Origin of the sequence: Caballeronia sordidicola (assembly GCF_002220365.1) — a bacterium.
GTDB classification, from domain to species: domain Bacteria; phylum Pseudomonadota; class Gammaproteobacteria; order Burkholderiales; family Burkholderiaceae; genus Caballeronia; species Caballeronia sordidicola_C.
In genome coordinates this window covers 1-57,671 of sequence record NZ_MTHB01000032.1, presented here as the reverse complement: position 1 = coordinate 57,671, position 57,671 = coordinate 1, and the positions used below count along the sequence as shown (strand labels likewise).

Sequence of the window (57,671 nt, the reverse complement as noted above, 5' to 3'; positions counted from 1 at the left end):
CCAGCGACGCAATGCCGAAGATCATGAGGTTAGTCTGGTACGTAAAGCGACGGCCGAAACGATCGCCAAGGAATCCCGTAGCCAGCGAGCCGAGCATCATCCCGAGGAACGTCAGCGACACAAACAGCGCATTCTGGCCGAGCGTGGAAAAGCCGCTTTGCAGCGTGGCGCCGAGGACCGTCGAGGCTACGTAGATATCGAAGCCATCGAAGAACATGCCGATTCCGATCAGCCACATGATGCGCCTGTGGAAGCCCGATACCGGCAGCCGGTCCAGACGTGCGCCTGCATTCACATTCATTTCCGTCTCCTGCAAACCTTCGTGGGTTTGTCGTCATACATGACCGGTTACTTCAGGGCCATCAGTCGCAACGCCGAGACCGTCAGCGTTTGCGTCGCGCATCGGAAGTTGTGCTCTACCGAGCTTTCCTCGGCTGTCTGGAAGAAGGACTTGCACTGGCGCACGCCGGTGTCGTCAAGTGCGAGGATTCGCTGCGCGAGTGCATCGGCTTCGGCTCGCAACGTATCGGGCGCACAAACACGGGTCACGAGACCGGCGTTCAAAGCCGCCTCCGGCGTGATGGCATCGCCGAAAAGCACCATCGGGAACACCTGCTTGGGCAGTGTGTATCGGCCCAGGTAGGCCATGATCGCGGCGGGCGGCAGGCCGTGACGCATCTCGGGAAAGGCGAGTTTCGCACCGCTTGATACCAGCGTGAAGTCGCACAGGATCGCGAGGCCAAAGCCGAAGCCGAACGCGTCGCCCTGCACTTCGGCAATCGTGATCAGGGAAGACGCCCGCAATAGCCGCTTAAGCTCGATCAGCCGCGATACTTCACGATGAATGGACACCGCGTCCGTGCCGGCACGCTCTCGCCCCGCGCAGAACACTTCACCGCGTGCGCGGATGCGCAGTACGCGCGCCATGGGCATGGTCGCTTCGGTGCGTAGCGCGGCGATCATGGCGTCGAACATCGGCGCGGTGACTTCATTGCCGGCCTCGGCATTGTTCAGGGTAAAGGTCAGAATTTCGCCCGATCGATCGATCACGACCGGATCCGGCAAGCGCGCGTGATCCAAGCAGCCTCCTGTTGTATAATTGCCTGTATTAGCTGTATACAGCGTATTCATCGAACAACGGAAAGTCAATGGCCTCTGCAACTAAACGCGCTCAAGCGGCAAATCTCGTTGAAGCGCCCGAGCGGGCGCTCGAAGCGATCGGCCGTAAATATCACTCGAAGATGCGCACGCTCGACGCATCCAGCGACTCGCTCAGCGACGGCGTGGTGGTCCCGGCGCTGCGGGAAGCCATCGTGGAAGGCGTACTGGCGCCGGGAAGCCGGCTGTCGGAGGTGCAGGTCGCAAAGCAGCTGGACGTCAGCCGCACGCCCATGCGTGAAGCGTTCGCGCAGCTTGAACGCGAGGGTCTGGTGACGGTTGTGGCGCGTGTTGGCGCGTTTGTGCGGTCGGTGACGCTACGTGACGTGGCGGAGATCTACACGGTGCGAACCGCGCTCGAGTGCCTCGCGGTCCAGCTTTGTGCTGAAAACATCACGACGCTTGGGCGCGCTCAATTGGAAGACGTCATAGGCGAGATGCGCGCGAACGTAGCCGCTAATGACCCTGCGGCTTATGTCGATGCACTCGACCGTTTTTATTCGATCGTGATGACCCTCGCCGACAACCGCACGCTTCACGCAACGCACGCGAGCCTGATGGGCCCCGTGCGTCGGTTGCGACGCATTGCGATGGCGCGCGGCGGGCGCATGCGGGCGTCGTTTGAACAGGCCGTCAAGATCAAGGACGCGATCGCCACCGGCGATAAACGCGTTCAAGACCTGATGCGCGAGCAATTGCGCGGCGCTTGCGAAGCGGCAACGGCAGTGCTTAAGGAAACCGAGGGTGGTTGAGAGTGGTTGCGGGTGGCGCCAGTTCAAGCACGCAGAGCAGCGAGCGCCGCATGATTGTTGTTGCAGATATCCAGCACCTTTCGCTGCGGCCCTGAATTGAACACCTCGTCAATGCGAGCTCGACGGGACGCACCGGTGCATTCGTCTTCGAATCACCGCGGAAATGTTGGTCAAGCGACGTTCAAGCGACGTTCAAGCCCTGAACATCAGGACCGCCGCCGCCACGCCCACGAGGTCGACCAGAATGACCGGGATGACGCTCACACGGCCTTGCAAGTACGCGCCCAAAGCCCAAAGTCCGGCGACGATAACAGCGGTCAGCCCCAGCTCCGTCGGATATGAAAGTTCTTCCGCATACCATAGGTAACCCGCCGTTGCTCCCATCATCAGGGCGAATTGCACGGCGGCAAATATCGCAGCGCTGCTGGCAAGCGGCTCTCCGTACAACTGCCCCGCCGCTTGCAGGTCGAACGTTGGCGCAGAGGCCTGTGCCTGAAGGTCTTCACTGGAGTCCGTTGGTCGCCAGCCCGGAGGTTTGAGCCAGATGCGCCACTTGTCTGCCCACGACTTCGCTTGCCGCGTTGCCTGCACGAGCGACCAGTATTCTGCAAAGATTGCCCAGCCAGGATCCCAACTGCGCAAGGGCGTCCTCGTTCCATAGACGCAAGGCTCCTCTTCCACCGCGAAAGTCCCGAACATCCTGTCCCAGATCACAAACATGCCGCCATAGTTCTTGTTGAGATATTGGTCGTTGACCGCATGATGCACACGATGGTTCGAGGGCGAAGAAAATACGCGATCAAACCAGCCGAGTTTGCCGACGTGTTCAGTGTGAATCCAGAATTGATACAAGAGGACGATCAGTCCGGCGAGGCCAAACTGCTCCGGCGGCACGCCTATCACCGCAATGGGCAGGTAAAAGATCCAGCCAATAAGCACGACAGTACTTTCTTGCCTCAAGGCGGTGGAGAAATTGAAGTGCTGGCTTTGATGATGGACCACATGGGCAGCCCACATGACAGCGCACTCATGCCCAGCGCGATGCAGCCAATAGTCGAAGAAATCGAACAGGACAATGGCGATCAGCCACCCGTACCAGGTGTCCCACAGCTTGAGGTTGGGAGTTTGGTTCAGCGCATTGAACACAACGACATACAAGCCAATTTGAAAAAGCTGCGTGACCAGCGCCAGCAACTGGCTGATCAGGCCCTGGCTGAGACTGCTCAGCGCATCGTTCAGTCGATAAGTATTACGTTGCCTGAACCAGCCATAAGCGAACTCGGCGCCGATCAGAACAACGAACACAGGAAGTATGAAAACGATGATCTTGTCCATTCACAATCTCAGCAATGTGGTCCCGCTATATGAAGCGTCCATGTTCATTCAGCCAATGGTTCGATCGCAGCAAGAACAAGCGGTCAAGCCAGCCGAGCTTGCCGGCGTCCCGGGTAAGGATTGGGAATCTGACAGACCCGGCTCTTCAAAGAGGCGCTGCGAATCAGTCATGGCACTTGGAAGCGTCCCCCGCTGGAACGCTGTCGCAACAGCTAATCATTGCTTGACTGGAATCGTACAGAATCTACGCAAACACTGCTTGCTGACCGGCAGTTCGATTTAACCGCAGCATGCGCCCGTTTTTCATTATTCGTGTTTCACGACAGATGAATTCACATTGTCTTTCTTTATCCATGACGCTGACACCCCTACGATTGACCCATCCCCAGAACCGGGAAACGCGCGGTTGCGCCCTTCCTGTATCGCATGAACCTTAGGGAATCTTATCGATGCGCCAACGCACCACGAATGTTTCCCCGACAGTGCCACGATCCACACGCGCCAAAACCCTTGTTCTCATCGCGGTGATCTTGGCCTGCATCAGCTTGCCTTTAAGTCTTTCGGCGGGGCCTGCTGCTCAAACCTACATCAGTCGCGACCTTGCGGGAGGCACCATTGCGCTTTCCTGGATCACCAATGCGTTCATGCTCGCTTGCGGCAGTACCCTGATGGTGGCAGGTGCGCTTGCCGATCACTATGGCCGCAAGAAAATCTTCTTTATCGGCATGTTGGTCATGACGCTCGTTTCGCTTCTGATGCCGCTCGCACCAAGCGTCTTGTGGATTGACTTCCTTCGCGTTCCGCACGGTCTTGCGGCTGCCTGTGCTTATGCCGGCGGCGTGTCAATGCTGGCCCAGGAATTCGAAGGTGCTGCGCGCGTCAGGATTTTCAGCCTCATCGGCATCGCGTTTGGCGCAGGCCTCGCCTTCGGCCCGACTCTGGCCGGCATCCTGATCGCTTTTTCCAGCTGGCACGCGGTCTTTCTCAGTAGTGCGCTGATCAGTTTTATCGCTCTGATATTGTGCATTTTCTTCATGACGGACAGCAAGAATCCTTCGGCGCATGGTCTCGACTGGGCAGGTGCCGGCACCTTCACCCTGATGCTCACGCTCTTCACCTTCGCAGTAGTTGAAGCCCCGGTGCATGGATGGACGGGCTCGCTTGTGTTGGGACTGTTTGCGGCGAGTGGTCTGATGCTGGGCCTTTTTGTTGTGATCGAGATGAAAGTCTTGAATCCCATGCTCGATCTCAGTCTGTTTCGCTATCCGCGTTTCGTGGGAGCGCAGCTTCTGCCGCTCGCGACAGCCTATTCATATATTGCGCTGCTTGTTATTCTGCCGCTGCGGTTTATCGGGATTGAAGGGCTCAATGCCCTGGATGCCGGGATACTGATGCTTTATTTTTCAGCGCCGCTGCTCTTTATCCCGTTCCTCTCGGCCATGCTCACCCGATTTATTCCGGTTGGCATCCTGTCGGGTTTGGGCATGCTGATCTCGGTCGCAGGGCTCTTTCTACTTACCCAGGTGCCACTCGGAGATCATGGCATCCTGATGCGCGTGGATCTGCTTCTGATTGGCCTGGGTGCCGCCATCCCATGGGGGTTGATGGATAACCTTGCCGTGAGTGTCGTCCCTAGCGACAAGGCCGGAATGGCCGTCGGTATCTTTGGCGCGTTGCGCGTCTCGATTGACAGCACGGCCATGGCTATTGTGGGTTCATTGCTGGCGCTTTTCGCGCGGCAAACGCTGGCCGACATCAGGCCTGATCAGAATCCGGATACCTTGGTGTCAGGTGCGGCGCAACTCGCTGCCGGAACGCTGGAGAAAGCCGGATCGATCCTTTCGGGTTTCGATCACGCGCACCTGCTCCTGGCTTATGACCTTGCGTTCAAGAAGCTACTTTGGGTTGCGATCATGCTGACCTTGGCTGCTGCCGTTATGGTCTTTATGCTGCTTGGGCGGGTTCGATCCGACCACGGAGAAGTTGCAGCAGAAAAGGAGGACGACGCGCGTCGTGAAGTCTCTGCGGCGTTAGCACATGAATCGCCGGCCCTGGACTAGTGGCTTCCTGCTCGGTGCCTTGGCACCGAGGCACGCATCTTCCAGGAACATCAATCTGGTCACCGGTCCCGATGATCCTGATGACGCAGATTCGCAATGCGCCACACAAGAGGAGCACCGGGTGACTTCGTAGAGGCGCGCCCTCCGGCAGCATTAGCTCGATATTGAAACTTGATATCAATTACTTCGTATTCCTTTTTAAAATGTATCAAGATATTAAATTGGCGGGCTTCATCCATGCGACGCACTGGTGGGTATTCTCGACATTGCCACGATACTAAACCCGCTCGCCTTGGAAGATCTGGAGTTCATTTTTTCATTTTCATCGGAACATCGTCTGTTCAATGAACAACGAGAACGCTTCGCGATAGCCGCATCGCGCCGGTTCAATGCGCTTTTATATCCAAATCACGTGAAGCGCCAAGTTAATCGCAGCGAGATCAACTCCGATGTGTCTTCGTCGCCATTTGTGGCAACAAGCGACGCGGCCCGCCCCACGGCACCGACCGAATACCAGCCTTATTGCAGGGCGATCAAGATAGACAGCCCAGTCCTGCGCCGTCTTGGTACCTTGCCCGATAAATTCAGGTCTATCGTCGGCATCCCCCAACTCCTTACCGCAGTTATTCGCTTCGCAGGCAATAAAAAACCCGCAGAGCCAATAGCTATGCGGGTTTTTCTGGTCATTCCTGAACTACTTAGATCTTGCCAGCGAAACGGTGGTGGGTGCTGACGGGCTCGAACCGCCGACCTACGCCTTGTAAGGGCGCCGCTCTACCAACTGAGCTAAGCACCCGTTTCTCGATCTCGCGATCTTTTAAGCGATCTTTTTTAGGTGATCTTCCAAGCGATCTTCACACCATGATGCGAAGTGCGTGATCCGCTCCGCCAGATTTGAAACCGCTTTAAACCGGTCCGTATCCAGCGAGTCCGCTAGTTTAGCGCATCTTTTAGTGCTTTGCCAGGGCGAAATTTCGGTACCTTCGCAGCTTTGATCTTGATCTCATCGCCGGTACGGGGATTACGGCCGATGCGCGCCGTCCGCTTGCCCACGGCAAAGGTGCCGAAGCCGACCAGCGTCACCGAGCCACCCTTCTTCAGGGTCGTCTTGACCCCGCCGATCACGGCTTCGAGCGCGCGGCTCGCCGCCGCTTTTGAGATGTCGGCTTGTTGCGCAATATGGTCGATCAGGTCCGTCTTGTTCATTGTGATCCCCCGAATAATGGTTAGTGGATGGGCGATGCTGCAAAGAGGTGATTCACGACAGGCTGCTTGAGCGCGGGCCCCGGAAGCCCTAAGTGCGGCGGTCATTAGAAGTAGCCGAAAGACCGGTGTCAACCGGGATTGAGCCTGATTAGGGGGCCCTTGCCGGAACTCTGACGCGCTAAAGCGCACGGCGGACGGGCTAATAAAAAAACCCGCGTGGTCAGTTCACACTGACCACGCGGGGTTTGGGATTCGCTCGACTCCGGCGCAACCGCTTCGGGCCACGCCTCGACGGGGGCGTGGTAACGCTTAGTGCTTCACGAACTCACCAACTGCTGGCGTGTCCTTTTTCTCCGCAACGGCAGGCGTTGCCGGCTTGGCTTCTTCTTCCGGAAGTGCCGCGGGAACACGTTCGAGCGCGAGTTCGAGAACCTTGTCGATCCAACGAACCGGAACGATTTCGATCGAGTTCTTCACGTTGTCCGGAATCTCAGCCAGATCCTTCGTGTTCTCTTCCGGGATCAGCACGAGCTTGATGCCGCCGCGATGCGCCGCCAGCAACTTCTCCTTCAATCCGCCAATAGGCAACACTTCGCCGCGCAACGTGATTTCGCCGGTCATTGCCACGTCTGCACGAACCGGAATACCGGTCAATACGGACACCAGCGCTGTCGTCATTGCGATACCGGCGGACGGACCGTCCTTGGGCGTCGCGCCTTCGGGCACGTGGATGTGGATGTCCTTCTTCTCGAACGCCTCATCCGACACCCCCAGACGACGCGACCGCGAACGCACCACCGAACGCGCTGCCTCGACCGACTCCTTCATCACGTCCCCGAGCGAACCCGTGCGGATGATGTTGCCCTTGCCCGGCATCACAGCGGCTTCGATAGTCAGCAAGTCGCCGCCTACTTCCGTCCACGCGAGACCCGTCACCTGACCGACCTGGTTCTCCTTCGCGGCCAGACCGAAGTCGGTCTTGCGCACGCCGAGGAACGAGTCGATGTTGCTGCCATCGATCCGGACCGCGCCTTCCGCCTTCTTCAGCAGAAGCATCTTCACCACCTTGCGGCAGATCTTCGACATTTCGCGCTCGAGCGACCGAACACCGGCTTCACGCGTGTAGTACCGAATGATGTCGCGGATCGCTTCTTCGGTCAGATCCATCTCGCCAGCCTTGAGGCCGTTGTTGCGGATCTGCTTCGGCAACAAGTACTTCTGCGCAATGTTGATCTTCTCGTCCTCGGTGTAACCCGAGAGGCGAATCACTTCCATCCGGTCGAGCAACGGCGGCGGAATGTTCAGCGAGTTCGACGTCGCTACGAACATCACGTCCGACAGATCGAAATCGACTTCAATGTAGTGATCGGCGAACGTATGGTTCTGTTCCGGATCGAGCACTTCAAGCAAAGCAGACGCCGGGTCGCCGCGGAAATCCATGCCCATCTTGTCGACTTCGTCGAGCAGGAAAAGCGGATTGCGCACACCAATCTTCGACAGGCTCTGCAGGATCTTGCCGGGCATCGACCCAATGTACGTGCGACGGTGTCCGCGAATCTCGGACTCGTCATGCACGCCGCCAAGCGCCATGCGCACGAACTTGCGGTTCGTCGCGCGGGCGATCGACTGGCCAAGCGACGTCTTGCCGACACCCGGAGGCCCGACGAGACACAAGATAGGCGCCTTGACCTTTTCGACCCGTTGTTGGACCGCAAGATACTCGAGGATCCGTTCCTTGACCTTCTCGAGGCCAAAGTGATCTTCGTCGAGCACGCGTTCCGCGTTCGTCAGGTCATTGTTGACCTTGCTCTTCTTGCGCCACGGCAAACCAATCAGCGTGTCGATGTAGTTGCGCACGACCGTGGCTTCAGCCGACATCGGCGACATCAGCTTGAGCTTCTTCAGCTCAGCATCGGCCTTCTTTTTGGCTTCCTTCGGCATGCGCGCGTTGGTGATGCGCTTCTCGAGTTCTTCGAGATCCGCACCTTCCTCGCCTTCGCCCAATTCCTTCTGGATCGCCTTGACCTGTTCGTTCAGGTAATACTCGCGCTGGCTCTTTTCCATCTGACGCTTCACGCGTCCACGAATGCGCTTTTCGACCTGAAGGATGTCGATCTCGGCTTCGAGCTGGGCAAGCAGATGCTCAAGGCGTTCCACAACCGGGAACATCTCGAGAATGTGTTGCTTCTGGTCGAGCTTCAGCGGCAAATGCGCAGCGATAGTGTCGGCCAGGCGACCCGCTTCGTCGATACCCGACAGCGACGTCAGGATCTCAGGAGGGATCTTCTTGTTGAGTTTCACGTACTGATCGAACTGCGACACAATCGCGCGGCGCAGCGCTTCAGTTTCAGCGCTGTCGGCGTGGTCGGGTTCGAGCGGCATCACGTCGCAGGAAAACTGTGTTTCCTGTTCTTCGATCGTGAGCGTCTTCGCACGCTGCAAGCCTTCGACCAGCACCTTCACGGTACCGTCCGGCAGCTTCAGCATTTGCAGGATGTTTGCAATACATCCCACTTCGTACATGTCTTTTTCGGTCGGCTCGTCTTTCGCAGCGGTCTTCTGGGCGACAAGCATGATGTGCTTGCCACCTTCCATCGCGGCTTCGAGTGCCTTGATCGATTTGGGTCGTCCGACAAAGAGCGGAATCACCATGTGCGGGAAAACGACTACGTCACGCAGCGGGAGCAGCGGGAGAGTAATGCGTTCCTGCGGGAGGAGTTGGGTTCCTGACATTTTCATTTCCCCAGTAGTGGAATCAGTTCAGTCGTAAATAAGGCCGTCAAAATGGATTGCAAGCCTTAAGCGTGTGGGAAAAGATCAGTGAATCGAAAAAATTCGCCTCAATAACGTGTCAGTAACATCCACAAGATATCCGAAAAATAAACAAAAAGCCGTTCACGTTGCCATGAACGGCTTTTCGCCGACACACAGCCCAACTCAGTTAGAACCTGCTACCTTCGGCGTGTCTTCGTAGATCAAAAGCGGCTTGCCATCGCCATCGATTGTATTGTCATCTACGATGACCTTGCTCACACCCTTCATTGCCGGCAACTCATACATCACATCCAGCAACGCTTGTTCCAGAATGGAGCGCAGACCACGCGCACCCGTCTTGCGACGGATTGCCTTCAACGCGATAGCCTTCAACGCGCCCGGACGAATCTCCAGGTCCACACGTTCCATGTTGAACAGCTTGTGATACTGCTTCACCAGCGCATTCTTCGGTTCGGTCAGGATCTTGATCAGCGCGTCTTCATCCAGCTTGCCGAGCGTCGCCACCACGGGCAGACGGCCGATCAGTTCAGGAATCAAACCAAACTTGATCAAATCTTCCGGTTCCACTTCGCGCAGCACTTCACCCGCGTCGCGATCCTTCTTGCTCTTCACGCTTGCGCCAAAACCGATGCCGGTCTTTTCCGTACGATCGATGATGACCTTTTCAAGGCCGTCGAACGCGCCGCCGCAAATGAACAGGATGTTGGTGGTGTCGACCTGGATGAAGTCCTGATTCGGGTGCTTGCGGCCGCCTTGCGGGGGCACCGAAGCCATCGTACCTTCAACCAGTTTCAGCAACGCTTGCTGGACACCCTCGCCCGACACGTCGCGCGTGATGGACGGGTTATCCGACTTGCGGCTGATCTTGTCGATTTCGTCGATGTAGACAATGCCGCGTTGGGCCTTGTCGACTTCGTAGTTACAGTTCTGCAGCAGCTTCTGAATAATGTTTTCAACGTCTTCGCCAACATAGCCGGCTTCCGTCAGCGTGGTTGCGTCTGCAATCACGAACGGAACGTTCAACATGCGCGCGAGCGTTTGCGCAAGCAAGGTCTTGCCCGAACCCGTAGGTCCGATCAGCAAGATGTTGCTCTTCGACAACTCGATATCGTCTTTCTTCTCGAGATGCTTGAGACGCTTGTAGTGGTTATAAACCGCCACTGCAAGAATCCGCTTCGCGCGTTCCTGACCGATCACGTACTGGTTCAGGATCTCACTGATCTCTTGCGGGCTCGGCAGATCCGACTTCGTCAGCCCAGCCTCTTCCGCCGCGCCGGCAGCTTCGTCGCGGATGATTTCATTGCACAAGTCGATGCATTCATCGCAGATGAACACAGAAGGACCTGCAATCAACTTCTTGACCTCGTGCTGGCTCTTGCCGCAGAACGAGCAATACAACAGCTTTTCGCTGTTAGAACCTTTTTTGTCCGCCATGGATGTGCGAGCCTCCGGACACTCGATTACATGATACGCCGCTCAATTCACCTACGCAGAAATGGCCTATGCGCAGGTTGAAAGCGTGTGTGGCGTGTGCTTTGACGCCGTTTTCCGCGTTGGCTCCAGCCTGGCGCGCGGCTCGGTTTGCCGTGCCGCCGTTGGCGGTCTGGCCCGAAACCGCAACGTCCGCGTAGACAAAAACGGAACGGCCGGCCATTTATTCCCCAACGACCGGCGCCGTGCGGGCCAAGTACAGCCTTTTAGGGACGCTTGTGAAGTACCTGATCGACGATACCGTAAGCCTGCGCGTCATCACCGGACATGAAATTGTCGCGGTCGGTATCACGTGCGAGACGTTCCGCCGGCTGACCCGTATGGTGCGCGAGCAACTGATTCAGACGTTCCTTCAGGTACAGGATTTCCCGTGCCTGAATCTCGATGTCCGATGCCTGCCCGCGCGCGCCGCCGAGCGGCTGGTGAATCATCACGCGTGAGTTGGGCAGCGCAACGCGCTTGCCCTTGGCGCCCGCTGCCAGCAGGAAAGCGCCCATGCTTGCGGCCAGTCCCATGCAGAGCGTGGCGACATCCGGCTTCACAAACTGCATGGTGTCGTAAATTGCCATGCCAGCCGACACCGAGCCACCCGGGCTGTTGATGTACAGGCTGATGTCCTTGTCGGGGTTTTCGCTTTCAAGGAACAGCAACTGCGCGACCACCAGGTTGGCCGTCTGGTCGTTCACTTCGCCAACCAGGAAAACCAGGCGCTCTTTCAACAGGCGCGAATAGATGTCATAGGCACGTTCGCCGCGGCCGCTCGTTTCCACAACCATGGGCACCAGACCGAGCGCCTTGGTTTCGAAATCATGCGGCGCGTTCGACGCGAGCGTGTCCAGTAATTGAGCGCGAAAGGTCATGCAATTTCCTTGTTCGGAATAGGGATACTGAACGACAAAGGAACATCCGAAAAACGGCACAACGGGGTAACCGCCACCAGCATCCGCATCAACAACGCCAATGCAACCGAAATGCAAAAAAGGCGTGCCGGCCCGTCACCTCGACGGCCCTGCACGCCTTGTCGACGCTGGTTACGCTTGCGCCGTCGCGCTGGCCAATTCTTCGAAGCTTACTTCCTTGTCGCTCACTCGGGCCTTGCCGAGCACGAAGTCAACGACGTTGCTTTCCACAACATACGCTTCCATTTCGGCGAGGCGCTGCTGATTCGAATAATACCAGCGGACGACTTCCTTCGGGTCCTCGTAGCTTTTCGCGAATTCGTCGACTTCCGCGCGAATCTGTTCCGGCTTCGCCTGCAGGTCGTTGGACTTGACCAGTTCGGCCAGAACCAGGCCCAGCTTGACGCGGCGTTCAGCTTGTTCCGCGAACATTTCTGCGGGGATGGGAGCGTCCGCTGCATTCGGCACACCGCGTTGTTGCAGATCCTGACGCGCCATTTCCACCAGACGCTGCTGGTCCTGCTCGATCAGCGCTTTCGGCACGTCGAGTTCGGAGATTTTCAGCAGGGCGTCCATGACCTGATTCTTCACGATCTGCTGCGTGCGGCGCTTGGCTTCGCGCTCCAGATTGTCTTTGATCTCACCGCGCATCTTGGTCGTGTCGCCGTCTTCCACACCCAGCGACTTCGCGAATTCGGAATCGATTTCCGGCAGGTGCGCCCATTCGATCTTCTTCATCGTGATGGTGAACTGGGCTGTTTTGCCGGCCACGTCCTTGCCGTGATAGTCATCGGGGAACTTGAGGTCGAATTCCTTCGACTCGCCGACCTTCAGGCCGAGCGCCGCCGTTTCGAATTCCGGCAACATGCGGCCTTCGCCCAGTACGAACGTGAAGTCTTCAGCGCTGCCGCCTTCGAACAGCACGCCGTCGAGCTTGCCGACGAAGTCCATGGTCACGCGGTCGCCGTCTTTGGCTGCCGTATCCGCGCCGCCGTCACCGTGCTCGCCGCCTTCGCCGCGTGCGTGAAAATGCACGCGCTGCTTGCGCAGGATTTCCAGCGTGCGGTCGATCTCTGCTTCCGAGATGGTCGTGACCGTGCGTTCGATTTCAGCCGTCGCCACGTCGCCGACCTTGACTTCCGGGTACACCTCGAAGGTCGCGTCGAACGCGTATTCGCTTGCTTCGCCCGCCACTTCGCCGCCCTTGGGCGCGAAGCTCGGCTGGCCAGCCACACGCAGGTTTTCGGTGCGCGTGACGTCGAAGAATTCCTTGCCTACCTTGTCGCTCAGCACTTCGGCTTCAACCTGGCCCTGGTACTGCTGCGTCACCATCTTGAGCGGCACCTTGCCCGGGCGGAAACCCGGCATGCGCACGTTTTTCGCCAGCTGACGGATACGCGAATCCACTTCCTTTTGCACCGTATCTTTCGGCAGGGAAATCGTCACACGGCGTTCGAGCTTGCCGAGGTTTTCAACAACGTTAGCCATGGCTTCTATCGTCCTAGAGTAAATCGAGTATTCGGGTTCGTGTGTCTGGTCAGTTCTGGTTCGATCTCGCGCCACGATAGGCGCACGGCGCTTCACGGTTCCTGAACAATGCAAGCAGCCTGACTGAGCCCATTGCCTAAGCCCAATACCGTAGATCCGCCAAGCCGTGACAGGAAGCCGTACGCGCCGGTTTGAGTCAACCGAGCCAAACATTTTACCAAACTATTTGCAAGGGTCGTGGCGGATGAGGGTCCGCTCCGCCAAATTCTGGCAAATTCACCGGCAAATACGGCCCATTTTCGCGGTTTTGGTGCGGGTTTTACCGTCCTCCGCCACCATGATGCCGCTGCGGCGCGGCCCCGGCCGGCGCATTTCCGAACGCGCGTGCGGCCCGTTGCAGTCCATAACGACCTGGATCGACGTGGATTGCATTGCCAGCGCGCATCGCAAGCATGCCGTACATGCATAAGGTTTGATTAATTCGGGCCGTGTCGCTAGATTTCAAGCAAATTCATAAATCGAGACATCATGCCGAATACCCAGCCCGCCGGTTTTTCCGCCTCTTCCCCTCCCCCAGTTGTAGTCATCGCGCCGGATTCCTTCAAGGGTTCGCTCAGCGCGCAACAGGTCGCGGACGCGATTGCGAGCGGTATCCGGCGCGCGCGCAGCGACGCTGTCATCCGCATCGTGCCGATGGCCGACGGCGGCGAAGGCACGCTCGACGCCATGCTTGCGGCGGGCGGCGAGCGGCGCCTGATCGACGTGCGGGGCGCGGCGTCCAAGCGGCGTAACGCCGCAACGGGTTTGCTGGCGGACGGCAGCGCGATCGTGGAAACCGCGGAAGTGGTGGGAATCACGGACCCGGACGGCATGGCCGTGCCGGTCACCGAGCGCAGCACGCTCGGCATGGGCGAAGCCATTCGCACGCTGCTCGATCTCGGCGTACGCAAGTTCTATGTGGCGCTAGGCGGCAGCAGTACGAACGACGGCGGTGCGGGGCTTCTGGTCGGCCTGGGCTTGAAACTCTTCGATGCAGACGGCAAACCCATCGACCCGGTTCCTTCGCAACTTGCGCGAATCGCGCGCATCGACGCGAGCGGGCTCGATCCGCGCGTGCGCGACGCCGAATTCACGGGTATGTCCGATGTGGACAATCCGCTCACCGGCGAGCACGGCGCGACGGCGATTTTCGGGCCGCAAAAGGGCGTGACGCCGGATCAGATCGTCACGATCGACGCAGCGCTCGGCCATTTCGCCGATCTGCTCGAGCCGGCGCTGCAACGTACCGGGCGAGATAAACCCGGCGCGGGTGCTGCGGGCGGGCTGGGGTTTGCGCTGCACATGTTGGGCGCAAGCTTCGAAGCCGGTGCGGAAGTGGTCGCTCGAGAAGTGGGGCTGGATGAGGCCCTCGACGGCGCGAACTGGCTGATCACGGGCGAAGGACGCTCGGATGTGCAGACGCTGCACGGCAAGGCGCCGTTTATCGCGTGTCAGCACGCTCGTGCGCATGGCGTGGAAGCGTCGTTGCTGTCCGGCGCTATCGATCCGGCTGCCCTGCCGCGTTTGTCCGATCATTTCAGCGGGTGTTTCTCTCCTGCGCCCGGCCCGATCACGCTGGAGGTCGCTATCCGCGATGCCGCCACGCTGCTGGCGAACGAAGCCGAACAACTTGCGCGGTTGAAGTTCGGTTCGAGATAAGTGCGCAATGCAACGATCAAGCGGGCGGCGACACGCTGGCCGCTCGCTCCACTTACTCGCTCATCGCGTCCCGGCAACTTTGCCGGGACTGAACAACAAACGGTCCGATATCCACACGATCAGCATCGTCAGACCCATCATCGGGAAGACGATGCCGAGGGCAGTCAGACCGCCGACCCATGCGCGCATCGGCGGATTGAGTAGCGGTCGCGACGGCGCGCCGATCGCCCTGCCCGGTTTGCGTTTGCGCCACATCACGAAGCCGCTGATCGACATCGCCGCAAGTCCTAGCGAGATGAGCGACGCGAGAATCTGGTTCGCCACGCCGAAATAGCGGCCCATGTGCAGCGACGTACCGTACGAAATCCACTGCGCCACACGCCCGTAATCGCGATACGCAATGTCCGAGAGAATCTGGCCGCTGTATCTATCGATATGCAATGTTCGTTCGGCTTGTGGATCGGCGGGAAAGTACGAGACCGTGTACACGCCCTCGGCGGTTGTCGGTAACGCGATGTCGTAGCCATCCCTGACGCCCGCTTGCGCCGCGAGCGCGACGACCTTGTCGAGGGGAATAGTAGGGTCTTTAGCATCCGCGGTGCTGTGCGGAACGCGTGTAGCGCCCACTGCCCATGGTGTCTGCGGCAACGGCAGATCGTCCATCTTCATGCCGGCCATCGACGGATCGGCCGTATCCATTGCGGGCTTCGCGGAATGCACATGCGCGCGGCCCCACGCCCCTTGCGGATAACCAAGCTGCGCGGACGTCGCCAACGCCTTGAATTGCTTGCCCCACGTGCTCGACCATGGCAAGCCGCTGAGCACGAAAAACAATGCGCCAAGCGCGAGCCACGCGCCGCCGACCGCGTGCAATTCACGCCACCATGCACGGCCGTTGGACGACGACAACCTCGGCACGAACCGGCCACCTTTCTGACGCGCCTTCGGCCACCACAAGGCAATGCCCGTTCCGATCATCACGAGCGTCCAGCATCCCGCCAGTTCCATCAGGATCTCGCCTGTCTTTCCCAACATCAATCCGCGATGCAAATTGCGGATCTGCTTCATCAGCCGGTTCTCGACGCTCAGCCTGCCCAGCACCTCACCCGTGTAGGGATTGAGATAAACGCTTTCGCTCGATCCCGATTGGAGCCGGAATACGAATTCAACGCTGCGGCGCGGATCGGTCGTGATCACAGCGGTGCTCGGCACGGCATCGCGCGGTTCGGCGGCGCTCGCTTTCGCGAGCAAGACTTGCTGGCTCAGACGCGGCTCGGCGCGGGCATCGACGATCATGCGATCGCGATACAGCAGTGGCTCGATCTGCGGCTGGAAGCAGTACAGCGTGCCGGTAATTGCAAGCACCAGCAGCAGCGGCATGACAAACAAGCCGGCATAGAAATGCCAGCGCCATAACAACCGATGGCGCGCAGCGACGCGGACATCGGAGAGAGAAGCGGATTGCATGTGAAGTGTCCTTCTATAAGTTGGCTACAGGCTCAAGAGACCCAAAAGCGCCATGACGACCATCAGATCCCGATCCGGCCTTCGACATAAACCGTCCGTCCCGCGTACGGATGGAACACGTAGTAACGGTGATCGAAGAGGTTATCCACGCCGATGCCGAGCTCGGTTCGCTTGCTTGGCCGGAAGGTGAATTTGGCGTCGACGACCGTGTACGTGCTCGTGCCGCCGTAAGTGTTCGGGTTCGTGTCGGTGTTGGTGAGCGTGTTGTATTCGCGGCCCGAATAGCGCGCCGCGACCGTGACGGCGCTCTGGCTCGTTGCGCGCCAGGTGGCGGCCACGTTTGCGCGCCACAACGGGATGCGATAGAAGTACTTGCCCACTGACGCCGGGTTGCCACTGTTCGCGACAATCTTCGATTGCGTATAAGCCAGTCCCGCCGTGAGATCCAGCCCCCGAATCAGCACGTCTTGCCCTTCGTAGCTCGTCTCCATGCCTCGCGAACGCACCTTGTCGATATTCTGAAAATTCGTGATGTTCGGAATCACGGTGGTGTTCGTCTGGCTGAACAGCGTGTTCTTCACATCGTCCTGGAACAGTGTGAAGCGGTATACGCCGTTTCCGTGTTGCCACTCGGCCGTGAGTTCGTTCGAGAGATCGTCTTCCGGTTTCAGATTCGGGTTGTTGTTGACGATCGACAGCCCCGTGATCTGTCCTTGAAATAACTCGCCGACGCTCGGGAACCGATATGCCCGTCCTATCGATGCGCGCAGCAACAGGTCTTGCGTGACATCAAAGGACAGGGAGGCTTTCGGCGACCAGTGGCTCTGGCTGACTTCAGCGTAATTCAGCGAGGTAGCGCCTACCGCCCGCGTGCCGTCGTACGCGTTCCAGTTCTCGTAGCGCGCGCCGTAGGTGAATTTCCAGCGCGGCAGGAACCGCCACGCATCTTGCGCGTACACGGCTTGCGTCTCGGTGCGCCCGCCGAATGCGTTGGCAAACGAGGTCCCGCCGCCGTCGCGCCAGGCGGGCGTGTTGTAGGTTTCGTTGTCGAGGAAATAGTTGTCGTAGTGATAACCGAACGACAACCCGTGCGCGCTCAGACCGGCCGTGGGCGTGGCGGGCGTCCAGGTCGTACGCAGGTCGAGCGTTTTCCAGCCGGTGCCATCGCCGAATGCGATCGTGCCGGCGCCGTTGCCCGGAACGCCTGAGTTCGCCGAGCGGGCAATGCTCTGCGTGATATCGAAATACGACGCGAGGACTTCCGCGTTCCAGCCGGATGCGTTGCGCGTTTTCAGCGACAGCCCGTACAGGAAGTTCTCGCTTGCCCCCTGGCTCGGCGCGAACGTGGCGGCCGGTACGTTGTATTCGTCACCGCCAATACTCACGAGGCCGCTATAGACCGGGTTGCCGGCGGCATCGCGGAGAAATGATTGGGTATCGCTGTTGTATTTCTGATGCCAGTAACCAAGCGTGAAGCCGGCTTGCAAAGCAGGCGTGAAGTCGTACACGAGCTTCAGCTTGAACTGGTCCTGAAACGTCCGTTCAATCCCTTCCGATGTCATGCCCAGCACCGCCGTGCGGTTGTTGTTCTGGTCATTGTAGAAATACGCGCCAGTCACCGGACGATCCGGCGCCTTCGCCGGGGTGGCGGATGCCGCCAGGGTCGCGAATTGCAGCGGCTGGCCAGTGTTTTCCAGATGATCGACACCGATCAGCCAGGACAGGTTGCCGTTCTTGTCGCCGAGGGTCGCCGACGAATTCGTGCCGTTGAAACTGCGATTCACGCCGAACAGATCGAAGTGCTGGCTGAACGCCTGGACGTGGGCATCGGCTTCGAACTTCTCCGGCATGCGCGTGGTGATAGCGACCGTCGCGCCGATCGAGTTGCCGGGATACAGCGCCGAATACGGGCCGTAGATCACGTCGGTGCGCTCGATGTCGTCGGCGAAAACCATCGACCAGCGCGGCGCGAACGTGAACGTATTGCCGAGGAAATTGCTGAGCAGCAGGCCGTCGGCGTACACCAGCCCGCGCGCCGTTTGCGAATTGCTCGTGCCGCGCACGGCAATAGGCGAATTCACATCGCCGATAAAACGCTTGCGCACCGCCATGTTCGGCACGTACTTCAGCACGTCTTCGGGCGTGACCACGTTCCAGTATTGCGACTGATCGGCGGTGATCGTGGCCGTCGTGGCGGGAAGATCTGGGTCGAGCGGAGAACGCGCAGAGGAACCCGCGGTGCTGGTGACGACAACGGGGGCGAGTTGGACGGCATCGCCGTCGCGGTTATAAGGCGTAGTTTCGGGCGTACTTTCGGGCGTGCTTTCCGATCCAGCGGCGGCAGGGGCAGCAAGTACAAAGGCGGGCGCCAGCAGGGAAAGCGGTAAGCAGGCATGGCGTTGGAAGGTGCAACGATGAAACGGATGAAACATGAACGCGCGCGAACGCAGGGCGGCACGGCAGCCTGACGGCTGCCGTGCTCGCTTGAGGAGCTTGAGCATCGAAGAAAATCCTGAATGAGTGGACGCAGACCGGCCGGCCACGGGCGCTAACGGCGCGCGTAGTCACGGCAAACAGCCGGTCTATACGGACGGGCTTCAGGAAACGATGGGCGGCGCGCGTGCAGACGCGGCGTTGAACGACTTGACATGAACGACTTGCGCAAACGGCGCGAAGACCCCGCGCGTGACATGTTCGACTCGCACCAGCGCGGCCGGCGGCGCCGATGCCAGCGGCACGTTATGCGCGAGCAAGCCACAGTAAGAACAGGCCTCGAACGAATCGGCACCGGCCATGTGATGGCCGGCTTGTCCGGTACTTTGAGCTGCAGGATGCGGTGTCGAAGAGAGCGCGGTTGAAACTATTTGCGCGAGGGCATCGGCGGAACAGATCGCTGCTTGCGGATCGACACCCTGCTGACGCGACGCCAGCGTCTGGCTAATCACCGGCGCGACAATAGCCAGCCACATGGCTGCCATGCCGAGCCATGCAACGAAGCGATTTCGCGAAGTGCGATTCATCAGGGTAAGTTCAGCCGCGGATAGGCAAACGAGAATGAGTGGCGATTGTAAGCACGTCGTTCGTGCTACGCAATGTGGTTCGGGGTTTCAGGTGGGGTTTCGAGGTATATCGGCGGCAGATGTTCGGTGTTTGGGTTTCGTCCGCATCGGGTCAGGTTCTGCCAGCGCTCCTTCTATGTCCCTACACGCGCATATTGCACATGGAGACATCGGCCATCGATTCGGTTAGAATGCCGGGCTTGGCGCGACGCACGCACCTGCGTCGCCGGGAAATTCGCTTTCCCGAGGTTGCGCAAGCGAAGTCCGTAATTGGACGCGGAACGGGACGCGGAACGGACGCGGTTGGGCACGGATTGCCCGTTTCCCCGCCCTCCCGAACCCGCTTTAACTAGCCGCACAAACGCGCGTGAGTGGCGAAATTGGTAGACGCACCAGGTTTAGGTCCTGACGGCAGCAATGTCGTGTCGGTTCGAGTCCGACCTCACGCACCAAGCTGAAAACAAAGCCTCGCAGTGAAAACTGCGAGGCTTTGTCATTTGCGCGGCTGGTTTCTCGGCTGGTTTCTCGGCTGAAGCTGCGGCCCGACTCAGGCCCGACTCAGGTTCGACTCAGGCAGCGCGCTGAGTCAGCACTTCATCGATCAACCCGTAATCCCGCGCCTGATCCGCCGACATGAAATTATCGCGGTCGGTGTCACCTGCTATCTGTTCCACACTCCTTCCCGTACGCTCCGCCATGATTTCGTTCAGGCGCCGGCGCGAATACAGCACCTCTTGCGCCTGGATGGCAATGTCGGCAGCTGTTCCCTGCGAGCCGCCCGAAGGCTGGTGGATCATGATGCGCGCGTTGGGTAGCGCAAACCGTTTGCCCTTTGCGCCCGCGCTCAGCAAGAACGTGCCCATGCTCGCGGCGAATCCAGTGCACAGCGTCGAGACGTCTGGCCGGATGAACTGCATGGTGTCAAAAATTGCCATGCCGTCGTAGACGGAACCTCCCGGCGAATTGATGTACAGCGCGATGTCCTTCTCGGGGTTATCCGCTTCGAGAAACAGCAGTTGCGCGACGATCAAGCTCGCCGTCTGGTCCGTCACCGGCCCGACCAGGAAAATTATGCGTTCGCGCAGCAGCCGCGAATAAACGTCGTAGGCGCGCTCGCCGCGTCCGGAATGTTCAATGACAGTCGGCACGAGGCCAAGGTTGTGGGGAATCGTGTGGGGACTCATTTCGCTGCGGTTCCTTTGCTTTTGCTCACTGTGGATGCCTTCAGCCGATATGACGCACAAGGCCGTCCGTGCGTGACGCCCGTTCACGCGATATATTTTTGCCGGCGGCTGTCACATTCGCGTGGCGCCAGCCGTCAGGGCGATACAGGGTGAAAGCACGACTAACGGGGGGAACCCGCATGACTGATACGGATATCGATCGCGACACGGCGCCACTCGCCCTCTTCGAGGCGTCGCGCGCGCGGCTGTTTTCGCTGGCTTACCGGATCCTTGGCGTGCGCGCGGACGCCGAGGACGTCGTCCAGGACACGTTCGTGAAATGGCACCTGCATCAGCGCAAAGAGGGTGCCGCGGGTGGCCACGCACTGGACACGCCCGCAGCGTGGCTCGCGACGGTCGCAAAACGTACCGCCATCGACCGCTTGCGGCGCCTGAAACATGAAGCGCCCTTGCCGGGCGGCATCGACAATCGCGACGGTTTTGATTCAATCGATCACGCTCCGTCGGCCGAGACACTCGCGCAACAGACGTCGGATTTATCGTATGGAATGCGCCGCGTGCTCGACCGGCTGTCGGCTGAGGAACGGGCGGCGTTCCTGCTGCGCGAGGCGTTCGAAGCGGACTACGCGAGTATCGCGAAGATCCTTAACCGGAGCGCCGCGCATTGCCGGCAAATAGTGCATCGCGCGAAAGACCGGGTGCGGGACGATCGGAAATCCAATGACGCCACGCAGACGGCGCATGGAGAAGACGCGATCGAGCCGCTGCTGGATGCGATCGCGCGTCAGGACGTCAGCGCGCTAGTCGCGCTGACGCTTGCCACGGCGTCGGTCCCGTCGCCGGAGTTTGTTCCGGGCACGACGGTCTGCGCGACGGCGATCGCCGAGCAGCAGGCCGCCCTCCTGACGCACGCGTTGATCGCGCGGCTGCGGATCGGTCGCATCGACTTGCCGTCAAACGTCACCGGCCAGCGCGCATCCTCCCTCGTGGCCGTCTGACGCCTTCGTGCGACGGCCGCGGTCCAGCGACGGGAAAAAACCCGCGCGGGGCCGCTGGTCAAGCCTCAAACGAATTCTTTCACTCGAGGCGTCTCGTGTATCCTGAAAACCGGTGTCTGGAACGTCCAGCCACCTCGATCAAGGATCCACAATGGCTTTCAACAATCAGGCCGCGACAGTCGCGGTAGGGTCGCGGAGCATGATGACCAGCGGCCTCCTGCCTGTTGGTTTTCGCTTGCACGGGGCAGTCAGGTGAACGAGCCGCAACGCTTTACCGTGAGGCACACGAGCATCTACCGGTATTCGGAACCGGTGGATTTCGGCGAGCATCGAATGATGTTCCGGCCGAGGTCCAGCCACGATCTGCGCCTCGTCACCATGCAGCTGAAGATCACGCCGGAACCCGCGCGCTTACGCTGGCTGCACGATATCTTCGACAACTCGGTGGCCGTCGCCACGTTCGATAGCCAGGCGCCGGAGCTGACGTTCGAAAGCGAAGTCACGCTCGAGCACTTCGAAGCACCGCAGCCCGACTACGCGCTCGAGCGCTACGCCGCCACGTTTCCGTTTGCGTACACGAATGAAGAAGCGTCCGACCTGGTCAACGCGCGCAACCGGCCAGAGCCGGACGGCGATGTCGATGCCTGGGCAAAACGCTTTGTCACGCCTGGCGAACCCATGGGCACGATGGCGCTGCTGCGCAAGATCAACCAGGCGATCAACGACGACTTCAAGTACGTCCGCCGCACGGAAAAGGGCGTGAATCGTCCCGCCGACACGTTGCGCCTGCGCACCGGCAGTTGCCGGGACTTCGCCGTGTTCATGATGGACGTGGTGCGCTCGCTGGGCCTGGCCGCGCGCTTCGTCAGCGGCTACATCTTCGTGCCTGATCTTGATTCCCCGCTCGCCCCCACGCTTGACACCCCGCTTGACACCAAGCGCGACACGACACGCGGCGGCGGCGCCACGCATGCGTGGCTGCAAATTTATCTTCCCGGCGCTGGCTGGGTTGATTTCGACCCGACCAACAGCATTATCGGCAATCGTCATCTCATCCGCGTCGCGGTTGCATGGGACCACCATCAGGCCCTCCCGCTATGGGGAACCTGGAACGGCGAGCCCGGCTCGTTCCGCAGCCTCGATGTCGAGGTCAGCGTGACCGAGAACCGCTGATGTCCTCTTCCATAGAAAGGCCACTCTTATGAAACTCCGCGTTGGTTACGAGCTGGTCTACGAGTGTCAGCAACCGACACCCATGCTTCTCATGCTGAACACGCACTTCTCGTTCGCCCCCCAGGTCTTGCTCGCGGACCTGCTGGTCGTTGATCCGCCGGTGCCGATCTCGCAGTATCGCGATGGCTTCGGCAACCTGTGCAGCCGGATTGTCGCGCCCGAAGGCCAGATAGCGCTGTCGACATCGGCGTTGCTCGAAGTGCCGGATGAGTTCGAAAAACCCGGACCGGAAGGCGAGCAGCATCCAGTTGAAAACCTGCCCAACGAATGCCTGGTGTTTTTGCTCGGCAGCCGTTATTGCGAAACGGACCTGCTTTCAGACTTCGCGTGGAAAACCTTCGGCAATACGCCACTGGGACGCCCGCGAGTGCAGGCGATCTGTGACTTCGTGCATAACCACATCGTGTTCAATTACGCGCACGCGCGGCCGACCAAGACCGCGTGGGAAGCGTATAACGAGCGTCAGGGCGTATGCCGGGATTTCGCGCATCTGGCCGTCACCTTATGTCGCGCGATGAATATTCCCGCGCGCTACTGCACGGGATATATCAGCGACGCCGGTATGCCGCCGCCCTACACGGCGATGGATTTCGCCGCGTGGTTCGAGGCTTTTATCGGCGGAAGCTGGCAGACCTTCGATGCGCGCAACAACGTCCCGCGGATGGGCCGCGTGTTGATGGCGCGTGGGCGCGACGCCGCCGATGTCGCAATCAGCAATACCTTCGGCCCCACCAAGCTGCTCAAATTCGATGTGGTTTGCGAAGAAGAATAACGAGCATTTTCATTTCGGATATCTAACGGAAATTGCGCCGCGCAGAACTGGGGGACACCACGGCGTGGCGGCACCCGTTTCGCCTCGCCTTGCAGCACATTCGCATCCGGGAGATAATTCGGGCTCAATATCGCGTGCAGTGGGTCAGCGCAGTGAGCCAGATTCCTGCTGCACCGAAAAAGACAATGCTGCATCCTCCCTTACCTGTCCAGTCTCCAGAACCGCGCGAGCCATTGAATTTCAATGGCTTTTTTTCTGGCCCGGACCGATCGGCTCACGCCGTCCTCACCTTCCATTGCCGTGAACTTCGACGACTACTGCCAGCAAAAAGCCGCGCCCGATGGCTCCAGCACGTACTACGCGCTGCGCCGTGCGCCCTCGGCCAGACAGCCGCTCCTGACAGCGTTTTACGCATTGCGCCGGGAGCTGGAAGATACCGTCAAGGAAACCAGCGACCCCACGATCGGCCGGACCAAGCACGCCTGGTGGCAAAAGGAATTGGCAAGCCTGTTCGACGGCGAACCCGCCCATCCCGTGACGAAAGCGATTGCCGCGCATCAGGCGAACACCCCGGTTCTCGACGAGCAAGGACGGGAATCCATCGACAACCTTGTCGATGGCTTCAGCATGGACCTCGATCAGGCACGGTATCTCGACTGGACCGATCTGCGTCGCTATCTGGATAACGTCGGCGGCGCGTTTGCGTTGATCATCGCCCGCGCGAGCGCACACCGTCCCGATAATGCTCCGGGCTGGGCCAACTCGCTTGGCACGGCGCTGATGCTGGCGGAGCGCATCGCGGAAATCGGCGACGACGCGCGTCACGGCCGCATCTATATCCCCATCGATGAAATGCAGCGCTTCAATGTCACCGCGGCCGATCTCATCAACCGCAAATACAGCGACGCGTTCACTGACCTCATGCGCTTCCAGATCGGCCGCGCGCGCGAAGCACTTAAGCAATCACTGGCCGCGATCCCTGCAGACGAGCGCGCTACACAGCGCGTGCTGCGAACGCAAGCGGCTCTGTCGCTGGCATTGTTCGACGAGATAGAACGCGAAAACTTCCAGGTGCTCCATCAGCAGATTGCGCTCACGCCTATCCGAAAACTGTGGATCAGTTGGCGCGTGAGATAGGTTCCTCAGGCTCAACCCCGCTTGGGATTGAAACGCCCGATACGCCCGCTTGCCTAGGCTCGCAGTAAAGGCAGCGTCTCGAACTTTTGTCCGAGGACCGCGGTGGAATTCATGCCCCACCACGGCCCGAGCACGGTCGCGTACATCTGCCTGAAATCCACGCCCACCGGCAGATTGCCGTTGCCATCCAGCCGCGCCAATTCCGGCGCAACGCCGTGAAGGCCGCCATTCACACGGCCGCCCATCACGAAATGCGGCGCGACCGTGCCGTGATCCGTCCCGTTGCTCTGGTTCTCGCGCGGCCGCCGGCCAAACTCGGCATAGGTCATGATGAGCGTCTCGTTCCATCGGCCCAGTTCGACCAGCGCCGAGCGCATCGCAACCATGCCCTCCGATAACTGCTTGAGCAACGCGGCCTGCTGACCCGGCTGGTTCTGATGCGTATCGAAACCATTGAGCGTCAGGCGGATCACCGCGACGCCCTGCCCCGTTTGCGGCAGGCCGGCAGGAGTATCGGTCGCGGCAAGCACTTGCATGGCGGTCTTGATCGATGTGCCGAACGCACCGCCCGGAAATTGCGTCTTGAGCGCGAACTGGCCAGCGCGCGGACGCAGCCGGTCAGCGGCCTTCACGATTTCGTTTTCCACATCCAGAATATGCGCGAGCGCGGGGTTGCGCTCCTTCAGCGATACCGGCGTCGCAAGCCGAGCCTGTTTCTCGAACTGGGCCGGATTCACGAGCGCGACGGCACGTGCGCCGTTCGCGAGCGGTCCCATTTCCGCGCTGCCGATCACCACGGCATCGGCAGCAAATCCTGCCGGCACGGGCTGCGCGCGAAATGTGCGCGTGAGCCAGCCTTCGTGGAGATACTGATCGGATCGCGAGCCGGTATCCCAAATCTCGATGGATCGAAAATGCGAGAGGTTCGGTTGCGGATAACTCACACCCTGCACGATCGCGAGTTGCTGGTCTTTCCAGAGCGGCATCAATGGCTGCATGGCGGGATGAAGGCCCGTGCGTTGGTCGAGCTGGATGACCTGTTCACGCTTGACACCGATCCCCGGGCGCAGCGTGGCGTATGCCGGATCCGCAAACGGAATCACAGTGTTCAGGCCGTCGTTGCCACCCTTCAGTTCGACCAGGATCAACACGTTGCCGTATCCGCTCGAACGCATCTCGACCGGAAGCGCGTTTGCCGCAGCAAATGCCGAGGGCGCAAGCGCGAAGGCGCTGGCCGCGCCGGTCATCGAAAGGAAATCGCGTCGTTTCATAGGGCCGCCTATTTCAACTGGTACGCAGGGTCCATCAGCAAGGCCCGCAGATAGGCGCTGCTGGTGACGTCAGGTTCAATGGCATCGGCGGGAGAGACCGCCAACACTGCTCGCTGCAATTGCAACTGCGTCGACAGGTCCGGGCGCGCAGCAGGCGTGGTGTTGTATCCCGCGAGCCATGCATCGAGATCGAAACGCAAGCCCGGATGCGGCCGTTGTATCGCCGCAGGTTTCATGACGGCGTCGGACATCATGTTGGACATTGGAGCTGACATCGCGCTCGTCTTCGCATTGGCCGCCGCCGGGCCCATGCCATGCGCCTCGGTCGCGCGGAACAACTGTTCGATGAACTGCTTGCGCGCAAGCAGCGTGGAGCTGTTGATCCAGTTTTCGCCGCCCGGCCAGCCCTTCACGTTCGGGGGATAAAAGAGATTTTCGCCGAAATTGCGCACCTGGACGGCGAGCGCAGTCGCGTCCTGATCGGCATAACCGATATCGAACTCGCGCACAGCGCCAACCACGAATTCCGCGGGCGACTTGACCAGCACGCCACGGTTGCGCTCGTCCCAGAACGCATCCGATAAAAACAGGCCCCGCAACGCCGTCTTGATGTCGTAATGCGACGCGCGAAAACGTTCGGCGATCGGTGCGATCTGAGCCGGGTCCGGTGTCTCGGAGATGAACTCGCGCCACAGTTCGGTCGTGATGAAGGTAGCCGTTTCCGGTTGCGCCAGGAGGATGTCGAGGACCTGATCGCCGTCGAAAGCGCCCATCTGGCCGAGGACGGTCTTGTCGCCGTCGTCGTGGATCTTTGGATTGAATTGATAAGCGAGCGTATTCGGATCGAGCGTCCAGCCGGTATAGGCCCGGGCGGCTTCGGTCACGTCGCGCTGCGAGTAATGTCCCTCGCCTAGCGTGAACAGCTCCATGACCTCGCGTCCGAAGTTTTCGTTGGGACGGCCTTTGCGGCTGCCGGCGCCATCGAGGTATTGCAGCATCGCCGGATCTTTCGAGACCGCATGCAGCAAGTCGCCGAAATTGCCGAGCGAGTCGCGGCGCAGCAGCGCGTTCTGGCGGAACATGAGCTGCGGATAGTGAACCTTGTCTTCGCCGGACGGAAAGTGATCGTGCCAGAAGAGCGTCATGCGCTCGGTGAGCGGCGAGCGCGTGGTCACCATTTCGCGTACCCACCAGCCGCGCAACTCGTCGTAGCGACGGCTTTGTTCGCGCTGGTCGTCACGGCGTTCGTCCTGCGTCCATGCACGGCGAACGTCGACCGATGGGATCGGCTCCGTGACCCACGCGGGCGGCGGTGTAGCGGCTTCAGTGCGGGCGCCGGCAAGCAACGCATCGACTGCCTGCTCGCGGCTCATTCCAATGTACGCGGCAACCTCGCTCGCGTTTGCTTCGAAGCCCGTGCGGGTGAGGAGGAAGCGGGCATCGGTGGCATCGAGGGGATCGGCATCGAGCGCCGCCGCTTCCGTCCGATGCACAGTGCGCCCGCGGCGCGGCGTGTTGTTTTGCGCTGCCTGAGCCGTCAGCGCGCTGGTCAGCATCAAACATAACGCGATGACCAGCGTCACGATACTCACCCCACGCTCGCGCCGATCCAGCGAACCGCGAACAACGTGGAAATCAGGAAACCTGGAGGGTTGCATCGAGGAGCGAGTCCGGTGGCCGTGCTACATCAATCAACGGCGCGCTGCCGGCACCCGTTGACCGCCGATGTCACTTCGGCATCCGCTTGGCGCCAGAAGGGTGCTGGGCCTCGACCGGGAGTTTGCCGGATAACGGCGTTTGGTCGCGCCAGGGCGATCCCATGACGGCGAGCCTCAACGCTTATAGAGGTCCCTGACCGCTTCCTCGATATGCTGGCGCAGCAGCCGCCTTTCATCTGCGGTCATCACACCGTGCCGCGGAGGCCGCTCGGGCGGTTGCGGATCGCTTTGTGGCGCGGGCATGGCCGGCATCACTTGCGGGTCGCGATTACCGTTGAGCGGCTTTTGCATGCGATGCTGAGCGCGCATGAAACGGCCATCGAAGCGTTTTCTGGGCTGTTGTGAATTGAAATCGGAACCATCGCCTTCGGGATTCGAATACCGGGGCGCAGAGGATGAAGAGGAAGAGGAAGAGGAAGACATCGACGAATCAGGACGATCGAAAGCCGACGAACTGCGATTGGAGGATTGCGATGGTTGCGCAAGAGCGGTGCGCGCGGCAAACACGGCATAAAACGCGCTAGCGATCAGCGTTAGTCGAATGATGCGCTTGGTGCGCACAGGTATGCGCCGCCGCGCTCCCCTCATGTTGTTCCCTTCGTTGCTCGACAACCGGACAGTCTCAGGCTCTTTGGCGTGCTTGCGTGTCATGCCAGTATTGACGGTTAGTGCCGCCATGATACTGACGCGCAATCGTTCTACTAATGGAGTATCCACCGAATGACGGGCTTAGGTAAAGGAGTGTACGCATAGAACCTTTATGTCGTGCCACACTCGCCGTAAATTTTGTAACTATCTGTTACCTCAGAAATGGAGCAAACTAGCAGCTCTTTCTAATCGCGCTAAGATGCGGGCATGGAAACCAAAAATCCCTCAAAAATACTCGTAGTCGACGACGATCCCCGTTTGCGCGATCTTTTGCGGCGTTATCTCGGCGAACAGGGCTTTAATGTCTATGTCGCTGAAAATGCGCCGTCGATGAACAAGCTCTGGGTTCGCGAACGTTTCGACCTGCTCGTGCTCGACCTGATGCTGCCGGGGGAAGACGGACTTTCGATCTGCCGCCGTCTACGGGGCAGCAACGACCGTACGCCCATCATCATGCTCACCGCGAAAGGCGAGGACGTCGACCGCATCGTGGGCCTGGAAATGGGCGCGGACGACTATTTGCCAAAGCCGTTCAACCCGCGTGAACTCGTCGCGCGGATCCACGCGGTGCTGCGTCGCCAGTCGCCGTCGGAACTGCCGGGCGCGCCGTCTGAAACCACCGAAGTCTTCGAATTCGGCGAATTTGCGTTGAATCTGGCCACGCGAACGCTGACCAAGAACGGCCAGGAAATCCCGCTGACCACCGGCGAATTCTCTGTGCTTAAAGTGTTCGCGAGACATCCGCGTGCCCCGCTGTCGCGTGAAAAGCTGATGGAACTGGCGCGCGGCCGTGAATACGAAGTCTTCGACCGCAGTCTCGACGTGCAGATCTCAAGGTTGCGCAAGCTGATCGAGCCGGACCCGAGCAGCCCGCGTTTTATCCAGACGGTGTGGGGCCTCGGCTACGTCTTCATTCCTGACGGCGCAGCCTGAGATTTGAGTCCGGATTGAGCCCTGATCGAGTCGTGAGAAGCGCGCCCCGTGCGCGCCACAAGAGAAGAGCATCAGTGAACCATGCGGATTGACAGGCGGTTACTGACGCATGCGTTCGGCGGCCTGTTCTGGCGGACCTTCGCCTTGATCGCGTTGCTGATTGCGGTCAGCATCGCCGCATGGTTCCAGAGCTTCCGGGTGATCGAACGCGAACCGCGCGCACAGCGCGTGGCGCTTCAACTCGTCGCGGTCGTCAAGTTGACGCGTACCGCCCTCCTTTATTCCGACCCTGACCTGCGCCGCGCGTTGCTGCAGGATCTGGAGAGCAACGAAGGGGTGCGCGTGTATCCGCGTGAAACCACCGATAAATATCGCCTGCAGCCCGACGAGTCGCTAAACCGCCTGATCGAGCGCGACGTGCGCGGCCGGCTCGGCAACGACACGGTGATCGCGCAATCCGTCAATGACATCCCGGGCGTGTGGATCAGCTTCAAGATCGACGACGACGATTACTGGGTGGCGCTCGATCGCGATCAACTCGATAACGTCACCGGCCTGCAGTGGGCCGGCTGGGGCATTTTTGCGCTCGCGCTTTCGCTGTTCGGGGCGGCGTTTATTACCAGCTTGGTCAACCGGCCATTCGCGCGGCTGGCGCTGGCCGCGCGCAAGGTCGGCTCCGGGCAGGCGCCCGAACCGTTGCCTGAACGCGGCATGGGCGTGGCCGCCGAAACCAATCGCAGTTTCAACCAGATGGTGCAGGACCTCGAGCAGCTCGACGCCGACCGGGCGCTGATGCTCGCGGGCATTTCGCACGACTTGCGCACGCCGCTTGCACGCTTGCGGCTCGAAACCGAAATGAGCCCTTCCGACGAAGCGACGAAACTTGCGATGGTCGATGACATCGAACAGATGGACATGATCATCGGGCGTTTCCTCGACTACGCCCGGCCAATGCAGCGCATGGCCGAAGCCGTCGATCTCTCGCTGATCGGCGGTGAAATGGCCGCGCGTTTCTACGCGGAAGACGGCGTGCTGATGAAGACCGACCTGGCCCAGGGCGCGACCATAGAAGGCGATCCAACTGACGTGCGGCGGGTCATTGGCAATTTGCTGGAGAACGCACGCAAGTACGGGCGCAGCGCGATGGACGACATCGCCAGGATCACGCTTCAAACGCGGGTCAATCACGGGCGCGTTGAACTGTCCGTGATGGATGAAGGGCGCGGCATTCCCGAAGATCAGGTCGCGTTGATCACGCGGCCGTTTTATCGCGTGGACACGGCACGCACGCAAGCCAACGGCACCGGACTCGGCATGGCCATCGTGCAGCGGCTCGTCACCCGGCAGCGCGGCACATTGCGCTTGCGCAACCGCCATCCGCACGCGGGTTTCGAGGTGACGATCGACTTCCCGGCGATGGAAAAACGCACCTTCCGGTAAGTCAATCGTTTCAAAAAAATGCTATCGGTCCATTCGTTAAAAGCTATCCGGTCTGTTAGCCAAAATCTATTGAAATTAATAATTAATAGAGTTACGATGGACTTCGTTCAGCGCATTCATCAGCTACTCAACGTCAGTTTGATGCTGCGTCATGTGAGCGTTACAGCGATCAGTTAGTCTTGATTTTTCTTCCAACGAACACAGGAGTATTCATATGAAGACCGTGGGCGATAAGCTTGAAGCGTTTACCGTTGCTGCTGCAAAGCCGGGTTTCAATCATCACGAAGAAAATGGCGTGTCGGCATTCGAAGACATCACCGAACAGTCGTTCCCTGGCAAGTGGAAGATCCTGTACTTCTACCCGAAGGATTTCACGTTCGTTTGCCCGACGGAAATCGTCGAATTTGGCAAGCTGAACAGCGATTTCGCCGATCGCGATGCAGTGTTGCTCGGCGGCAGCGTGGACAACGAATTCGTGAAACTGGCATGGCGCCGGGAGCACAAGGACCTGAGCAAGCTGAACCACTATTCGTTCGGCGATGTGAAGGGCGAGTTGATCGACCAGCTCGGCATCCGTGACAAGGAAGCGGGCGTGGCGCTGCGCGCAACGTTCGTCATCGACCCGGACAATGTGATCCAGCACGTGTCAGTGAACAACCTGAATGTCGGCCGTAATCCGGAAGAAATCCTGCGTATTCTCGACGGCCTGCAAACGGACGAATTGTGCCCTTGCAATCGCGCTGTCGGCGGTTCGACGCTGTAAGTCATATCGGCGAGGCCCTCGTGGGTTGCGCCCCAGCCCGTCAGCTTTTCGAGTCAAGCTCGAGCCGGCGGGCTTTTTTATCGCTGATCAGATAGGAGAAATTTATGGAATTCCTTGCATCGATTAAAGAACTCATTCCCGATTACGCAAAGGACATTCGCCTGAACGTGGACGGCACGATTGCGCGTTCATCGTTGGAAGGCAACGACGCGGTGGGTGTTGCGCTGGCGGCTGCGTATGCGGCAAAGGCTACGAAGATTGTTGCTTTGATCCGTGGCGCGGGCGTTTTGTCGGCCGAGGAAACGAATGGCGCGTTGACCGCAGCCGCGTTGATGGGCATGAACAACGTCTGGTATCCGTATCTGGAAATGGCCGATAACGCCGATCTGAAGACCCAGCCCGCTGCGTTGCGGATGAACGCGTATGCGACGCATGGCGGGGTCGACAAACGGCGCTTCGAGATGTATGCGCTGGCCGCATCGATTGTTGGAAAGTGCCACTTCTGCGTGAAGTCGCACTATGAAAATCTCGTTGGCGAGGGAATGAGTACGACGCAATTGCGGGATGTGGGGCGAATTGCCGCCGTGATCAACGCGGCTCAACTGGCGATTGCCGCTGAAGGCAACTGATCCGGCTCAGATTCAAGCATGCAAAAACGCCACGTTCAATTCAAGCGTGGCGTTTTTATTTGCGTCCTTATTTGCGCTTTCACCCGCAGGCGCTCAAGCGTCAATACCCGTACGCATCAGCAGCACGGCAGCTTGCGCCTCGATACCTTCCTTGCGCCCGAGATACCCCAGCTTCTCATTGGTCTTGGCTTTCAGGTTCACGCGCGTCAGCGGCAACTCAAGATCCTCGGCAATATTTGCCCGGATCGCTTCGATAAACGGCGCAAGCTTCGGCGCCTGCGCGATCACTGTCGAATCGACATTCATGATCGCGAAGCCGGCTTCCGAGACTCTCGAAAAAGCCTCGCGAAGCAACACCCGGCTATCCGCCCCGGCAAACTCCGCATCCGTATCCGGGAAATGACGGCCGATATCGCCCATGGCTGCAGCGCCGAACAGCGCATCCGTAATCGCGTGCAGCAGCACATCAGCATCCGAATGACCAAGCAGCCCGCGCTCGTAGGGAATAGTGACCCCACCGATGATAAGCGGCCGGCCTTCGACCAGTTGGTGAACGTCGTAGCCTTGTCCGATTCTGAAATCCATCGATAGTCCTAGAAAGTAAAGGGCACTGCATCAAACCGCTGCATCAAACCACCGGATCAAACACTGCCGAGCATAGCGGACGCCAGTGAGAAATCTTCCGGATACGTCACCTTGAAATTGCGCAGGCTTCCCTGAATCAGCCGCGGCGCATGCCCGAGCCACTCGATGGCGCTGGCTTCGTCCGTGAGATCGTGGCCGTCCTGCTGCGCCCGCGTGATCGCATCGCGCAACATGCCCACCCTGAACATCTGCGGCGTCTGTGCCTGCCACAAGCCGTTACGCGACTCCGTGCGGGCAATGCGCCCTTCGTCGTGCGCGACGCCTTCAGCTTCGATACGCTTGAGCGTATCAGCCACCGGCAACGCCAGGATTCCGCCAACCGGGTCGTTCTTCAACTCGCTCACCAGCCTGCGGATCATGGCCGGCGTGAGTCCGGGCCGCGCCGCGTCGTGCACGAGCACCCAGTCGTCGTCGCGCGCACCAAAACCGGTCAGCGCCGCTAGACCATTGAACACCGACGCTTGCCGCGTCGTGCCGCCGCAGCGCTGCACGGCAAAGCGCAAACCCGCGAAACGGCGGTCATCGAAATGATGATCGCCAGGCGCCAGCACGACCAGCGTCTGGGCAAATTCGGAGCAGGCGTCAAAGGCAGCGAGCGAATACCGCAGCATCGGATGGCGGCCGACGGTCTGGTATTGCTTTGGCATCGGTGCACCAGAACGGCTGCCGGAACCGGCGCACGGGATGAGGGCGAACAGGCGGGAAGTCACGAGTTGAAAACGCCCAAGTCAAAAGTTAAGTCCGGATTTTATAATAGGTCCATCGCGACCATGCCGGTCCCGCGCGCACTTTCGCACGCGAACGGTTCCCCGCACACCTTATGCCTTCAAAAGCCGTCAGTTTGCAGTCAACGTCCCCTATCGCACTCGTCAAAGCCGGTCAGCGCTTTGCCTTCGATGGCGCCACCGGTTCCTCCGACGCCCTCGCCCTGGCACGCTACCACCTGGCTTTTCGCGAAAAAGTCCCGTTATTGGTCGTCATGTGCGCAAGCGCCGTCGATTCGCAACGTCTCGCGGTCGAAATTCCGTTTTTCGCGCCGGACGCCCGAGTCAGGCTTCTGCCCGACTGGGAAACGCTGCCCTACGACACGTTTTCACCCCATCAGGACCTGGTTTCGGAGCGGTTGGCGACGTTGCACGACCTGGGCGAAGGCCGCTGCGACATCCTGCTCGTGCCTGCGACCACGGCGCTTTACAGAATGCCGCCGGCATCGTTTCTGGCTGCATACACGTTCTCGTTCACGCAGGGCGAGCGGCTGAACGAGGCGAAACTGAAGAGCCAGTTGACGCTCGCGGGTTATGAGCATGTGAGCCAGGTCGTGCGCCCCGGCGAATATTGCGTACGCGGTTCGCTCCTCGACCTGTATCCAATGGGCTCGCCGCTGCCGTACCGGATCGATTTATTCGACGATCAGGTCGATTCCATCCGCGCCTTCGATCCCGACACGCAGCGCAGCCTGTATCCGGTGCGCGACGTGCGCCTGCTACCCGGCCGCGAATTTCCCTTCGATGAACCCGCGCGCACCGCCTTCCGCAGCCGCTGGCGCGAGGTGTTCGAGGGCGATCCAAGCCGCTCATCGATTTACAAGGACATCGGCAATGGTGTGCCGGCAGCGGGGATCGAGTACTACCTGCCGCTGTTCTTTGACGAAACCGCCACGCTTTTCCATTACTTGCCGCAAGACGCACAACTGGCGTTCGTCGGCGACATGGACGCAGCCATCAAGCGCTTCACGAACGACACACGGCAGCGCTACAACTTCTTGTCGCACGATCGCGAGCGGCCGCTGCTCGAACCGCAGCGGCTCTTTCTCAGCGACGACGATTTTTTCTCCTTCGCCAAACCGTTCGCGCAGATCAAGTTCCCGGCTACGCCCGAGGGCGGCTGGGCGGTTCCGTTGCCCGGTCTGGCCATCGATCGCCACGCTGAAGAACCGTTGCTCGCGCTGCGTCACTATCTGGAGCAAACACCGAATCGCGTGTTGTTCGCAACCGAATCCGCCGGGCGCCGCGAGACGATTCAGCAACTGCTCTCCGATAACGGCCTGCGCGCGTCGCTCGACGATACCTTCCAGGAATGGCTCACCGGCGACGCCAAATTCTCGCTGGGCGTGGCGCCGCTTGCGAACGGCTTTGCGCTGCCCGGCGAAGGCATCTCGATCATCACCGAGACGGAGCTCTACGGGCAGCTCACGCGGCGGGCCGGACGGCGTCGCCAGGAGCAGGCGAGCAACGTCGATTCGATGGTGCGCGATCTCTCCGAGCTGAAGATCGGCGATCCGGTCGTGCATACGCAGCATGGTATTGGGCGCTATATGGGCCTGGTATCGATGGACCTGGGCGAAGGCGAAACCGAATTCCTGCATCTCGAATACCAGAACGAAAGCAAGCTGTACGTGCCGGTCGCCCAGTTGCACGTGATCTCGCGCTACAGCGGCGCGGACCCGGAAAGCGCGCCGTTGCACGCGCTCGGTTCCGGCCAGTGGGACAAAGCCAAGCGCCGAGCCGCGCAGCAAATCCGCGACACCGCCGCCGAACTGCTCAATCTTTACGCCCGCCGCGCGCTGCGCCAAGGTCACTCGTTCCCGCTCGAAGCACGCGATTACGCGAAGTTCGCGGAGAGCTTCGGCTTCGAGGAAACGCCCGACCAGGCCGCGGCGATCACCGCCGTGATAGGCGATATGACGAGCGGCAAGCCGATGGACCGGCTGGTTTGCGGCGATGTCGGTTTCGGCAAGACGGAAGTGGCGCTGCGGGCGGCGTTTATCGCGGTGATGGGGGGCAAGCAGGTCGCGATTCTGTCGCCGACCACCCTGCTCGCCGAACAGCACACGAACACCTTCACCGACCGTTTCGCCGACTGGCCCGTGAAGATCGCTGAACTCTCGCGCTTCAAGAGCACGAAGGAAGTGGCGGCATCGATTGCGGCAATCAACGAAGGCACGATCGATATCGTCATCGGCACGCACAAACTGCTCTCCAGCGACGTCGTGTTCAAGCGGCTCGGGCTGGTAATTATCGATGAGGAGCACCGGTTCGGCGTGCGCCAGAAGGAGGCGTTGAAAGCGCTGCGCGCGGAAGTCGATGTGCTGACGCTCACCGCAACGCCCATCCCACGAACGCTCGGCATGGCGCTCGAAGGGTTGCGCGACTTCTCGATCATTGCCACCGCGCCGCAAAAGCGCCTCGCGATCAAGACCTTTGTCCGACGCGAAGAAGACGGCGTGATCCGCGAGGCGATGCTGCGCGAACTGAAGCGCGGCGGCCAGGTTTATTTCCTGCATAACGAAGTCGAGACGATCGAAAATCGTCGCTCGATGCTCGAAGCGCTGGTGCCGGAAGCGCGTATTGCGGTCGCGCACGGGCAGATGCACGAGCGCGAACTCGAACGCGTGATGCGCGATTTCGTCGGCCAGCGCGCGAACGTGCTGCTGTGCACGACGATTATCGAAACGGGGATCGACGTGCCGAGCGCAAACACGATCCTGATCCATCGCTCCGATAAATTCGGCCTCGCGCAGTTGCATCAGTTGCGCGGGCGCGTCGGGCGTTCGCACCATCAGGCTTACGCGTATTTGCTCGTCCACGATCCGGCCGCGCTCACGAAGCAGGCGCAGCGGCGGCTGGAAGCCATCCAGCAGATGGAAGAGCTCGGTTCGGGCTTCTATCTTGCGATGCACGATCTGGAAATTCGCGGCACGGGCGAAGTACTCGGCGACAAACAATCGGGCGAAATCCACGAGATCGGTTTCCAGCTCTACACCGACATGCTCAACGACGCCGTGCTTGCGCTGAAGGAAGGCCGCGAACCCGATCTGAACGCGCCGCTCGCCGCCACCACCGAGATCAATCTGCACGCGCCGGCGATCCTGCCCGCGGATTATTGCGGCGATGTGCAGGAACGTTTGTCGCTGTACAAACGCATGGCGAACTGCGAAACGAGCGATTCCATAGACCGCATCCTGGAAGAGCTGATCGACCGTTTCGGCAAGCTGCCGCCCCAGGCGAGCGCGCTGGTCGAGACGCATAAGCTGCGCCTCGCGGCCAAGCCGCTGGGCATTATCAAGATCGACGCGGCCGAGCATGCAATTGCATTGCAGTTCATTCCAAACCCGCCCATCGATGCCATGAAGATCATCGAGATGGTGCAGAAGAACAAGCACATCAAGCTCGCGGGGCAGGACAAGCTGCGCATAGAAGTGCGCAGTCCGGACCTTGCCGTGCGGATTTCGACGGTCAAGGAAACGCTGCGTGCGCTTGGCGCACCCGTGCGCCAGCAGAAACCCGCTGCCGCGGTCGCGCCGTCACGCTAATAACTTCAAACCCACGCACTGCCTTGTCCGGCGGTGCGTGGCCGGTTTTTTCGGTATCATCGAAAGTGAAAAATTCCAAGGAGAGCGTCATGTCACAGATCGCTGAATCGACGGCTTCCGTCGCGCAAACACCCTCTTATGATTCCGGGCCGGCGTCGTTGCCGTGGATCAAGAAGCTCGTCTCCTTCGACACCGTCAGCCGCAACCCAAACATGGGCTTGATCGAAACCGTGCGCGACGAATTGCGCGCGGCTGGTATTGAAAGCACGCTCAGCACCGATCCGTCCGGCAAATGGGCCAACCTGTTCGCGACCGTGCCCGCGCACGATGGCGCGACGAACGGCGGTATCGTGCTTTCCGGACACACGGATGTGGTGCCTGTCGATGGCCAGAAATGGGACAGCGATCCGTTCAAGCCGGAGATTCGCGATGGCCTTTTGTACGGTCGCGGGACGTGCGACATGAAGGGGTTTATCGGCGCATCGCTCAGCTTGTTGCCGAAGATGCAGGCCACGAAACTCGCGCGTCCAATTCACTTCGCCCTCTCCTTCGATGAAGAAGTCGGCTGCGCCGGCGCACCGCTGATGATCACCGACCTGCAAAAGCGCGGGCTGCGGCCGCACGGATGCATTGTGGGTGAGCCGACCAGCATGCGGCCGGTCATCGCGCATAAGGGTATCAATGCGTACAACTGCTGCGTGCGCGGGTTTGCCGCGCATTCGTCGCTGACACCGAAGGGCTTGAACGCGATCGAATACGCAGCGCGGCTGATCTGCTACATCCGCGACGTCGCCGATGAATTCCGCGCGCAAGGCCCGTTCGACGAACAGTACGACGTGCCCTTCACGACCGCGCAGACCAGCACGATCAATGGCGGCAACGCCATCAACACGGTGCCCGCCGAATGCAATTTCGCGTTCGAATTCCGCAATCTGCCGACGCTCGATCCTGAGCCGATTTACCAGCGCATCGAGAAATACGCGCGGGAAGAGTTGTTGCCGAAGATGCAGAAGGAACACGCGAACGCGGCGATCGAGTTCTCCAAGATTGCTGCGGCTCCTGGGCTCGACGCGTCCGAGCAGGCGGCTATCACGCAACTCGTGCGCGCGCTGACCGCGAATCAGGAAAAGCGCAAGGTGGCTTACGGGACGGAAGCGGGCTTGTTCCAACTCGCGGGCGTGCCGAGTATTGTGTGCGGGCCGGGAAACATCGAGCAGGCGCACAAGGCGAACGAATACGTGTCGCTGGAGCAGCTTGCGGCGTGCGAAGCGTTTTTGGGCAAGTTCATTCACAGCATGTCGGTCGAGGCGCAGGTGCGTTGATTCGATGAAACCTTCCGCCGCTCTGGATCTCAAACGTGACACGGTTCGCGCAACGGTAGGCCGCTTTCGCGCGACGAACCCACGCGTGTTCGGCTCGGTTTTGCATGGCACTGATCAGGATGGCAGCGACCTGGACTTGCTGGTCGATGCATTGCCCGGTGCAACGCTATTCGACTTGGGCGGATTGCAGATGGAGCTGGAAGACATGCTTGGCGTGGCGGTCGACTTGCTGACGCCGGGCGATTTACCACCCCGGTTTCGCGAGCGCGTGTTAGCCGAAGCGGCGCCGGTATGAGCGAAAATATTCGTCTCCCCAACTACATCGACCATATTCAGCAAGCCGCGTTGGATGCATGCAGTTTCGTGCAGGGCATGGACAAGACCAGCTTTCTTGACGACAAACGTACACAAAGCGCCGTGGTCATGAGCTTGGTAATCATGGGTGAAGCGTCTACGAAAGCGATGGATCGACACGCAGAGTTCGCGCAACGACATGCCGAGATTCCTTGGCGTAGCATGCGCGGGATGCGCAATCGTATTGCACACGGGTACTTCGAGATTGACCTCGAATTAGTCTGGGACACCGTGCAAACTGCCTTGCCCGCGCTCTCAGCGCAATTGAAAGTGACGCACGAAGATGCCGTCGCACACGCAAATTCAGACCCGTCACCGCCCTCACTCGACTAGCCGTCAACTACTCCTCATGTCCACCGCCCATCACTCCGATAACACCATCGACGGCACGCCGATTCCCACGCTCGACGATATCGCCAGCCAGCACATGACGCTCTCGCCGTGGGTCGCGCGTACGCCGACCTTCGAGCGTCACGACTTCCCCACGCTGGAAGGCACGCCGATCAACTTCAAGTTCGAGCTGCTGCAGGTCGGCGGCACGTTCAAGACGCGCGGCGCATTTTCGCATCTGCTCGCGCTCACGGAAAGCGAACGCGACGCGGGCGTGACCTGCGTATCAGCGGGCAACCACGCGGTGGCGGTCGCGTACACCGCGATGCGGCTTCAGATCAGCGCAAAGGTCGTGATGATCAAGACCGCCAGCCCGGCGCGGTTGGCGCTCTGCCGCCGTTTCGGCGCGGAGATTGTCATGGCGGAAAACGGCGCCGAAGCGTTCGAGATCGTGCGCCGCATAGAAGCCGAGGAAGGCCGCTACTTCGTGCATCCGTTCAACAGCTACCGGACGATCGTGGGCACATCGACGCTCGGATACGAATGGACCTCGCAGGCGCCCGATCTGGACGCCGTGATCCTGCCAATCGGCGGCGGCGGACTGGCGGCGGGGGTATCGCTGGCATTCCGGCTCGCGAATCCATCGATCCATGTGTATGGCGTGGAACCCAAGGGCGCCGACGCCATGGGCCAGAGTTTCGCCGCGAATCACACCGTGAAGATGGGCGCGATGCACAGCATTGCGGATTCGTTGATGGCGCCTCACACCGAGGACTACAGCTACGAATTGTGCAGGCGGCATATCGACCGGCTGGTGACGGTTTCAGACACCGAGTTGCGTCACGCCATGCTGCATTTGTTCAACGAGCTGAAGCTGGCGGTCGAACCGGCATGCGCCGCCGCAACCGCCGCGTTGCTCGGGCCGCTACGCGAGACCTTGCAGGGCAAGCGAGTCGGCGTGTTGCTGTGCGGCACGAACACCGACTCGGCCACGCTCGGCAAACATCTCGGGATGGCGGCTCAAGACGACTGAGCCCAGCTCGCGCTCACGCCCCGGCGCAGCTACAACACCGCATCTACAAGACATTCGTCAGCCGCCTGCGCTCGCTCCTTTGCATGAAGTAGTTCGCGGCGATCACGCCCACCGTCACGAACGCAATGAACAGCGTGGCGAGCGCGTTCATCTCGGGATTCAAGCCGAGCCGGACGCGCGAAAACACAATAAGCGGCAGCGTAGTCGATCCCGGTCCAGACAAGAACGCGGATAACACCAGGTCATCGATCGACAGCGTGAACGAAAGCAGCCACCCCGCCACCAGCGCCTGCGATATCAGTGGCAGCGTAATCGAGAAAAACACCCGCAATGGCGTCGCGCCCAAATCGAGTGCGGCTTCTTCAATCGATGGATTCAATTCCCTGACCCGCGATTCCACGATGATCGCAACGTAGGAAATACACAGCATCACGTGGCCGATCCAGATCGTGAAAATACCGCGTCCTGCCGGCCAGCCAAATACTTTCGCCATTTCCACAAACAGCAGCAAGAGCGAAATCCCCTGGATCACTTCGGGTATCACGAGCGGCGCGTTGATCATGCCGGCATAGAGCGTGAAGCCGCGAAACCGCCCCATGCGCGCGAGCACGTAGCCTGCCCATGTCCCGATCACCACTGACGCGCACGCGGTGAATACCGCAATTCGAATCGATAACCACGCGGCGTTGATCAATTCGTCGTCGTGTAATAGCGCCGCGTACCACTTCAGCGAAAATTGCGTCCATACGGTCACGAGTTGCGACTCGTTAAACGAGTACACAACCAGACTCACGATCGGAATATAGAGAAACAGAAATCCGAGACCAAGAAACGTGAACCGGAGCGAGCGACTGGGTTCGATCATCGCTTGTCCTCCCGTTGCTTTGCCTGGTAATACTGGAACAACGCCATGGGAACGAGCAGCAACAACACCATGGCACAGGTGACGGCGGAAGCCATTGGCCAGTCGGCGTTATCGAAGAATTCATTCCACATCACGCGGCCGATCATCAGGGTATCCGCGCCGCCGAGCAATTCCGGAATCACGTATTCGCCCACCGCCGGAATGAACACCAGCAGGCAGCCCGCAATAACCCCATTCTTCGACAGCGGCAGCGTGATCTGCAAAAACGCCTTCCACGGTTTCGCGCCGAGATCGTAAGCGGCTTCGAGCAAGGTGAGATCCATCTTCACCAGATGGGCGTAAAGCGGCATCACGAGAAACGGCAAATACGAATACACCATGCCGATATAAACTGCGATATTCGTGTGATACAGCTCGATAGGCGAATGAATAATCCCCGTCCACATCAGGAAGTTGTTAAGCAAGCCGTTGTTCTTCAGAATCCCGATCCACGCATACACGCGGATCAGGAACGAGGTCCAGAACGGCAGCATCACGGCCATCATCAGCAAATTGCGGGTCGCCGGATTCGAACGCGCGATGTAATACGCCATGGGGTAACCGATCAGCAGGCACAGCAGCGTGGACACCCCCGCCACCAACAGCGAATTCATGTATGTGGCGAAGTACAGGCTGTCCGCCACCAGGAACGCGTAGTGCGAAAAATCGAGCGCGATACTCAGCACGCCGTCTTTCATCGCCGTCAATTCCGTATAAGGCGGAATCCCGAGACGCGAATCGGAGAAACTGATTTTGACGACCAGCAGGAACGGCACGAGAAACAGCAGCACGAGCCACAGATACGGCCCGAATATCACCGCCGTCCTGCCTGTCAGGCCGAAGCGTTGCTTGAGTAAGCTCAGTAAATGCAGCGTTCTCATGCTGTCAGCACCACGCCTGCCGACGCGGTCCAGCGCACGAAGACTTCGTCGTCCCAGGTGGGCGAATCGATCTGGCCGAGCGCGATGCTCGACAGGTTCGCCACGACCACTTTGCCGCTGTCCAGCTTCACGTGATACAGCGTGTAGCCGCCCATGTACGCAATGTTCGCCACGGTCCCGCGGCCCCAGTTATATGAACCGTCGGGCGGCGGCTTGCGCGTCAACGCAATGCGCTCGGGCCTGACCGAAATGGTGACCGGCATGCCGAGCGGACCCGTGATGCCGTGATTCACATACAGCCGCGACGGCAACTCCGTCGTCTCCACGAACACGTGGTCCGGTTCGTCTTCCACCACGATGCCATCGAACAGATTCGTCGAGCCGATGAATTCAGCGGTGAACCGGCTGTTCGGATATTCGTAGACTTCGTGCGGCGTGCCGATCTGCACGATTTCGCCTTCGCTCATGACGGCGATCCGGCCGGCCATGGTCATCGCTTCCTCCTGATCGTGCGTGACCATCATGCAGGTCACGCCGACCTTGTCGAGGATATTCACCAGTTCGATCTGCGTGCGCTGGCGAATCTGTTTGTCGAGCGCGGACATGGGCTCGTCGAGCAGCAACAGCTTTGGACGCTTGACCAGGCTGCGGGCCAGCGCCACGCGCTGCTGCTGGCCGCCCGACAACTGGTGCGGCTTGCGTTGTGCATACTTCGCCATCTGCACGAGATCGAGCGTCGTGTGGACGCGCTCCTTGAGCTCCGCGCCACGCACGCCCTCCTGCTTGAGCCCGAACGCCACGTTCGATTCCACCGTCATATGCGGGAACAGCGCATAGGACTGGAACATCATGTTCACCGGTCTGCGATACGGCGGCATGCTCGCGAGATCCTCGCCATCGATCACGATCTGGCCCGAGGTGACCGACTCCAGCCCCGCGAGCATGCGCAGCAAGGTGGACTTGCCGCAGCCGGAACTGCCGAGCAGCGCGAACAGCTCGCCCTTTTTCACCGACAGGTTCACGCCTTTCACTGCGACGGTCTCGTCGAATTTCTTGACGACATCGACAATCCGCACGAAGTTCTCCCCGGCCCAGTTCGGGTCCCGCAAACCCGGTTCCGGCCTGCGGCCATTGGGACCACCCGGACCGCCTTGATTGCCCGGTCCGGCGGGCACTGCGCTCGACTGCTGCTCACTCATGATCTGCTGCCCGGCTCCTGCGCTACGCGCATTCGTGCTACTTTTTCCAGCGGCACTTTTAACTTTATTCTTTCGATGACGCGGCCAACAAAATCGCCGGCCACGAACAAAGCCCCCGGAGAATCGGGGGCTTCGCGTTTATCGACTGCCTGATGCGAATTTCGCAACCTTACCGGAATCGGGAATCAGGATCAGCGTCCGGACTTCAATTCCGTCCAGAGCCGCGTTTGCAAACGCTGGATTTCTGGCGGCAACGGCTTGAGCAGGAACAGCGTCTTGATCACGTCTTGCGGCGGGTATACGGCCGGATCGTCGGCAACGTCCTTCGATACGTATTTCCGCGCTTCCTTGTTCGCACTCGGGTAATACACCTCGTTCGTGATCGCGGCATGAACTTGCGGCGTCTCGATGTAGTTGATCCACTCGAGCGCGGCTTCCTTGTTCTTCGCGTCCTTCGGGATCGCCATCACGTCAAACCACACCGGCGCGCCGCCCTTCGGGATGTAGTACTCGATCTTGTACGCCTTCTTCGCCTCTTGCGCACGGTGCTTGGCAATCACCACGTCGCCCGACCAGCCGTAGGCGAAGCAGACGTCGCCGCCGACCAGGTCGTTGATATAACCCGACGAGTTGAACTGGGTGATGTACGGGCGGATCTTCTTGAGCATCGCCAGCGCGGCGCGGTAGTCGGCCGGGTTCGTGCTCATTGGATCCTTGCCGATGTAGTGCAGCGCGGCGGCGAACATCTGGTCAGGGGCGTCGAGTACGGATACACCGCAAGCCTTGAGCTTCGAGATGTTTTCCGGCTTGAACAGGATGTCCCAGTTATCAAGCGGCACATTCTTGCCGAGGATCTGCTGGACCTTCGTGACGTTGTAGCCAAGGCCTGTGGTGCCGTATGCCCACGGCACCGTGTACTGGTTGCCCGGGTCGGCGCCCGCGATCAGCTTCATCAGCTCAGGGTCGAGGTATTTGAGGTTCGGGAGTTTGGATTTGTCGAGCGGGGCGAAGATCCCTGCCGTGATCTGCTTGCCGGCATAGTTGCTGGTCGGCACCACGATGTCATAGCCCGAATTGCCGGTGAGCAGCTTGGCTTGCAGCGTGTCGTCGCTGTCGTAGTTGTCGTACTTGACCTTTACGCCAGTCTGCTTCTCGAAGTTCGGAATCGTGTCTTTCGCGATGTAGTCCGACCAGTTGTATACGTTGAGCTGAGTGTCTTTCGCCGATGCCGACAGCGGCGCCGATATTGCCGCCACGCCCGCAATCGCCATCGTGATCGACACTACGCACGCCGGTATCCGTGCAGCCGCGCCCGATGCCCCCGAACGCTTCGACAACCGGTCCGCCACTTTTTCTGTCATTTCAGTTTCTCCGTCCTTTCGACTTGCCGACCGTTGGTTTCCACGTCCCGATTCACCCTTCTCTCCCTTGCTTGATCGAGACGATCTCAAAAAAACGAAAACTATCATCAAAAGGGTGCTTCGCAAAAAACAATCGGCGAGTTTTGTCGCGTGAAGTGTACAAGGGGCGGGTTCGAGCGATGCAGTGACGCAGTGGGCTTTGTCGGGGTTCCAGGCTGGTAGTTCCAGGCTGGTAGCCTCAGCCACGAAGACCACACCATCATTGTTGAATCCAACCGCCTCAATGCTTACGTAATGTCATTATTGAGGCGCTCTTACAAAATCCATGCAAAACGCTCGTCCCATAACCGCGCCTATAGAGCATCACCCGCGTGGTGTGGCCTGCGGGAATGAACTTTAAACGCCAGCGGAACACTCGTTGCTAGGGATTAGTGGTTGCTAAAGCGCTCCATGTGCTCGCCCGGCAACGCGGACATGCGCAGCCTTTGCCACTGCAACTCGGGACGGAGTTTATCGCCGGCGCGACACACTGTTTATCGATGTGCCGGCCAGTGGCCCGTTTCGCTGCTCACGCCTTTTCCCAACCGCTTTGCAACGTCCCGCTTCAGGAAACAGGCCGCAAACCGCATGAACACGAATCCGTCCGCTCTCACACCAACCGGCACCGCGGACAATCCGCACTCTGATCCGGCATCCGGACATCAGGCCGGCCAACCGAACGACTCGGCTCCCACGCGCGGCTGGTTCTCGTTCGTCGGCGCCGGCGCCCTCGTCGCAGTCGGCTATATGGACCCCGGCAACTGGGCTACGGCGCTCGCAAGCGGCGCCAAATACGGCTATCAATTGCTGAGCGTCGTCCTGCTCGCAAGCCTGATGGGCTTGCTGCTGCAATGGGTCGCATCGAAAGTAGGCGTGGTAACCGGCCAGGATCTCGCCCAACTCTGCCGCCAACGCTACAGCCGACGCACCACGCTCTTTCTCTGGATCACCAGCGAAATCGCCATCATCGCGTGCGACGTTGCCGAGGTTGTCGGCAGCGCAGTCGCCCTCCAACTGCTGCTAGGTGTCTCCCTCACCGTGGGGGTGCTGATGTCGGCGGTAGGCACGTTCGCCATGCTCGCGCTCCAAAGCCGTGGACAGCGGCCGCTCCAGATCGCCGTGACTACCCTGATCTTTTTCGTAGGATTCTGTTTTGTCGTCGAGCTCGCGCTCGCCAACCCCTCGTGGCGCGGCGCACTGGCGGGTCTTGCACCGCCTCCCGCCCTGCTGCGCGACGCAGGCATGATCTGGCTGGCCGCGGGTATCCTCGGCGCCACCGTGATGCCGCATAACCTCTATCTGCACTCCGCACTCGTCAAGGAACACGCGAAAAACGGCAACGACCAAGCCATCGCCAACGCCATGAAGGGCGTCAATATCGATACCTTCGCGTCCCTCAGCCTGGCGTTCACCGTCAATGCGTCATTGTTGATCGTGGCCGCCGCCGTATTCCACGCAAGCGGCCACTACGACGTCAACGATCTCGCCGACGCCCATCGCCTGATCGCGCCGCTCGTCGGCAATCAGTGGGCCAGCATCATCTTCGCGGCGGCTCTGCTGGCGTGCGGTCTGAACGCAACGGTGACCGGCACGCTCGCCGGACAAGCCGTCATGGAAGGGTTCCTGCAACTGAAGATCGCGCGGTGGGCGCGAGCGCTCCTCACCCGTGCGCTGGCAATGGGGCCGGCTCTGCTCGCGGTCGGCGCGTTCGGGGAACATGGGTCGAACCAGTTGCTTGTCGCAAGCCAGGTCGTGCTGAGCTTGCAGTTGCCGCTGGCCGTGATCCCCCTCGTGCGCTTCGCATCCGATGCCGGACTCATGGGCCGGTGGCGCATCAAGCGCATTCCGCTCGCCCTGGCGTGGTTGTCCGCAGCGCTGATCGTGCTGCTCAATGGCGCGCTGTTGTGGCAATTGCTCACTGGTAGTTGATGGCGGCCGGGACGGAAAGAACCGCTGGATTTACCGCTGATCACCGCTTGCACCGGGAACCGTGCTCACTTCACTGTAGCTGTGCCGAGTGCTTCAAACTTCCCGTTCTGACCTCCGGATGCATGCGTCGGCAGACGGCGCCATACGCGTTGCGACAAGCACCACACGCATTGAGACGAGCCAGGAAGCACCTGCCTCCTAGCGGCTCTCATCAAGCAATGAGTTGATAGACGCTGGTCAGGATCGATTTTTGCTGTCGCTGCCCGTTCGGTTCAGCTTTCAAGATGATCCCTCCGCACGCTTACAATTATGCGTTTCGCAAATGTCGCCCCGTGACGGGCCTGATGTTGGTCGCTCAGTTATTCGCTCAGTTATTTGCTCAATAAGTCGCTCAATAAGTCGCTAAACAAGCGGTCGCGCACGGCGGAATCGGGAAGACAAGGGACATGTGTTCCTGCCGCCTCGCCCACGCACGACGCTACTCAACGCAACAAGGACGATCGTTTCATGGCCCGAGGCTCTTTGCCCCTTTCCACCCGCTCCCTCACGTCCTTCCGTCAACGCAATATCGCGACGGCTTACCGCCTGAGCATGCTTGCGTGCGCTATCAGCCTCGGCTGGACCAGCGCCGCCTGCGCCACGGTGTCCGTGCTCCAGCCGGTGCGCGAAGCCGCCGCGGAACAACCGCTCGAACTGACATTGCTCTATAGCGATGACGACAAGCAGCCGCTCACCATCGATGTGCCCAAAGCGCTCAACGTCACGCTGACCAACGGCGATCTTCCGCCACAGCCACTGGCGCTGCAGCGCGAATCCAACGTCCCCGACAAGCTGTCGCTGCGCCCCGGCCAATATCGAAAAGTTCGCTATGCCGCGCCTTGGCCCGACGCGGCGCGCGGCGTGATGAAAATCGATCCGGTAGGCTTCGATTCATCGCCCATGCTGATCACGCTGAACCGCGGCAAGTCGCAAACGCAAGTGGTGGCAGCGGAGACCGCTGAGACGAAGGCGAGGACACCGCAGCAACTGGCGAGCGCAGAAGCCGCGGCGAATACATTGGCCGTGCCGACGACCACCAGTGACCGCATGTTTAGCGGCCGGTTGTCGACCTTCGAACCCATGTATTTCGCCGATGGCCAGAACGGCGATAACCTCGCCAAATTCCAGTTCAGCTTCAAGTACCGCCTGATCATGCCCGACGATCCCCGCTCGCGCAGCTTCCTCGACAACCTGTATTTCGCCTACACGCAAACGTCGATCTGGGACCTGTCGGCTGAATCAGCGCCGTTCCGCGACACGAGTTATGAACCGCAACTGTTCTACTACCTTGAGGACACCGGTTGGAAAAGCTCGTTGTTTTCGCGTATGGGCGTTACGGCCGGTATCGGACATGAGTCGAACGGCAAGAGCGGCGCGGATTCGCGTGGAATCAATATTGCCTTCGTGCGTCCCAGCTGGGACTTCGGCGATGTCAATTTGAACCACCTGACCATATCGCCGAAAATCTATTACTACATCACGAAGAGCGGCAACGAGGACATCCAGGACTATCGCGGTTACGTTGACCTGCTCGTGAAGTACGGCAGTCCCGACGGCTGGCAACTCGCCACGACACTGCGCAAGGGCACAAAAGGCGGATACGGCAGCGTTGATGCCCAATTCACCTATCCGCTCGCCAAACTGATCAACAGCGCGTGGGGCGGCTACCTGTGGGTGGGCTATTTCAACGGCTACGGCGAGGACATCCTCGATTACAACCAGCGACAACACTGGATCGCCCGGATCGGATACAGCATCGCGCGTTAAACTTAGGTCTTTTGCGCGGGCGCTGCGGTTTTCACTGCATGCCGCGCCCGACTACAGGCGTTTTATGGCATCGAACCTTCATGATTTGCCCGACAGCCCGTGCATCGGCGTCTGCTCGACCCTCTTCGACGACGTCTGCAAGGGCTGCGGCCGCATGGCCGGAGAGGTTTCCAACTGGGTATTTCTCAGCGACGCCGAGAAGCGCGCAATCTGGGAACGCATTACCCGCGAAGGCACCGCCATGCGCTTCACCCGCGACAAGGTTTGACGGGGTTTGAGTCGAGCCTGATGTCAGATGCGGACGAATCAACTCGTAGCCCGAACTTCAGCCTGGTTTGCAGGACTCGCGCCGTTCAAGCAGCTGCCGTGGGCCGGATATCTGCGACCAGCAAGTCGAGCAATTCACGCACGCTGCGAATGGCTGATCCGAACGGCAGCACCTCGCGCCCCCGGAAGAACAGTCCATTCGCACGATCTCCACGCAGGGCCGCGGCCAGACGGGTATCGATACAAAAGTGCCCGAACTTTTCGATACCATCGCGCAAACCACACGCCACCAGGCAATTTAGGCCCGTGGGACACTTTTGCGCGCGCGCGCCGATCTTGTCGCGAATCCGTTGCTCATTGCGCAGATAACGATCCAGCCACGGTGTTTTCACCGCGCGGGCCGGCAGGCCGGTCACACTCACGAATTCAACGATGTCTTCCGGCGTTGCGTCGGCGAGAATGCGTTTGAATTCAGGATGTGCGTCCCCCTCTTCGGTCACCGCGAACGCCGTGCCGAGTTGCACGCCGGACGCGCCTGCCGCCAGCCAGCGACGCACCGCCGCATGCCCGTCGATGCCACCTGCCACGATCAACGGAATCTGCGTGCGGCCGATGCCGAGGGTATCGAAGGTCAGCATCGTTTCCTCGATCACGCGAGCGAAGTCAAAACGCTCGCTTGGAATGTCCGCGACGCTTGCCACGCCGAGATGGCCACCCGCATGCCCCGGGTGCTCGATCACGATGGCATCGGGCAAACGATTCTTCTTGAGCCACTTCTTCAGTACCAGCGAGATGCCACGGCTATCCGACAAGATCGGGATCAGCGCGATATCGACACCTTGCGTCAGGTCTGGCAGATCCAGCGGCAGGCCTGCCCCCATGACGATAGCGTCGGCGCCGCTCTCGCACGCCGTCTGTACCGCTGCCGCGTAGGACGAGACCGCGCGCATGACATTCACGGCAATCATGCCGCGGCCCTCGCTCATGGCCTTCGCTGCAATGATCTCGCGCCGCAACGCCGTCTGGTTGGCAGCTTCCAGCGTCGCCTGATCCCGATTCTGTCTGCACATCTCAAGCAGGTCGGGGTGGTGATGGCGCAAGTCGATGCTCGATATTGTTCCCATTGCACCCTCCCGGGCTACGGCGCCGGCCAGCCGGTGCGCGGACACACCCACGCCCATGCCTCCCTGCACAATAGGAAGCAAGGTGCGGCCGCGAATGGTCAGGGGGGTAAGAGGGGTCATGAAAGGATCGTCTCCAGAGTCAAAGTTTTGAGCTTGCAGGAGGTTGGACGAACACACGTTGCTTTTTATCAAGCAAGTTCGACTGTGCTGTTTTTGAGGTTTCCGAACATGATCCGCCCCGGAAAAGCAAACGGCCCGCTTCTGACGAAGCGGGCCGTTTGCGTTACTGCTGATTGTTTTCTATTCGCTGCGTGCTGCGTTACGCAGGATGTAACGCGTGCCGTGTCACTGAACGCCTTGGCTCGCCAGCAATTCCTCGTACGTACCGCCGAAGTCACGAATCGTGCCGTCATTTTTCACTTCGATCACGCGGTTCGCCAGCCCGTTCACGAACTCGCGGTCGTGTGAAACGAAGATCAGCGTGCCTTCGTACTTCTCCAACGCGATTTGCAAGGACTCGATCGATTCCATGTCCATGTGGTTGGTCGGCTCGTCCATCAACAGCACGTTCGGGCGCCCGAGCATCAGCTTGCCCCAGATCATGCGGCCTTTCTCACCCCCCGACAGCACCTTGACCGATTTCTTGATGTCGTCCGCGTTGAACAGCAAACGGCCCAACGTGCCACGGACCATCTGGTCGTCGTCGCCGTCCTGACGATACTGGTCGATCCAGTCAGTGAGCGTCTCGTCCTTCGGGAACTCTTCGTACGTGTCCTGTGGCATATAACCGAGCAGCGCGTTTTCCGCCCACTTGACCGTGCCGCCATCCAGTTCAATTGCGCCCTTCAGGGCGCGCAGCAACGTGGTCTTGCCCGCGCCGTTCTCACCGATGATCGCAATCCGCTCACCCGGCTGAATGCTCAGGCTGAAATGGTTGAAGATGGTGCGATCGTATTTCTTGGTGATGTTGGTCGCCACTACCGCGATGTTGTGCAGCTTTTTCTCGAATTCGAAGCGAATAAACGGATTTTGCCGGGACGACGGCTTGAATTCCTCGATCTTGATCTTCTCGATCTGCTTTGCACGGCTGGTCGCCTGACGTGCCTTTGACTTGTTGGCCGAGAAGCGGCGCACGAAGTCCTGCAAATCGGCCACCTTGTCCTTCGCCTTCTGGTTCGCGTTCGCCTGACGCTCACGCGCCTGAGCCGAAGCCAGCATGTAGTCGTCGTAGTTACCCGGGTACACCTTCAATGTGCCGTAATCCATGTCCGCCATGTGCGTACAGACCTGGTTCAGGAAGTGTCGATCGTGGGAAATGATCACCATGGTCGAGTTGTACTGGTTCAGCACGTCCTCGAGCCAGCGAATGGAGGTGATATCCAGGTTGTTGGTCGGTTCGTCGAGCAGCAACACGTCCGGCTTCGAAAACAGCGCCTGCGCGAGCAATACGCGAAGTTTCCAGCCCGGCGCGACATTGCTCATCGGGCCGGTATGGTCTTCGATCGCAATGCCAATACCCAGCAGCAATTCCCCGGCGCGGGCTTCAGCGGTATATCCGTCGTATTCGGCGAACTTCGCTTCGAGTTCGGCGGCGTGCATGTAATCGTCGTCGGTGGCGTCGGGATTCGCGTAAATGGCATCGCGCTCGGACATTGCGTTCCACATTTCCGTGTGGCCCATCATCACGACGTCGATCACGCGCATGTCTTCATATGCGAACTGATCCTGACGCAACTTACCGAGACGCACGTTCGGTTCGAGCATCACGGTGCCGGCGCTCGACTCCAGGTCGCCGCCCAGAATTTTCATGAGCGTGGATTTGCCGCAGCCATTTGCCCCGATCAGGCCGTAGCGATTTCCTTCCCCGAACTTGACCGAAATGTTCTCGAAGAGGGGCTTCGGCCCAAATTGCATGGTGATGTTGGCAGTAGACAGCACAGCGCGTCCTTTTGAATGGTGTACGGCGAAAAACCTGCAATTTTAGCAGTTTTTGGGACGAATTGCGGCATTGCAGCGGAAAGCTGCATGCGCTGGCACCGGTTCGACCCCTCGCGTAGATTTTGCGCGACGCTCCGGACCGCCCAACGCCGCCCATCCCGAGCCTAGATGCGCTCCGCGATGTAAGCCTTCACGAGACCCGCCTCGGCCGCAACGATATCGAATTTCTGTGGCAATTCTTCAATACCGATAAACGCCGCCGGCCGCTCCGGTTCGCGCTCAAGCGCCTCGCGAATGGTTTCGCCGAATTTGATCGGCTGGGCGGTTTCCAGCACGATCATGGGCACGCCCGGCGTCAAGTGCTCGCGCGCAACCTTCAGGCCGTCGGCCGTGTGGGTATCGATCATGGTGCCGTAACGCTTGAATGCATCGCGAATGGTGTCCACCCGGTCCGCATGGCTGCTGCGCCCCGACACGAAGCCGAATTCCTTCACGCGGGCAAAGTCGCCGCTCGCCGCCAAGTCAAATCCACCCTTTTCTTCCACATCACGGAACAACTGCAGCACGCGCGCGGGATCGCGGCCGAGCAGATCGAACACGAAACGCTCGAAATTCGACGCTTTCGAGATATCCATGCTTGGGCTGGTCGTGTGGTACGTCTCGGCGGCCGAGCGCACGCGATAAGTCCCGGTGCGGAAAAATTCGTCGAGCACGTCATTTTCATTCGTGGCAACGACCAGTTGCTCGATCGGCAAACCCATCATCCGCGCGATATGCCCGGCGCAGACATTGCCGAAATTGCCCGATGGCACCGTGAACGACACCCGTTCCGAGTTCGACTTCGTCGCAGCGAAGTAGCCTTTGAAATAATAGACAACCTGCGCCACCACGCGCGCCCAATTGATCGAATTGACCGTGCCGATCTTGTTGGCCGCTTTGAACGCGTGATCGTTCGACACTGCTTTCACGATGTCCTGGCAATTGTCGAAATTACCGGTCACCGCGAGGTTGAAGATATTCGGGTCTTGCAGCGAAAACATCTGCGCCGTCTGGAACGCGCTCATCTTCTGGTGCGGCGAAAGCATGAAAACGCGCACGCCCTGCTTGCCGCGCATGGCGTATTCGGCCGCGCTGCCGGTGTCGCCCGAGGTGGCGCCGAGAATGTTCAGCGTCTGCCCCTGCTTGGCCAACGTGTACTCGAAGAGATTCCCGAGCAACTGCATGGCCATGTCCTTGAACGCGAGCGTAGGACCGTTCGACAATTCCAGCAGCGACACCGTCGTGCCGCCCTCTTCGCCCAGCGTTTTCAGAGGCGTGATCTGCGACCCGCTCTCGTGATCGCGGACGTTGCTGTACGTGCTGGCCGTATAAGTGCGCCGCGTGAGCGAGCGCAGATCCTCGTCGGGAATGTCGTCGCTGAATTTGCGCAGGATTTCGTAGGCCAGATCCGCGTATGAAAGCGTGCGCCAGGCGGTCAGTTCGTCCGCCGTGACGCGCGGATATTCAGCGGGCAAATACAAGCCGCCGTCCTTGGCAAGACCGCCAAGAAGGATGTCGGAGAAAGTATGGCGCTCTCCGAAACCAGCGCCGCGCGTAGAGATGTAGTTCATTTCAAAGCCCTAGTTCAATCCTTCCATGCGCAGCTTCGTCACTTTCGAGACCACGGTGGAAAGCGCCTCGATCTGCGTGATCGCCGCGTTGATTTCCCGTTCGACCGTTTCATGCGTCAGCAGGATGATGTCGGTTTCGCCCTTGTCCTCACCGTCGACGTGCTCGGATTCCTTCTGCAGCAACGCGTCGATGGAAATGACCTTGTCGGCGAGAATCCGCGTGATGTTGGCGAGCACGCCGGTGACATCCGCCACGCGCAGACGCAGGTAGTAGCTGCTCGTCACTTCCTCGATCGGCAGGATCGGCGTGTTGGCGAGGCTGTCCGGCTGGAACGCCAGGTGCGGCACGCGATGTTCTGGGTCGGCCGTATGCAGGCGCGTGACGTCCACGAGATCGGCGACCACCGCCGACGCAGTCGGCTCAGCGCCCGCACCCTTGCCGTAATAAAGCGTGGTGCCCACGGCGTCGCCGTGCACGACCACCGCGTTCATCGCGCCTTCCACGTTCGCCAGCAAGCGTTTTGCCGGAATCAGCGTGGGATGCGTGCGCAACTCGATGCCCTTCTCCGTGCGCCGCGCGATACCCAGCAGCTTGATCCGATAGCCCAGCGCCTCGGCATAGCGGATGTCGATGGCGTCGAGCTTGCTGATCCCTTCCACATAAGCCCGGTCGAACTGCACAGGCACGCCGAACGCGATCGCGCTCATGATCGTGACCTTGTGAGCCGCGTCCACGCCTTCAATGTCGAAGGTCGGATCGGCTTCGGCATAACCCAGTTCCTGGGCTGCTTTAAGCGCGGTCGCGAAGTCGAGTCCGCGGTCGCGCATCTCCGAGAGAATGTAGTTCGTCGTGCCGTTGATGATGCCCGCGATGTACTGGATCCGGTTGGCAGTCAGCCCTTCGCGCAGTGCCTTGATGATCGGAATGCCGCCCGCGACCGCCGCTTCGAACGCGACCATCACACCCTTCTTGCTCGCCGCTTCGAAAATCTCGCTGCCGTGCACGGCCAGAAGTGCCTTGTTCGCCGTCACCACATGCTTGCCGTTGGCGATGGCGCGCAGCACCAGTTCGCGCGCGATGCCCGTGCCGCCGATCATCTCGGCCACGATGTCGATGGAAGGATCGTCGACGACGGCGTTGAAGTCGGTCGTGACGTCAATGCCCGCCGCGCCCTGCACCTTTGACGGCGTGCGCACCGCGATGCGCGTAATTTCGATGCCCCGTCCGGCGCGCCGTTTGATTTCTTCCTGATTGCGGCGCAGCACCGTGAAGGTGCCGCTGCCGACGGTGCCGAAGCCCAGCAGGCCAACTTTGATCGGTTCCATTGCAGCGTAAGTCTTATAAGAGAGGTTTTAGACAGAGTGACGCTTTCGATAACCATCGAGAAAGCGCGCGATACGGTTAATGGAGTCGGCGAGATCGTCGACGTTTGGCAGGAACACCACGCGGAAATGATCCGGCGTCGGCCAGTTGAAGCCGGTGCCCTGGACCAGCAGCGTGCGTTCTTCGAGCAACAGATCCGTAATGAACTGCTGGTCATCGACGATCGGATACATCTTCGGGTCGAGCTTCGGAAACATGTACAGCGCCGCCTGCGGCTTGACGCAACTCACGCCGGGAATGGCGGTGAGCATGTCGTAGGCGAGTTCGCGCTGCTTGAAGAGCCGGCCGCCCGGCACGATCAGGTCGTTGATGCTCTGGTAACCGCCCAGCGCCGTCTGAATGGCGTACTGCCCCGGCACGTTCGCGCACAGGCGCATGGAGGCCAGGATGCCGAGCCCTTCCATATAGTCATGGGCAATGCGCCGGTTTTCACCCGTCAGTCCGGAGATGTACATCCAGCCCGCGCGATACCCGCAGGCCCGGTAACTCTTCGACAAGCTGTTGAACGTGACCGTCAGCACGTCCTCCGACAACGCCCCGACGGCCGTGTGCTTGAGGCCGTCGTAGACAATCTTGTCGTAGACCTCGTCGGCAAAAATGATCAGGCCATGCTTGCGCGCAAGCTCGATCATGTCCAGCAACAGTTCGTCCGAATACAGCGCGCCGGTCGGATTGTTCGGATTGATGATGACGAGCGCCTTCGTATTCGGCGTGATCTTCGAGCGCAGGTCGTCGAGATCGGGCATCCAGCCGGCAGATTCGTCGCAGAGATAATGCACCGGCGTCCCGGACGACAAGCTCACCGCCGCCGTCCACAGCGGATAGTCCGGTGCGGGCAGCAGGACTTCGTCGCCATCGTTGAGCAGGCCCTGCATGGCCATCACGATCAGCTCGGACGCGCCGTTGCCAATGTAGATGTCGTCCAGCTCAACGCCCGCCACACCCTTTTGCTGGCTGTAATGCATGATCGCCTTGCGTGCGGCGAACACGCCTTTCGAGTCCGAATAACCCGACGAGGTTGGCAGGTTGCGGATCATGTCCTGGATGATCTCGTCCGGCGCGTCGAACCCGAACGAGGCCAGGTTGCCAATATTGAGCTTGATGATCCGGTGGCCCTCGTCCTCCAGCCGCTTCGCGTGCTCGAGCACGGGCCCGCGAATGTCATAACAGACGTTCTGTAATTTATTGGATTTTAAAATCGGTTTCACGGCGGGAAAGCTCACTCGGTGGCTGTAAATCAGGCTCTGGATCAGGAAAAATCGGCAAATAAAGTTGACAAGTCAGGTCTGCGGACTCAGCGCAGGGCCGGCCACGCCAGTGTTTTCGCCCGGCGCGTCGGGCGCGGAACGTGAAAACACGTCAAACCGAGACCGCAAACGCACCGGTCAACGAACCGGGCAACGAACCGGACACCGCGCAGAAACCCTAAGTAGCGACGCGGAACAGGCAGTCTAGCGAAAATGCGTCGGATAGAGGCAGGTTTGGGCGCAATCGTGTGAGCTTATGGCCATCAGGCCAAGGCAAAACGCCCGATTGCGTGTCGGCAAGCAGCTTGTGGCGGCACGCGATGCATCGCGCCGCCCGGTCTCGCAACCCGCTGGCGGCTGTAGGGTAGCCCCCCATCCTCTCGGATGAAGGGCCCCCTAAGAACTGTACGTGCGAGTTTCCCCGCATACAGCTCAAGCCTACATTCAAAGCCCTACCTAATACAGGACCGGCTTCGCTACAACAAGTTTGCCAGCGTGCACTTGCTGGTGGCAATGCGGGTGAAGCAAAACTCTGTTGGACAACGTGTCTTTACCACCATGCATCCGATATTCCAGATGATGGTCGTGCCAACCCGTTTCGTCTGTCAGAGCGGTGCCACAGTGTGCACAAAACCCACCCTGTGACATGTACAGCGTCGCCCACTGCTTGCGATAGCGCATCGATTCCCACATGCGATCCTGCCGCAATTTCTCGCCGTACTGCTCCCACATGGGATCAAAGGGATTGAAATCCCCCTTGAGTTTCATGTGTCGTTTGATGACTGTACCGCTGATTTGGTACAGCTCGAACAACCCATTATCACTATCTTTCCAAACTACAGGAGCAGCAAACACCCACTGCCGGTTGCGAACAGAGTGAAAATATTTCGTCTTCACCCAGCTCGCGTTCTTTTGCGGGTGCCGCCTCTTCGACCACCACCAGAGCCTCCGGAAAACCAGAAACTCCATGCGGCTGTACGCCTGCTTGGCTACCACGGGACTGTGGTACTGCGCCCAGCCCCGAAGCATCGGATTCAACAGGCGGATCAGATCCTCCTGCTTTACCGTCTTGTTACCGCTGATCGTTTCCGCCACCTTGCGATAAAACGCTTGTGCGTTTTTCTTGCTCGGCTTGATGAGCAGCTTTCCCGAGTACTTCCGGAAATTCCAACCAAGGAAATCAAAGCCTTGATCAATGTGAGTAATCCGCGTTTTCTCCTCAGATAGTTGCAAGCCTCGAGCCGCGAGGAAGGCTTCTATCCAAGGTCGGACTTCGTTGACCAGCACCTCTTGTGAGTCGCCGGTGATGACGAAATCGTCCGCGTACCGCACCACATGAACCTTCAGCTTCTTGGCCTTCGCGGTTCCAAATTTCGCACCGAGGTGCGAAATCAGTCCTCGTTCGAGCCCGTTCAACGTTACATTGGCAAGCGTTGGGGAGATGATTCCTCCCTGTGGCGTACCGGCCTCCGTCGCCTGTAGCTGACCTTGATAAATCAGGCCAGCCTTCAGCCACTTCCGGAGGATTGCTGTGTCCATCGGGACATTGCACTCCAACCAGTCATGGTTGATATGGTCAAAGCATCCCTTGATATCCGCTTCCAGCACCCAAGGAGCCGAGCCCTTGTCATGCAAGGATTTGAATAACTGAGACTGGGCATCGGCTGTCGAGCGATGACTCCTAAACCCATATGAGTTCGGGTCGCTCGTTGACTCCGCCACTGGTTCCAAGGCCAGCAAATACAAAGCTTGCATCGCTCTGTCATGCATGGTCGGAATGCCTAAAGGGCGTTCCTTTCCATTGGCCTTGGGGATAAAGACCCTCCGTAGAGGCAGAGGTCTGTATCCGCGCCGCTTCAACCGATCGACAGC

At 59.8% G+C, this 57,671-nt stretch carries 47 protein-coding genes and 2 tRNA genes (1 of these 49 running past the window's edge); 21 read left to right on the top strand and 28 right to left on the bottom strand.

Going from position 1 to position 57,671, the window contains the following annotated elements; translation table 11 throughout:
* Both BSU04_RS05140 and BSU04_RS05135 read right to left on the bottom strand, forming a co-directional pair.
* Nucleotides 1-301, bottom strand: partial view of an MFS transporter gene (locus tag BSU04_RS05140; protein ID WP_089159582.1) — the start only. Its footprint begins 1,088 nt before the window's first position; 301 of the gene's 1,389 nt are visible here — the first part of the coding sequence; the start codon lies at nt 299-301; the stop codon falls past the left edge of the window.
* A 47-nt stretch (nt 302-348) separates the two neighbouring features.
* Complete coding sequence (locus BSU04_RS05135) at nt 349-1,080, bottom strand: enoyl-CoA hydratase/isomerase family protein (protein WP_089159581.1); 732 nt, start codon at nt 1,078-1,080, stop codon at nt 349-351.
* Nucleotides 1,081-1,148: 68 nt separating this feature from the next.
* Between BSU04_RS05135 and BSU04_RS05130 the strand changes: the two genes are divergently transcribed.
* Entirely contained in the window at nt 1,149-1,910 is a 762-nt protein-coding gene (locus tag BSU04_RS05130; RefSeq protein WP_089159580.1) for a GntR family transcriptional regulator, read from the top strand.
* Between the two features lie 192 nt (nt 1,911-2,102).
* Here the strand turns inward: BSU04_RS05130 and BSU04_RS05125 are convergent, their stop codons facing one another.
* Entirely contained in the window at nt 2,103-3,245 is a 1,143-nt protein-coding gene (locus BSU04_RS05125) for a sterol desaturase family protein (RefSeq protein WP_089159579.1), read from the bottom strand.
* A gap of 449 nt (nt 3,246-3,694) precedes the next feature.
* On the opposite strand from BSU04_RS05125, the gene BSU04_RS05120 reads away from it, so the two are divergent.
* A complete protein-coding gene (locus BSU04_RS05120) occupies nt 3,695-5,305 on the top strand; it encodes an MFS transporter (RefSeq protein WP_089159578.1) in 1,611 nt (536 codons plus the stop codon).
* A 250-nt stretch (nt 5,306-5,555) separates the two neighbouring features.
* Entirely contained in the window at nt 5,556-6,038 is a 483-nt protein-coding gene (locus tag BSU04_RS45215; RefSeq protein WP_144021128.1) for a hypothetical protein, read from the top strand.
* On the opposite strand, the gene BSU04_RS05115 is transcribed toward BSU04_RS45215, so the two are convergent.
* From BSU04_RS05115 to tig, 6 genes are all read right to left on the bottom strand, one after another.
* Nucleotides 6,026-6,101 (bottom strand) — tRNA-Val (locus BSU04_RS05115). The genes BSU04_RS45215 and BSU04_RS05115 overlap by 13 nt on opposite strands.
* 137 nt (nt 6,102-6,238) lie before the next feature.
* On the bottom strand, nt 6,239-6,511 hold the full coding sequence (locus BSU04_RS05110) for an HU family DNA-binding protein (RefSeq protein ID WP_047896884.1): 273 nt from the start codon (nt 6,509-6,511) through the stop codon (nt 6,239-6,241).
* Between the two features lie 309 nt (nt 6,512-6,820).
* Nucleotides 6,821-9,244, bottom strand: a complete 2,424-nt coding sequence (lon, locus tag BSU04_RS05105) for an endopeptidase La (protein WP_089159634.1) — start codon at nt 9,242-9,244, stop codon at nt 6,821-6,823.
* A gap of 204 nt (nt 9,245-9,448) precedes the next feature.
* On the bottom strand, nt 9,449-10,720 hold the full coding sequence (gene clpX, locus BSU04_RS05100) for an ATP-dependent Clp protease ATP-binding subunit ClpX (RefSeq protein ID WP_089159577.1): 1,272 nt from the start codon (nt 10,718-10,720) through the stop codon (nt 9,449-9,451).
* A gap of 263 nt (nt 10,721-10,983) precedes the next feature.
* A complete protein-coding gene (clpP, locus tag BSU04_RS05095) occupies nt 10,984-11,637 on the bottom strand; it encodes an ATP-dependent Clp endopeptidase proteolytic subunit ClpP (protein ID WP_089159576.1) in 654 nt (217 codons plus the stop codon).
* A 171-nt stretch (nt 11,638-11,808) separates the two neighbouring features.
* The gene (gene tig / locus BSU04_RS05090) at nt 11,809-13,164 is read right to left on the bottom strand and encodes a trigger factor (protein WP_089159575.1); all 1,356 of its coding nucleotides are present in this window, start codon (nt 13,162-13,164) and stop codon (nt 11,809-11,811) included.
* Between the two features lie 528 nt (nt 13,165-13,692).
* On the opposite strand from tig, the gene BSU04_RS05085 reads away from it, so the two are divergent.
* Entirely contained in the window at nt 13,693-14,862 is a 1,170-nt protein-coding gene (locus tag BSU04_RS05085) for a glycerate kinase (RefSeq protein WP_089159574.1), read from the top strand.
* Nucleotides 14,863-14,922: 60 nt separating this feature from the next.
* On the opposite strand, the gene BSU04_RS05080 is transcribed toward BSU04_RS05085, so the two are convergent.
* The 3 genes from BSU04_RS05080 to BSU04_RS05070 all read right to left on the bottom strand — a co-directional run bounded on the left by BSU04_RS05080 (nt 14,923) and on the right by BSU04_RS05070 (nt 19,349).
* Entirely contained in the window at nt 14,923-16,329 is a 1,407-nt protein-coding gene (locus BSU04_RS05080) for a PepSY-associated TM helix domain-containing protein (protein WP_089159573.1), read from the bottom strand.
* A 62-nt stretch (nt 16,330-16,391) separates the two neighbouring features.
* On the bottom strand, nt 16,392-18,761 hold the full coding sequence (locus BSU04_RS05075; protein ID WP_373452799.1) for a TonB-dependent receptor: 2,370 nt from the start codon (nt 18,759-18,761) through the stop codon (nt 16,392-16,394).
* A gap of 165 nt (nt 18,762-18,926) precedes the next feature.
* The gene (locus BSU04_RS05070; protein WP_089159571.1) at nt 18,927-19,349 is read right to left on the bottom strand and encodes a DUF2946 domain-containing protein; all 423 of its coding nucleotides are present in this window, start codon (nt 19,347-19,349) and stop codon (nt 18,927-18,929) included.
* A gap of 404 nt (nt 19,350-19,753) precedes the next feature.
* Here BSU04_RS05070 and BSU04_RS05065 point away from each other — a divergent pair.
* Nucleotides 19,754-19,840: transfer RNA gene (locus tag BSU04_RS05065), tRNA-Leu, on the top strand.
* A 117-nt stretch (nt 19,841-19,957) separates the two neighbouring features.
* Here BSU04_RS05065 and clpP (BSU04_RS05060) read toward each other — a convergent pair.
* Nucleotides 19,958-20,572, bottom strand: coding sequence for an ATP-dependent Clp endopeptidase proteolytic subunit ClpP (gene clpP, locus BSU04_RS05060; RefSeq protein WP_089159570.1), 615 nt, complete (start codon nt 20,570-20,572; stop codon nt 19,958-19,960).
* Between the two features lie 179 nt (nt 20,573-20,751).
* Between clpP (BSU04_RS05060) and BSU04_RS05055 the strand changes: the two genes are divergently transcribed.
* From BSU04_RS05055 to BSU04_RS05040, 4 genes are all read left to right on the top strand, one after another.
* Complete coding sequence (locus tag BSU04_RS05055) at nt 20,752-21,570, top strand: sigma-70 family RNA polymerase sigma factor (RefSeq protein ID WP_089159569.1); 819 nt, start codon at nt 20,752-20,754, stop codon at nt 21,568-21,570.
* A 252-nt stretch (nt 21,571-21,822) separates the two neighbouring features.
* Nucleotides 21,823-22,743 (top strand): transglutaminase family protein, encoded by a 921-nt coding sequence (locus BSU04_RS05050; RefSeq protein ID WP_089159568.1) that lies wholly within the window; start codon nt 21,823-21,825, stop codon nt 22,741-22,743.
* 28 nt (nt 22,744-22,771) lie between these two features.
* Nucleotides 22,772-23,575, top strand: a complete 804-nt coding sequence (locus BSU04_RS05045; protein ID WP_089159567.1) for a transglutaminase-like domain-containing protein — start codon at nt 22,772-22,774, stop codon at nt 23,573-23,575.
* A gap of 243 nt (nt 23,576-23,818) precedes the next feature.
* Complete coding sequence (locus BSU04_RS05040; protein WP_179258209.1) at nt 23,819-24,712, top strand: squalene/phytoene synthase family protein; 894 nt, start codon at nt 23,819-23,821, stop codon at nt 24,710-24,712.
* A 53-nt stretch (nt 24,713-24,765) separates the two neighbouring features.
* Here the strand turns inward: BSU04_RS05040 and BSU04_RS05035 are convergent, their stop codons facing one another.
* The 3 genes from BSU04_RS05035 to BSU04_RS05025 form a co-directional block, all read right to left on the bottom strand.
* Nucleotides 24,766-25,983 carry a DUF1501 domain-containing protein gene (locus tag BSU04_RS05035; protein WP_089159566.1) on the bottom strand — a complete coding sequence of 406 codons (1,218 nt, stop codon included), beginning with the start codon at nt 25,981-25,983 and terminating at the stop codon, nt 24,766-24,768.
* Nucleotides 25,984-25,991: 8 nt separating this feature from the next.
* Complete coding sequence (locus BSU04_RS05030; RefSeq protein ID WP_256982171.1) at nt 25,992-27,641, bottom strand: DUF1800 domain-containing protein; 1,650 nt, start codon at nt 27,639-27,641, stop codon at nt 25,992-25,994.
* A 174-nt stretch (nt 27,642-27,815) separates the two neighbouring features.
* On the bottom strand, nt 27,816-28,379 hold the full coding sequence (locus tag BSU04_RS05025) for a hypothetical protein (protein WP_256982170.1): 564 nt from the start codon (nt 28,377-28,379) through the stop codon (nt 27,816-27,818).
* Nucleotides 28,380-28,556: 177 nt separating this feature from the next.
* Here BSU04_RS05025 and ompR point away from each other — a divergent pair, with 177 nt between their 5' ends.
* The 4 genes from ompR (at nt 28,557) to BSU04_RS05005 (ending at nt 32,114) form a co-directional block, all read left to right on the top strand.
* The gene (ompR, locus tag BSU04_RS05020) at nt 28,557-29,282 is read left to right on the top strand and encodes an osmolarity response regulator transcription factor OmpR (protein WP_031359745.1); all 726 of its coding nucleotides are present in this window, start codon (nt 28,557-28,559) and stop codon (nt 29,280-29,282) included.
* An 81-nt stretch (nt 29,283-29,363) separates the two neighbouring features.
* On the top strand, nt 29,364-30,722 hold the full coding sequence (locus BSU04_RS05015) for an ATP-binding protein (protein ID WP_089159565.1): 1,359 nt from the start codon (nt 29,364-29,366) through the stop codon (nt 30,720-30,722).
* A 214-nt stretch (nt 30,723-30,936) separates the two neighbouring features.
* Nucleotides 30,937-31,485, top strand: coding sequence for a peroxiredoxin (locus tag BSU04_RS05010; RefSeq protein ID WP_089159564.1), 549 nt, complete (start codon nt 30,937-30,939; stop codon nt 31,483-31,485).
* A 104-nt stretch (nt 31,486-31,589) separates the two neighbouring features.
* Complete coding sequence (locus BSU04_RS05005; protein ID WP_089159563.1) at nt 31,590-32,114, top strand: carboxymuconolactone decarboxylase family protein; 525 nt, start codon at nt 31,590-31,592, stop codon at nt 32,112-32,114.
* 93 nt (nt 32,115-32,207) lie between these two features.
* On the opposite strand, the gene ispF is transcribed toward BSU04_RS05005, so the two are convergent.
* Both ispF and ispD read right to left on the bottom strand, forming a co-directional pair.
* Complete coding sequence (gene ispF, locus BSU04_RS05000) at nt 32,208-32,699, bottom strand: 2-C-methyl-D-erythritol 2,4-cyclodiphosphate synthase (RefSeq protein WP_089159562.1); 492 nt, start codon at nt 32,697-32,699, stop codon at nt 32,208-32,210.
* Between the two features lie 56 nt (nt 32,700-32,755).
* On the bottom strand, nt 32,756-33,469 hold the full coding sequence (gene ispD / locus BSU04_RS04995; RefSeq protein ID WP_089159561.1) for a 2-C-methyl-D-erythritol 4-phosphate cytidylyltransferase: 714 nt from the start codon (nt 33,467-33,469) through the stop codon (nt 32,756-32,758).
* Nucleotides 33,470-33,579: 110 nt separating this feature from the next.
* On the opposite strand from ispD, the gene mfd reads away from it, so the two are divergent.
* The 5 genes from mfd to BSU04_RS04970 all read left to right on the top strand — a co-directional run bounded on the left by mfd (nt 33,580) and on the right by BSU04_RS04970 (nt 40,110).
* A complete protein-coding gene (gene mfd, locus BSU04_RS04990; protein ID WP_089159560.1) occupies nt 33,580-37,071 on the top strand; it encodes a transcription-repair coupling factor in 3,492 nt (1,163 codons plus the stop codon).
* An 89-nt stretch (nt 37,072-37,160) separates the two neighbouring features.
* Nucleotides 37,161-38,393 carry an acetylornithine deacetylase gene (gene argE, locus BSU04_RS04985; RefSeq protein ID WP_089159559.1) on the top strand — a complete coding sequence of 411 codons (1,233 nt, stop codon included), beginning with the start codon at nt 37,161-37,163 and terminating at the stop codon, nt 38,391-38,393.
* A 4-nt stretch (nt 38,394-38,397) separates the two neighbouring features.
* Nucleotides 38,398-38,688, top strand: a complete 291-nt coding sequence (locus tag BSU04_RS04980) for a nucleotidyltransferase family protein (RefSeq protein WP_089159558.1) — start codon at nt 38,398-38,400, stop codon at nt 38,686-38,688.
* On the top strand, nt 38,685-39,080 hold the full coding sequence (locus BSU04_RS04975; protein WP_089159557.1) for a HepT-like ribonuclease domain-containing protein: 396 nt from the start codon (nt 38,685-38,687) through the stop codon (nt 39,078-39,080). The genes BSU04_RS04980 and BSU04_RS04975 overlap by 4 nt, the downstream gene beginning before the upstream one ends.
* A gap of 16 nt (nt 39,081-39,096) precedes the next feature.
* Nucleotides 39,097-40,110: a threonine/serine dehydratase gene (locus BSU04_RS04970; RefSeq protein ID WP_089159556.1), complete on the top strand. Its 1,014-nt coding sequence runs from the start codon at nt 39,097-39,099 to the stop codon at nt 40,108-40,110.
* A 43-nt stretch (nt 40,111-40,153) separates the two neighbouring features.
* Here BSU04_RS04970 and BSU04_RS04965 read toward each other — a convergent pair whose 3' ends face one another.
* The 4 genes from BSU04_RS04965 to BSU04_RS04950 form a co-directional block, all read right to left on the bottom strand.
* On the bottom strand, nt 40,154-40,972 hold the full coding sequence (locus BSU04_RS04965) for an ABC transporter permease subunit (RefSeq protein ID WP_089159630.1): 819 nt from the start codon (nt 40,970-40,972) through the stop codon (nt 40,154-40,156).
* Nucleotides 40,972-41,895 carry an ABC transporter permease subunit gene (locus BSU04_RS04960; protein ID WP_089159555.1) on the bottom strand — a complete coding sequence of 308 codons (924 nt, stop codon included), beginning with the start codon at nt 41,893-41,895 and terminating at the stop codon, nt 40,972-40,974. Before BSU04_RS04960 ends, BSU04_RS04965 begins: the two co-directional genes overlap by 1 nt.
* Nucleotides 41,892-43,094, bottom strand: coding sequence for an ABC transporter ATP-binding protein (locus tag BSU04_RS04955; RefSeq protein ID WP_089159554.1), 1,203 nt, complete (start codon nt 43,092-43,094; stop codon nt 41,892-41,894). The genes BSU04_RS04960 and BSU04_RS04955 overlap by 4 nt, the downstream gene beginning before the upstream one ends.
* Before the next feature lie 191 nt (nt 43,095-43,285).
* Nucleotides 43,286-44,365: a polyamine ABC transporter substrate-binding protein gene (locus BSU04_RS04950; RefSeq protein WP_089159629.1), complete on the bottom strand. Its 1,080-nt coding sequence runs from the start codon at nt 44,363-44,365 to the stop codon at nt 43,286-43,288.
* A 717-nt stretch (nt 44,366-45,082) separates the two neighbouring features.
* On the opposite strand from BSU04_RS04950, the gene BSU04_RS04945 reads away from it, so the two are divergent.
* The 3 genes from BSU04_RS04945 to BSU04_RS04935 all read left to right on the top strand — a co-directional run bounded on the left by BSU04_RS04945 (nt 45,083) and on the right by BSU04_RS04935 (nt 48,497).
* Nucleotides 45,083-46,423 (top strand): Nramp family divalent metal transporter, encoded by a 1,341-nt coding sequence (locus BSU04_RS04945; protein WP_089159553.1) that lies wholly within the window; start codon nt 45,083-45,085, stop codon nt 46,421-46,423.
* Between the two features lie 507 nt (nt 46,424-46,930).
* On the top strand, nt 46,931-48,229 hold the full coding sequence (locus BSU04_RS04940) for a phospholipase A (protein ID WP_089159552.1): 1,299 nt from the start codon (nt 46,931-46,933) through the stop codon (nt 48,227-48,229).
* Nucleotides 48,230-48,293: 64 nt separating this feature from the next.
* On the top strand, nt 48,294-48,497 hold the full coding sequence (locus tag BSU04_RS04935; protein ID WP_089159551.1) for a DUF1289 domain-containing protein: 204 nt from the start codon (nt 48,294-48,296) through the stop codon (nt 48,495-48,497).
* Between the two features lie 85 nt (nt 48,498-48,582).
* On the opposite strand, the gene BSU04_RS04930 is transcribed toward BSU04_RS04935, so the two are convergent.
* The 6 genes from BSU04_RS04930 to ltrA form a co-directional block, all read right to left on the bottom strand.
* On the bottom strand, nt 48,583-49,740 hold the full coding sequence (locus BSU04_RS04930) for an NAD(P)H-dependent flavin oxidoreductase (RefSeq protein WP_089159550.1): 1,158 nt from the start codon (nt 49,738-49,740) through the stop codon (nt 48,583-48,585).
* Nucleotides 49,741-49,965: 225 nt separating this feature from the next.
* Complete coding sequence (locus tag BSU04_RS04925) at nt 49,966-51,558, bottom strand: ABC-F family ATPase (protein WP_089159549.1); 1,593 nt, start codon at nt 51,556-51,558, stop codon at nt 49,966-49,968.
* Between the two features lie 164 nt (nt 51,559-51,722).
* Entirely contained in the window at nt 51,723-53,168 is a 1,446-nt protein-coding gene (gene thrC / locus BSU04_RS04920; protein WP_089159548.1) for a threonine synthase, read from the bottom strand.
* 9 nt (nt 53,169-53,177) lie between these two features.
* On the bottom strand, nt 53,178-54,494 hold the full coding sequence (locus BSU04_RS04915; protein ID WP_089159547.1) for a homoserine dehydrogenase: 1,317 nt from the start codon (nt 54,492-54,494) through the stop codon (nt 53,178-53,180).
* A gap of 27 nt (nt 54,495-54,521) precedes the next feature.
* The gene (locus tag BSU04_RS04910; protein WP_179258208.1) at nt 54,522-55,760 is read right to left on the bottom strand and encodes a pyridoxal phosphate-dependent aminotransferase; all 1,239 of its coding nucleotides are present in this window, start codon (nt 55,758-55,760) and stop codon (nt 54,522-54,524) included.
* 495 nt (nt 55,761-56,255) lie between these two features.
* Nucleotides 56,256-57,671 (bottom strand): group II intron reverse transcriptase/maturase (ltrA, locus tag BSU04_RS04905; protein ID WP_089159545.1); only part of this gene is annotated, 1,416 nt, incomplete at its 5' end.

What these genes read in the sequence shown, in the direction of transcription:
- BSU04_RS05130 (WP_089159580.1), top strand. Translation starts at nt 1,149, where the DNA reads ATGGCCTCTGCAACTAAACGCGCTCAAGCGGCAAATCTCGTTGAAGCG.
- BSU04_RS05125 (WP_089159579.1), bottom strand. Translation starts at nt 3,245, where the DNA reads ATGGACAAGATCATCGTTTTCATACTTCCTGTGTTCGTTGTTCTGATC.
- BSU04_RS05120 (WP_089159578.1), top strand. Translation starts at nt 3,695, where the DNA reads ATGCGCCAACGCACCACGAATGTTTCCCCGACAGTGCCACGATCCACA.
- BSU04_RS05110 (WP_047896884.1), bottom strand. Translation starts at nt 6,511, where the DNA reads ATGAACAAGACGGACCTGATCGACCATATTGCGCAACAAGCCGACATC.
- lon (WP_089159634.1), bottom strand. Translation starts at nt 9,244, where the DNA reads ATGTCAGGAACCCAACTCCTCCCGCAGGAACGCATTACTCTCCCGCTG.
- clpX (WP_089159577.1), bottom strand. Translation starts at nt 10,720, where the DNA reads ATGGCGGACAAAAAAGGTTCTAACAGCGAAAAGCTGTTGTATTGCTCG.
- clpP (WP_089159576.1), bottom strand. Translation starts at nt 11,637, where the DNA reads ATGACCTTTCGCGCTCAATTACTGGACACGCTCGCGTCGAACGCGCCG.
- tig (WP_089159575.1), bottom strand. Translation starts at nt 13,164, where the DNA reads ATGGCTAACGTTGTTGAAAACCTCGGCAAGCTCGAACGCCGTGTGACG.
- BSU04_RS05085 (WP_089159574.1), top strand. Translation starts at nt 13,693, where the DNA reads ATGCCGAATACCCAGCCCGCCGGTTTTTCCGCCTCTTCCCCTCCCCCA.
- BSU04_RS05080 (WP_089159573.1), bottom strand. Translation starts at nt 16,329, where the DNA reads ATGCAATCCGCTTCTCTCTCCGATGTCCGCGTCGCTGCGCGCCATCGG.
- BSU04_RS05075 (WP_373452799.1), bottom strand. Translation starts at nt 18,761, where the DNA reads ATGTTTCATCCGTTTCATCGTTGCACCTTCCAACGCCATGCCTGCTTA.
- BSU04_RS05070 (WP_089159571.1), bottom strand. Translation starts at nt 19,349, where the DNA reads ATGAATCGCACTTCGCGAAATCGCTTCGTTGCATGGCTCGGCATGGCA.
- clpP (WP_089159570.1), bottom strand. Translation starts at nt 20,572, where the DNA reads ATGAGTCCCCACACGATTCCCCACAACCTTGGCCTCGTGCCGACTGTC.
- BSU04_RS05055 (WP_089159569.1), top strand. Translation starts at nt 20,752, where the DNA reads ATGACTGATACGGATATCGATCGCGACACGGCGCCACTCGCCCTCTTC.
- BSU04_RS05045 (WP_089159567.1), top strand. Translation starts at nt 22,772, where the DNA reads ATGAAACTCCGCGTTGGTTACGAGCTGGTCTACGAGTGTCAGCAACCG.
- BSU04_RS05040 (WP_179258209.1), top strand. Translation starts at nt 23,819, where the DNA reads ATGGCTTTTTTTCTGGCCCGGACCGATCGGCTCACGCCGTCCTCACCT.
- BSU04_RS05035 (WP_089159566.1), bottom strand. Translation starts at nt 25,983, where the DNA reads ATGAAACGACGCGATTTCCTTTCGATGACCGGCGCGGCCAGCGCCTTC.
- BSU04_RS05030 (WP_256982171.1), bottom strand. Translation starts at nt 27,641, where the DNA reads ATGCAACCCTCCAGGTTTCCTGATTTCCACGTTGTTCGCGGTTCGCTG.
- BSU04_RS05025 (WP_256982170.1), bottom strand. Translation starts at nt 28,379, where the DNA reads ATGGCGGCACTAACCGTCAATACTGGCATGACACGCAAGCACGCCAAA.
- ompR (WP_031359745.1), top strand. Translation starts at nt 28,557, where the DNA reads ATGGAAACCAAAAATCCCTCAAAAATACTCGTAGTCGACGACGATCCC.
- BSU04_RS05015 (WP_089159565.1), top strand. Translation starts at nt 29,364, where the DNA reads ATGCGGATTGACAGGCGGTTACTGACGCATGCGTTCGGCGGCCTGTTC.
- BSU04_RS05010 (WP_089159564.1), top strand. Translation starts at nt 30,937, where the DNA reads ATGAAGACCGTGGGCGATAAGCTTGAAGCGTTTACCGTTGCTGCTGCA.
- BSU04_RS05005 (WP_089159563.1), top strand. Translation starts at nt 31,590, where the DNA reads ATGGAATTCCTTGCATCGATTAAAGAACTCATTCCCGATTACGCAAAG.
- ispF (WP_089159562.1), bottom strand. Translation starts at nt 32,699, where the DNA reads ATGGATTTCAGAATCGGACAAGGCTACGACGTTCACCAACTGGTCGAA.
- mfd (WP_089159560.1), top strand. Translation starts at nt 33,580, where the DNA reads ATGCCTTCAAAAGCCGTCAGTTTGCAGTCAACGTCCCCTATCGCACTC.
- argE (WP_089159559.1), top strand. Translation starts at nt 37,161, where the DNA reads ATGTCACAGATCGCTGAATCGACGGCTTCCGTCGCGCAAACACCCTCT.
- BSU04_RS04980 (WP_089159558.1), top strand. Translation starts at nt 38,398, where the DNA reads ATGAAACCTTCCGCCGCTCTGGATCTCAAACGTGACACGGTTCGCGCA.
- BSU04_RS04975 (WP_089159557.1), top strand. Translation starts at nt 38,685, where the DNA reads ATGAGCGAAAATATTCGTCTCCCCAACTACATCGACCATATTCAGCAA.
- BSU04_RS04970 (WP_089159556.1), top strand. Translation starts at nt 39,097, where the DNA reads ATGTCCACCGCCCATCACTCCGATAACACCATCGACGGCACGCCGATT.
- BSU04_RS04960 (WP_089159555.1), bottom strand. Translation starts at nt 41,895, where the DNA reads ATGAGAACGCTGCATTTACTGAGCTTACTCAAGCAACGCTTCGGCCTG.
- BSU04_RS04955 (WP_089159554.1), bottom strand. Translation starts at nt 43,094, where the DNA reads ATGAGTGAGCAGCAGTCGAGCGCAGTGCCCGCCGGACCGGGCAATCAA.
- BSU04_RS04950 (WP_089159629.1), bottom strand. Translation starts at nt 44,365, where the DNA reads ATGGCGATTGCGGGCGTGGCGGCAATATCGGCGCCGCTGTCGGCATCG.
- BSU04_RS04945 (WP_089159553.1), top strand. Translation starts at nt 45,083, where the DNA reads ATGAACACGAATCCGTCCGCTCTCACACCAACCGGCACCGCGGACAAT.
- BSU04_RS04940 (WP_089159552.1), top strand. Translation starts at nt 46,931, where the DNA reads ATGGCCCGAGGCTCTTTGCCCCTTTCCACCCGCTCCCTCACGTCCTTC.
- BSU04_RS04935 (WP_089159551.1), top strand. Translation starts at nt 48,294, where the DNA reads ATGGCATCGAACCTTCATGATTTGCCCGACAGCCCGTGCATCGGCGTC.
- BSU04_RS04930 (WP_089159550.1), bottom strand. Translation starts at nt 49,740, where the DNA reads ATGACCCCTCTTACCCCCCTGACCATTCGCGGCCGCACCTTGCTTCCT.
- thrC (WP_089159548.1), bottom strand. Translation starts at nt 53,168, where the DNA reads ATGAACTACATCTCTACGCGCGGCGCTGGTTTCGGAGAGCGCCATACT.
- BSU04_RS04915 (WP_089159547.1), bottom strand. Translation starts at nt 54,494, where the DNA reads ATGGAACCGATCAAAGTTGGCCTGCTGGGCTTCGGCACCGTCGGCAGC.